The sequence below is a fragment of the Leucothrix pacifica genome (assembly GCF_003172875.1).
GTDB lineage: Bacteria > Pseudomonadota > Gammaproteobacteria > Thiotrichales > Thiotrichaceae > Leucothrix > Leucothrix pacifica.
In genome coordinates this window covers 1-57,671 of the sequence record NZ_QGKM01000056.1, presented here as the reverse complement: position 1 = coordinate 57,671, position 57,671 = coordinate 1, and the positions used below count along the sequence as shown (strand labels likewise).

General features: G+C 46.2%; 45 protein-coding genes (1 of these 45 running past the window's edge). 22 read left to right on the top strand and 23 right to left on the bottom strand.

The genetic code is table 11. From position 1 onward, the window contains the following. A protein-coding gene (locus DKW60_RS17065; RefSeq protein WP_146203510.1) for a hypothetical protein crosses the window boundary here: on the bottom strand, positions 1–231 show its 5' portion. 228 nt of this gene lie to the left of the window's left edge; 231 of the gene's 459 nt are visible here — the first part of the coding sequence; the start codon lies at positions 229–231; the stop codon falls past the left edge of the window. Between the two features lie 137 nt (positions 232–368). Between DKW60_RS17065 and phaR the strand changes: the two genes are divergently transcribed. Next, on the top strand, positions 369–827 hold the full coding sequence (gene phaR / locus DKW60_RS17060) for a polyhydroxyalkanoate synthesis repressor PhaR (protein WP_109838874.1): 459 nt from the start codon (positions 369–371) through the stop codon (positions 825–827). A 9-nt stretch (positions 828–836) separates the two neighbouring features. Then, a complete protein-coding gene (locus DKW60_RS17055; protein WP_109838873.1) occupies positions 837–1,769 on the top strand; it encodes a histone deacetylase family protein in 933 nt (310 codons plus the stop codon). A gap of 23 nt (positions 1,770–1,792) precedes the next feature. Here DKW60_RS17055 and DKW60_RS17050 read toward each other — a convergent pair whose 3' ends face one another. Beyond that, positions 1,793–4,471, bottom strand: a complete 2,679-nt coding sequence (locus DKW60_RS17050) for a bifunctional acetate--CoA ligase family protein/GNAT family N-acetyltransferase (protein ID WP_109838872.1) — start codon at positions 4,469–4,471, stop codon at positions 1,793–1,795. A gap of 206 nt (positions 4,472–4,677) precedes the next feature. Here DKW60_RS17050 and phbB point away from each other — a divergent pair, with 206 nt between their 5' ends. From phbB to DKW60_RS24100, 7 genes are all read left to right on the top strand, one after another. After that, positions 4,678–5,427 carry an acetoacetyl-CoA reductase gene (gene phbB / locus DKW60_RS17045; protein ID WP_109838871.1) on the top strand — a complete coding sequence of 250 codons (750 nt, stop codon included), beginning with the start codon at positions 4,678–4,680 and terminating at the stop codon, positions 5,425–5,427. Positions 5,428–5,461: 34 nt separating this feature from the next. Continuing rightward, a complete protein-coding gene (locus DKW60_RS17040; RefSeq protein WP_109838870.1) occupies positions 5,462–6,643 on the top strand; it encodes an acetyl-CoA C-acetyltransferase in 1,182 nt (393 codons plus the stop codon). 457 nt (positions 6,644–7,100) lie between these two features. Further along, positions 7,101–7,496, top strand: coding sequence for a response regulator (locus DKW60_RS17035; protein ID WP_109838896.1), 396 nt, complete (start codon positions 7,101–7,103; stop codon positions 7,494–7,496). A gap of 2 nt (positions 7,497–7,498) precedes the next feature. Next, complete coding sequence (locus tag DKW60_RS17030) at positions 7,499–8,020, top strand: chemotaxis protein CheW (RefSeq protein WP_109838869.1); 522 nt, start codon at positions 7,499–7,501, stop codon at positions 8,018–8,020. Then, the gene (locus tag DKW60_RS17025; protein ID WP_109838868.1) at positions 8,017–9,903 is read left to right on the top strand and encodes a methyl-accepting chemotaxis protein; all 1,887 of its coding nucleotides are present in this window, start codon (positions 8,017–8,019) and stop codon (positions 9,901–9,903) included. The genes DKW60_RS17030 and DKW60_RS17025 overlap by 4 nt, the downstream gene beginning before the upstream one ends. 26 nt (positions 9,904–9,929) lie before the next feature. Then, positions 9,930–12,851: a hybrid sensor histidine kinase/response regulator gene (locus tag DKW60_RS17020; protein WP_146203509.1), complete on the top strand. Its 2,922-nt coding sequence runs from the start codon at positions 9,930–9,932 to the stop codon at positions 12,849–12,851. Between the two features lie 4 nt (positions 12,852–12,855). Further along, positions 12,856–13,725, top strand: coding sequence for a response regulator (locus DKW60_RS24100; RefSeq protein ID WP_219988803.1), 870 nt, complete (start codon positions 12,856–12,858; stop codon positions 13,723–13,725). A gap of 65 nt (positions 13,726–13,790) precedes the next feature. On the opposite strand, the gene DKW60_RS17010 is transcribed toward DKW60_RS24100, so the two are convergent. After that, complete coding sequence (locus DKW60_RS17010) at positions 13,791–15,917, bottom strand: PHA/PHB synthase family protein (RefSeq protein ID WP_109838866.1); 2,127 nt, start codon at positions 15,915–15,917, stop codon at positions 13,791–13,793. Positions 15,918–16,316: 399 nt separating this feature from the next. Here DKW60_RS17010 and acs point away from each other — a divergent pair, with 399 nt between their 5' ends. Then, positions 16,317–18,260, top strand: coding sequence for an acetate--CoA ligase (acs, locus tag DKW60_RS17005; protein ID WP_109838865.1), 1,944 nt, complete (start codon positions 16,317–16,319; stop codon positions 18,258–18,260). Between the two features lie 320 nt (positions 18,261–18,580). Then, positions 18,581–19,696: a S1C family serine protease gene (locus DKW60_RS17000; protein WP_109838864.1), complete on the top strand. Its 1,116-nt coding sequence runs from the start codon at positions 18,581–18,583 to the stop codon at positions 19,694–19,696. On the opposite strand, the gene DKW60_RS16995 is transcribed toward DKW60_RS17000, so the two are convergent. From DKW60_RS16995 to DKW60_RS16975, 5 genes are all read right to left on the bottom strand, one after another. Further along, positions 19,679–23,314 (bottom strand): alpha-2-macroglobulin family protein, encoded by a 3,636-nt coding sequence (locus tag DKW60_RS16995; RefSeq protein WP_109838863.1) that lies wholly within the window; start codon positions 23,312–23,314, stop codon positions 19,679–19,681. The two genes, DKW60_RS17000 and DKW60_RS16995, sit on opposite strands and share 18 nt — an antisense overlap. Before the next feature lie 195 nt (positions 23,315–23,509). Next, positions 23,510–24,034 (bottom strand): hypothetical protein, encoded by a 525-nt coding sequence (locus DKW60_RS16990; RefSeq protein WP_109838862.1) that lies wholly within the window; start codon positions 24,032–24,034, stop codon positions 23,510–23,512. Between the two features lie 245 nt (positions 24,035–24,279). Beyond that, positions 24,280–25,497 carry a malic enzyme-like NAD(P)-binding protein gene (locus DKW60_RS16985; RefSeq protein ID WP_109838861.1) on the bottom strand — a complete coding sequence of 406 codons (1,218 nt, stop codon included), beginning with the start codon at positions 25,495–25,497 and terminating at the stop codon, positions 24,280–24,282. A 139-nt stretch (positions 25,498–25,636) separates the two neighbouring features. After that, entirely contained in the window at positions 25,637–26,383 is a 747-nt protein-coding gene (locus DKW60_RS16980) for an RNA methyltransferase (RefSeq protein ID WP_109838860.1), read from the bottom strand. Between the two features lie 286 nt (positions 26,384–26,669). After that, positions 26,670–28,100, bottom strand: coding sequence for an OmpP1/FadL family transporter (locus DKW60_RS16975; protein WP_109838859.1), 1,431 nt, complete (start codon positions 28,098–28,100; stop codon positions 26,670–26,672). Between the two features lie 253 nt (positions 28,101–28,353). Between DKW60_RS16975 and DKW60_RS16970 the strand changes: the two genes are divergently transcribed. Next, positions 28,354–29,325 (top strand): ankyrin repeat domain-containing protein, encoded by a 972-nt coding sequence (locus DKW60_RS16970; RefSeq protein ID WP_109838858.1) that lies wholly within the window; start codon positions 28,354–28,356, stop codon positions 29,323–29,325. A 115-nt stretch (positions 29,326–29,440) separates the two neighbouring features. Beyond that, positions 29,441–30,088, top strand: coding sequence for a membrane protein YczE (gene yczE, locus DKW60_RS16965; RefSeq protein ID WP_109838857.1), 648 nt, complete (start codon positions 29,441–29,443; stop codon positions 30,086–30,088). 41 nt (positions 30,089–30,129) lie between these two features. Here yczE and DKW60_RS16960 read toward each other — a convergent pair whose 3' ends face one another. From DKW60_RS16960 to DKW60_RS16950, 3 genes are all read right to left on the bottom strand, one after another. Further along, on the bottom strand, positions 30,130–31,368 hold the full coding sequence (locus DKW60_RS16960; RefSeq protein ID WP_109838856.1) for a multidrug effflux MFS transporter: 1,239 nt from the start codon (positions 31,366–31,368) through the stop codon (positions 30,130–30,132). Positions 31,369–31,465: 97 nt separating this feature from the next. Next, positions 31,466–32,593 (bottom strand): Gfo/Idh/MocA family protein, encoded by a 1,128-nt coding sequence (locus tag DKW60_RS16955; protein ID WP_109838855.1) that lies wholly within the window; start codon positions 32,591–32,593, stop codon positions 31,466–31,468. A gap of 159 nt (positions 32,594–32,752) precedes the next feature. Further along, positions 32,753–33,472: a GntR family transcriptional regulator gene (locus DKW60_RS16950; protein WP_109838854.1), complete on the bottom strand. Its 720-nt coding sequence runs from the start codon at positions 33,470–33,472 to the stop codon at positions 32,753–32,755. Between the two features lie 149 nt (positions 33,473–33,621). Between DKW60_RS16950 and DKW60_RS16945 the strand changes: the two genes are divergently transcribed. From DKW60_RS16945 to DKW60_RS16920, 6 genes are all read left to right on the top strand, one after another. Beyond that, positions 33,622–34,779: an LLM class flavin-dependent oxidoreductase gene (locus DKW60_RS16945; protein WP_109838853.1), complete on the top strand. Its 1,158-nt coding sequence runs from the start codon at positions 33,622–33,624 to the stop codon at positions 34,777–34,779. Then, a complete protein-coding gene (locus DKW60_RS16940; RefSeq protein WP_109838852.1) occupies positions 34,779–35,681 on the top strand; it encodes an aldo/keto reductase in 903 nt (300 codons plus the stop codon). Before DKW60_RS16945 ends, DKW60_RS16940 begins: the two co-directional genes overlap by 1 nt. Next, positions 35,678–36,157, top strand: a complete 480-nt coding sequence (locus DKW60_RS16935; protein ID WP_109838851.1) for a flavin reductase family protein — start codon at positions 35,678–35,680, stop codon at positions 36,155–36,157. The genes DKW60_RS16940 and DKW60_RS16935 overlap by 4 nt, the downstream gene beginning before the upstream one ends. A 147-nt stretch (positions 36,158–36,304) precedes the next feature. Next, positions 36,305–36,856 carry a TRAP transporter small permease gene (locus DKW60_RS16930; protein WP_109838850.1) on the top strand — a complete coding sequence of 184 codons (552 nt, stop codon included), beginning with the start codon at positions 36,305–36,307 and terminating at the stop codon, positions 36,854–36,856. A 4-nt stretch (positions 36,857–36,860) separates the two neighbouring features. Beyond that, positions 36,861–38,147 (top strand): TRAP transporter large permease, encoded by a 1,287-nt coding sequence (locus tag DKW60_RS16925; RefSeq protein ID WP_109838849.1) that lies wholly within the window; start codon positions 36,861–36,863, stop codon positions 38,145–38,147. A gap of 38 nt (positions 38,148–38,185) precedes the next feature. Continuing rightward, positions 38,186–39,256: a TRAP transporter substrate-binding protein gene (locus tag DKW60_RS16920; RefSeq protein WP_109838848.1), complete on the top strand. Its 1,071-nt coding sequence runs from the start codon at positions 38,186–38,188 to the stop codon at positions 39,254–39,256. A 333-nt stretch (positions 39,257–39,589) separates the two neighbouring features. On the opposite strand, the gene DKW60_RS16915 is transcribed toward DKW60_RS16920, so the two are convergent. After that, entirely contained in the window at positions 39,590–40,078 is a 489-nt protein-coding gene (locus DKW60_RS16915) for a tetratricopeptide repeat protein (RefSeq protein ID WP_109838847.1), read from the bottom strand. A gap of 120 nt (positions 40,079–40,198) precedes the next feature. On the opposite strand from DKW60_RS16915, the gene DKW60_RS16910 reads away from it, so the two are divergent. Then, on the top strand, positions 40,199–41,602 hold the full coding sequence (locus DKW60_RS16910) for a cytochrome-c peroxidase (protein WP_109838846.1): 1,404 nt from the start codon (positions 40,199–40,201) through the stop codon (positions 41,600–41,602). Positions 41,603–41,609: 7 nt separating this feature from the next. Here the strand turns inward: DKW60_RS16910 and DKW60_RS16905 are convergent, their stop codons facing one another. The 7 genes from DKW60_RS16905 to hemC form a co-directional block, all read right to left on the bottom strand. Further along, a complete protein-coding gene (locus tag DKW60_RS16905; RefSeq protein WP_109838845.1) occupies positions 41,610–42,650 on the bottom strand; it encodes a DUF1853 family protein in 1,041 nt (346 codons plus the stop codon). Beyond that, complete coding sequence (locus DKW60_RS16900) at positions 42,643–43,392, bottom strand: lipoprotein intramolecular transacylase Lit (protein ID WP_109838844.1); 750 nt, start codon at positions 43,390–43,392, stop codon at positions 42,643–42,645. The genes DKW60_RS16905 and DKW60_RS16900 overlap by 8 nt, the downstream gene beginning before the upstream one ends. Positions 43,393–43,450: 58 nt before the next feature. Next, on the bottom strand, positions 43,451–48,805 hold the full coding sequence (locus tag DKW60_RS16895) for an SdrD B-like domain-containing protein (protein WP_181389760.1): 5,355 nt from the start codon (positions 48,803–48,805) through the stop codon (positions 43,451–43,453). A 98-nt stretch (positions 48,806–48,903) separates the two neighbouring features. Continuing rightward, positions 48,904–50,133, bottom strand: coding sequence for a heme biosynthesis HemY N-terminal domain-containing protein (locus tag DKW60_RS16890; protein WP_109838842.1), 1,230 nt, complete (start codon positions 50,131–50,133; stop codon positions 48,904–48,906). Continuing rightward, on the bottom strand, positions 50,130–51,197 hold the full coding sequence (locus DKW60_RS16885; RefSeq protein ID WP_181389759.1) for a uroporphyrinogen-III C-methyltransferase: 1,068 nt from the start codon (positions 51,195–51,197) through the stop codon (positions 50,130–50,132). The genes DKW60_RS16890 and DKW60_RS16885 overlap by 4 nt, the downstream gene beginning before the upstream one ends. Before the next feature lie 33 nt (positions 51,198–51,230). After that, positions 51,231–52,007 (bottom strand): uroporphyrinogen-III synthase, encoded by a 777-nt coding sequence (locus DKW60_RS16880; RefSeq protein ID WP_109838840.1) that lies wholly within the window; start codon positions 52,005–52,007, stop codon positions 51,231–51,233. Further along, the gene (gene hemC / locus DKW60_RS16875; protein ID WP_109838839.1) at positions 52,007–52,939 is read right to left on the bottom strand and encodes a hydroxymethylbilane synthase; all 933 of its coding nucleotides are present in this window, start codon (positions 52,937–52,939) and stop codon (positions 52,007–52,009) included. The genes DKW60_RS16880 and hemC overlap by 1 nt, the downstream gene beginning before the upstream one ends. An 81-nt stretch (positions 52,940–53,020) precedes the next feature. On the opposite strand from hemC, the gene DKW60_RS16870 reads away from it, so the two are divergent. Continuing rightward, entirely contained in the window at positions 53,021–53,530 is a 510-nt protein-coding gene (locus DKW60_RS16870) for a thioredoxin family protein (RefSeq protein WP_109838838.1), read from the top strand. A 20-nt stretch (positions 53,531–53,550) separates the two neighbouring features. Here the strand turns inward: DKW60_RS16870 and DKW60_RS16865 are convergent, their stop codons facing one another. The 4 genes from DKW60_RS16865 to rpiA form a co-directional block, all read right to left on the bottom strand. Beyond that, positions 53,551–53,964: a hypothetical protein gene (locus DKW60_RS16865; RefSeq protein WP_109838837.1), complete on the bottom strand. Its 414-nt coding sequence runs from the start codon at positions 53,962–53,964 to the stop codon at positions 53,551–53,553. Between the two features lie 169 nt (positions 53,965–54,133). Continuing rightward, on the bottom strand, positions 54,134–54,481 hold the full coding sequence (locus tag DKW60_RS16860; protein ID WP_109838836.1) for a hypothetical protein: 348 nt from the start codon (positions 54,479–54,481) through the stop codon (positions 54,134–54,136). A 126-nt stretch (positions 54,482–54,607) separates the two neighbouring features. Further along, entirely contained in the window at positions 54,608–55,213 is a 606-nt protein-coding gene (locus tag DKW60_RS16855; RefSeq protein WP_109838835.1) for an RraA family protein, read from the bottom strand. A 100-nt stretch (positions 55,214–55,313) separates the two neighbouring features. Beyond that, on the bottom strand, positions 55,314–55,973 hold the full coding sequence (gene rpiA, locus DKW60_RS16850; protein WP_109838894.1) for a ribose-5-phosphate isomerase RpiA: 660 nt from the start codon (positions 55,971–55,973) through the stop codon (positions 55,314–55,316). Positions 55,974–56,072: 99 nt separating this feature from the next. Between rpiA and ilvA the strand changes: the two genes are divergently transcribed. Next, a complete protein-coding gene (gene ilvA, locus DKW60_RS16845; protein ID WP_109838834.1) occupies positions 56,073–57,581 on the top strand; it encodes a threonine ammonia-lyase, biosynthetic in 1,509 nt (502 codons plus the stop codon). Positions 57,582–57,671: the final 90 nt, after the last annotated feature.

Sequence of the window (57,671 nt, the reverse complement as noted above, 5' to 3'; positions counted from 1 at the left end):
CGTGAAATTCACTATTTTGGTTTGAAGTAATACGCTATCTTCCAGAAATTCAGGATTCGGAATAGACAGTGAATCCAGTATTTTTCTATGTTGTGATACCAAAATATAAAAATGTTGCTCAAATACAGAGCGAGCCTGATTCAGGCAATCCTGATCCGTATTGATTGCGATCAGAAACTGCTGATATGCAACGCCCACATATCGCATTTTATCCTGTATCGTCGACGCCAAAATGCATACTCCGCATTGATTTTATTTAGACTGGATGCGCTTATTCTACGTTATACCGCATCGCAATTTTGTAGTAGTATACAAGACAACAACTCATGAACCTATTTGGTTTCATAGGGAATAAACAGAAGAGTTCTATGGATCAGAAAACACGCCTAATTAAAAAGTACCCAAACAGACGACTATACGACACTGAGGGTAGCCGTTATATTAAATTGGTCGACATTAAAACAATGATCGAAGACGGACTAGAAATCAGAGTGATTGATAGCCAGTCTGAGCAAGACATCACACGCAGCATTTTATTACAGATCATCCTTGAACAAGAGTCCAATAACGAACCCCTGTTTACCACTGACAGCCTGGAAAACTTCATCCGGTATTACGGTGAAAATTCCCGTGAAGGCTTCAATGATTATATGCAAAAAAGCCTGCAATTTTTCCATCAGCAACAGCAAACCATGCAACAGCAGATGAAAGAAATGATGACCAGCAACCCTATGGATTTCTGGAAGCAATCAACGGCCAAAAATCTAGCGATGTGGAAACAAGTTCAGGATAGCTTTTTCAAGTCCAATAAAAGCGACGACAAATAAGGTTAAGCCATGAGCATTGCCATTTACACCCATGCAGATTGCCTGAAGCATGACATGGGTCATGGGCATCCTGAACGCCCTCAACGCCTGCGTGCGATCGATGACCAACTAATCACTTCAGGAATCGGTGATTTTATTCGTTACTACGATGCACCACTAGCCACTGCAGAACAACTGGCATTGGCCCACAGTCAAAAGCACATCGACTATATCTTTGAACAATCCCCGGCTGATGACAGCAAGATGGCTCATATTGATCCTGATACGTATATGAATGAGTTCACCTTGCAGGCAGCCCTTCGCTCTGCGGGTGCAGCGATAGCAGCGACAGACAAAGTACTCAGTGATGACACAGAGCAACGTGTATTTTGCAGCGTCAGACCACCGGGGCATCATGCTGAGCGTGACGAGGCCATGGGATTCTGCTTTTTTAACAATATCGCGATTGCGGCACGTCATGCGATTAAAAAGCACGGCTTGGAACGGGTTGCGATAGTTGATTTTGACGTGCACCACGGCAATGGTACAGAAGACATTGTCGCGGACGATCCGCAGATATTATTCTGCTCAACCTATCAACACCCGCTGTACCCAGAGCGCGCTAAGCCAAGCAAAAAAGGCTACCTGATTAACGCTCCTTTAGCACAAGGTGCTGGCGCTGCTGAATTCAGAGAAGCTGTCGAAGGCTACTGGTTACCAGCTCTGCACGACTTCAAACCACAGATGATTTTTATCTCAGCAGGCTTTGATGCGCATTTAGAAGATGAAATGGCTGGCTTGCGCCTGGTCGAAAGCGATTATAAGTGGGTCACCGAGCAACTGTGTGAGATAGCGGACAAGTACGCCAATGGACGCATTGTCTCAATGCTGGAAGGCGGTTATGACACTTCCGCGCTAGCCAGAAGTGTGGTTGCTCATCTCAAGGTACTCATGAAGCTCTAAAACAAACAGCAAGCGTATTAGTATTAAGCAATACGCTTGCTGACGATCTTCACATTCATATCTTCAGGGTCATTAACAATGGTAAATTCCATTGACTTCATCAGCCCCAACATCTTGTGATTATTCGCCAGTACCTCACCTTCAATCACTGATAAACCTTTATCATAAGCCACTTCAATTAATTTACTCATCAATCGGTGACCTAAGCCCTGATTCTGACGAGCATCAGAAACCACCAGTGCAAACTCACAGCTAATATTATCCGGGTTCGACAAGAAGCGAGCTACACCTAATACGCGCCCTTCTTCTTGCTCAACTGCAACGACCGCCATCTCGAGGTCGTAGTCGATCTGAGTAAAGCGAACCAGCATCTCAGGTGACAAGTGATGCAGTGCATGCATAAACCGGAAATACTTAGCTTCCGACGATAAACTATCCATAAATGTCGTCAACAAACCTGTATCATCCGGACGAATCGGTCTAAGAACGATATCCGTGCCATCGGCCAACTGCTGATTTTCCACAACGCGTGCCGGATACGGATGAATCGCCATATGCGCATATTGACGATTACTGGACTTAGGATAAGCAACACGAATATGGGCATCTACCGCCACGATACCATGCTCATCGACGATCAATGGATTGATGTCCATCTCCTGTATCCATGGCAATTCACAAGCCATCGCCGAAACCCGTAGCAAAATATTAATCACTGCTTCTTTATTCGCTGCAGGCATGTGGCCAAACTCTTCAAGCAGGCGCTTTACTTTGGTTCGGTTAATTAGCTTTTCGGCAAGTAAGCGATTGAGTGGGGGCAATGCCACCGCATGATCCCGCAGTACTTCAACCTGCGTGCCACCACTTCCAAAGCTAATGACGGGACCAAATATTGAATCATTTTTTAGACCAATCATCAGCTCACGGCCATTAGGCGCGATATGCATTTTTTCGATAAGAACACCGTCAATGCGAGCTTCCGGGCGCTTAATTTTGACGTTGTCCATGATTTCGCGGTATACATTACGCACTTTTTGCGCACCACGTATGTTAAGTACGACACCCATCACATCAGACTTGTGTGCAATGTCCGGTGACAGTACCTTCATCGCGACGGGAAAACCAATCGACGTCGCAATCACTAAGGCCTGCTCAGGCGAATAGGCAACGGCATTACGCACCGTGTTGATTGAGAACGCCTGTAATATCGCCATAGACTCTTGAGCTGTTAGCGATTTACGCTTTTCTGACAGCGCCGACTCGATAATCAGGTGTGGCGCTTCCACATCCGCCCGTTCGTGCCCGGTACTGTATTTACTAGGCGACTGTAACAACAACTTTTGGCTTAGCTGATAGGCTGCTAAAAACGAATAAGCATCGATTGTGGATTCAGGGGTTTGATAACTTGGAATTTTTGCTTTAGCAAACAACTCTCTGGAAGACTGTACCTGAGTCCCGCCCATCCACGATGTCAGGATTGGTTTCTTATACTTATCCGCTAAAGCAATCACGGACTTAGCGATTTCTTCTGAGTTTTGAGTCGCTATCGGCGTAAAAAAGGCGACAACACCATCTATATTCTCATCCTGCAGGCACAGCTCAATGGCTTTAGGATAACTGTTTGGATCAGCGCCAAATTTCAGGTCCAGGGGGTTTCGCCGCCCTTGATGTGGTCCAAGAAACTTTGCTAATTTCTTTATCGTTTCCTCTGAAGGTTCAACCAGCTTAAGTCCTTTATCCACTGCATAGTCAGCCGCCAATACACCGGGACCGGCACCATTTGAAATAATCATCAGATTCTTGCCCGCACTGCGGTAGCGTGACGATAGAATCCGGGCAGCAGCAAATAACTGAGTAAACTGACTAATACGAACCACACCTGAGCGAGATAGCGCCTCATCAAACACCTCATCGCTACCAACCATCGCACCGGTGTGTGACATGGGCGTTTCGACTTCTCCGTAAAAACGCCCTACTTTTATCGCAATCACCGGCTTAATACGTGCCGCAGCTCTCAAACCACTCATAAAACGACGTGAGTTATGTAAACCCTCTATGTACAGCAAGATACTGCGTGTATCGGGATCGCTAACCAGATAGTCAAGCACTTCACCGAAATCAAGATCAGCGGAGGCACCCGTCGATACAACTGTTGAGAAACCAATGTCATTAGAATCTGCCCAGTCCAACATGGCACTACAAATGGCACCGGACTGAGACACTATGGCCACATTTCCCGGTTTACTCAGGCTAAAGCCACAACTAATGTTCAAACCAACCTTAGGACGTATAAAACCACTCGAATTAGGCCCTAAAATACGAATACCGTAGGACTGCGCTACCTCCATCACCTTTTGCTCAAGGGCAATCCCCGCATCCCCGGCCTCGCGAAAGCCAGACGCAAATAACACAACATGCTTAACGCCATGCTCTCCACACTGCCGCATAATTGGCAATACTGTTTTTGCAGGCGTTGTGACTACGGCCATTTCAACCGGTTTGTCTAGTGCTGCAAGGTCGGCATAACACTTAATATCGTTGATTTTCTTATGCTTAGGATTTATCGGATAAATTTCACCCTTAAATCCTCCATTCATCAAATTTTCGAAAACAGCCTGTCCAACGGAGTTAGCTCGGTCACTTGCACCAAACATAGCAATGGACTTCGGTAGAAACAGAGAACTTAGGTAATGCGATCGCATAATAGTACCCAGATATCGGTAAAGTTAATTATCATTATTAAATCATTGTTTTATAAAGATTTAGTAATCCTTATATCACTAGAGAGTATTGTATCACACTTGACACTTTTGCATTGATAGCATAATTTGTGCATTGCAGCAAATGTGACTCTTCCCGTCCTGCCTAAAGTGATGGACGGACTTAATTTTATAACAGGATACACATTATGAACGAAAAAAGAATTGCACTGGTAACCGGTGGCAACGGCGGTATCGGTGAGTCAATCTGTATGGCGCTAGTAAACAAAGGCTGTACGGTTATCGCTGGCTATTATCCGGCTGATAAAGAGAATGCTGAAAAATGGCAAGCTGAAATGAAACGCGACGGATACGAGATTATTCTGGCTGCGGCTGACGTTGCTGATTTTGAGCAAACTCAACAGATGGTTGCTAATGTCGAAGAGTCTGTTGGTCCAATCGATATTCTTGTCAACTGTGCCGGTATTACACGTGACGCCAGCCTTAAGAAAATGGAATACTCAGCTTGGGAAGCTGTGATTGATACCAACCTAACCAGTGCCTTCAACGTTACAAAACCAGTCATGATTGGTATGATGGAGCGCGGATTTGGTCGTGTCGTGAACATTTCCTCAGTCAATGGACAGCGTGGACAGTTCGGTCAACCTAATTATTCTGCAGCAAAAGCAGGATTACACGGTTTTACCATGGCTACGGCTCGCGAAGGTGCCCGCAAAGGTGTTACAGTAAATACCGTGTCACCCGGGTACGTTGCGACTGCCATGACAGAAGCAATGCCTGAGAAAGTGTTGGAAGCTATCATTGGCGAAGTACCAATGGGTCGTATGGCTAAGCCAGCAGAAATTGCACAAGCTGTTGCCTGGTTAACGGATGATAATTCCGCTTATGTTACAGGTGCTAACATTCCTGTAAATGGTGGATTATTCATGAGTTTCTAAGCTCTGTATTTTAACCTCGAGAAGGAGTGAATCAATGAGTGATGTAGTAATTGTGGCAGCAAGCCGGACCGCCGTAGGTAACTTCGGTGGTTCACTTGCGAGTGTGCCTGCGCAGCAATTAGGCGCAAAAGTATTAGCTGACTTACTGGAAAAGACGGGCGTGTCTGGTGAATCAGTCGATGAAGTTATTTTGGGCCAGGTACTGACAGCGGGTTCTGGTCAGAATCCGGCACGTCAAAGCGTTATCGCGGCAGGCTTGCCTGAGTCTGTTCCGGCTATGACAATCAATAAAGTCTGCGGTAGTGGACTCAAGTCTGTTCAACTTGCCTTTCAAGCCATCAAATGTGGTGACGCGGATATCGTGATCGCTGGTGGTCAGGAAAATATGAGTGCCTCCCCTCACGTTCTGCCTAACTCACGAAATGGCCAGAAGATGATGGACTGGAAAATGAAGGACACTATGATTCAGGATGGATTATGGGATGCTTTCAATGACTACCACATGGGGACGACTGCTGAGAATATTGCTGATAAGTATGAAATCAGCCGTGAGACTCAGGATGCATTCGCTGCAGCCTCTCAGCAAAAAGCCGAAGCGGCTCAAAAAGCAGGCAAATTTGAAGACGAGATTGTTCCGGTCGAGATCCCTCAGCGACGTGGTGATCCGGTTGTTTTCGCTCAGGATGAATTTCCGCGTCACGGTACCACTGCAGAAAGTCTGGGCAAGCTACGTGCTGCGTTCTCACGTGATGGTACAGTAACTGCTGGTAATGCATCTGGCATCAATGATGGTGCAGCAGCGGTGATGGTAATGAGTGCCAGCAAAGCTGAAGAGCTTGGCCTGACACCACTTGCAAAGATTGTTTCTTATGCCTCTACGGGTGTTGACCCAAAGATTATGGGAACCGGACCCATTTCTGCCAGCCAAAAGTGCCTGGCTAAAGCAGGCTGGGAAGTATCTGATCTTGACTTGGTTGAGGCGAATGAAGCATTCGCAGCACAGGCGCTATCTGTAAATATGGATATGGGCTGGGATGCTGAGAAGGTGAATGTAAACGGTGGTGCGATTGCTATCGGTCACCCGATTGGTGCTTCAGGTGCAAGAATTTTGGTCAGCTTATTACATGAAATGCAACGAAGTGACGCCAAAAAAGGACTGGCTACTCTGTGTATCGGTGGTGGTATGGGTATTGCTATGACAGTAGAACGCGCCTAAATAAGCCATACTTCAAGCCAGATAAAACCTATCTGAAACAGAGGCCTTGTGTGTGAAAACATACAGGGCCTTATTGTTATAGATTTTCACACTCTCAATAAAAATAAATTATTAATTGAATTATTTATAATAATAGGACAAACGGTATCATTGCATCTACTATAATTCCTGTGTCTACTTCGAATAAGTGTATATACCCCCTAAAATCATAACGATACCCCCTCCGTTTGTCTTTTAGTGTGTGTACATACTTCAAAATCTAATGAGTATTTAACCGATCAATGGTTAACCACTCGGCTGATTTCTGTGCTATTTCTGCACAGGAAAAACTACAATTCGACCTATGTATTGTAAAAACTGGGAGACTGCTGTGCATCTAACCAATGTTTCACCACACCAAGATTTACCTTTACCCATGGGTTTAATTGGTCAACTAACAACGCCAGGAACACCCTCAATGAGTGATGATAAAAGCAACTATTCACGTTCGGGCTCTATTAAAAATATTCTTATAGCAGATGATTCAAATACTGAAAGAACACACCTTAAAAAAATTCTGGAGTCTGCGGGGTATGTTGTAACGGAGGCTCCATCCGGTTCAAAGGCATTTGAACTAGCCAAATCCAATATGCCGGACTTGATACTACTCGACATCATTATGGATGATGGTGACGGTTATCAAACTTGCCGCAAACTCAAACGTGCCCCTGAAACCAGTGACATACCGGTGATCATGGTTTCAAGCAAGCAAAACGATGTGGATCGTAAATGGGCACTAAAGCTTGGTGCACTGGACTACATCGTTAAACCATACAATGATGAAGATTTGATTCAGCGATTGAGTGAAGTGTAATAATGACGGATGAGATTCAACCAGTAACGCCTGAATCAACCGGAACGCCTCAGTTTTATTACTCAATCGAAGACTTTGATATCCTGCTGGAGCCAACGGTAAGAACGGAAATTGTGGAGCAACGCAATATTTATCCTATTCCACATGCACCTGAGTGGTGCCGTGGCATGATAAGTTTGCGGGGAAAACTACTACCCGTCCTAAACGTACATCGTTTACTTGGCAGGCAATCACAAACCCAGTCGCACTGGCTGCTAGTGGTTGAATCTGACCCTCTTCCTGCGGTGGTTATCCGCATCGACCGGCTCCCGATGCAACATATTGTTCAAGCCGATGACTTTCAAAGTATTGAAGATCTGAACCTACCCTTCTGGCTGACATCCGCCATCGATGTGGAAGGAAGAAATATTTATAAGGCGGATCATCATAAGCTGTTTGAGCTTCTCATTCTGCAGAATCAGCAAGCTGCTAAGCCGGGCAGTGAAACACTTCTTACACCAGACTCATCAGGAAATCAGGCATGAGTAAAAACTCCACATCACCACAATCTCAGAGAGCAGTTCAAGGCGGCATTATGTCGATCCGTTCGCGGGTTGCGCTGTCAATTACCGCTCCCTTAGTCATTCTGCTTGTAGTGAGTGTAATGAGCCTGCTCACGCTAATGAAAAGCTCCTCAACACTGATCGAGCTTAATGAAGTGAATGCTAAGGTTCTTGAAACCACTGAAATTAAATCACTGATTCAAGAGGACTTTCTGGGACAGCTCAATTATATTAAGTCCGCTACGCTGAAACCGGACAGAGGACTCACCAAACTCATTATCAAACGTCAGGAGCTTGAAAAAGTGTGGCCTGGCTATATTGCAAGTGTGGAAAGTGATGATAAAGCAGTCGCTGAAGAATTAATTTCAGGTAAAGCGCATTTTGATACTCGTCTGGACGAACTCATGGCGATTCTCACCGAAGAATCTCCAGATACCTATCAAAAGTTTTTTGAGGCAACCCGATACCATATATTTGCAGACCGCTCTGCGACAGGCTTTCCCTTGGACGTTATTTCTCACCTTGGAAATCCACTGATTACCGCTTTAGAAAAGCGCATTGAATCTAATAAAATCAACAACCAAACAGCCTTTGAAGAAGCCAAAAACAGTATTGATCTGGCTACAGCAACCATTGCAACCGTTATACTATTGGGTTTGATTTTCATTATGATGTCGGGTGTATTGCTGTATAGCTCCATCGCACGACCCGTAAATCACCTGACGCAAGTGGTTAACTCTATGTCTGCAGGAGATACCACTGCCCGCTCCAGACTTCGTGGTAATGATGAATTGACTCACCTGGGTAATGCCTTTAACCGAATGGTTGATGATAGTACACAGCTTCAGGAACAGGTAAACCGGGACAACGATGCAATTAACCATTCGGTATTCTCACTGCTTGAGGCAGTATCTGACCTAAGTGAACGTGACCTGACAGTTCGGGCACAAGTTACTGAGGATGCGACCGGGCCGCTGGCTGACGCAATCAACCAACTGGCTGAAGATACTACTGAAGTATTGGATCAGGTTAAAACCATCGCCTCTTCGGTAGAAGAAACTTCAACCATCGTAAACGAGCGCTCTCAATCGGTTAACGTGCTAGCCAAAGAAGAACAAGCGGAGGCACAAGAAACAGCGAATCAAATTGAACGCATTCGCCGCCGCCTTGAAATTATTGCCCAGTCAGCACTACAAACCAATGATATGGCGGGCAAGACATCCGGCACCACTCAGGATGCTTATCAGTCAGTATCTCGCTCTATGGGCAGCATGAATGAGATTAGAAATACCGTACAAGACACGGGTAAGCGTATTAAACGCTTAGGTGAGCGTTCCCAGGAGATCAGTTACATTACCGATATCATTAATGGTATCGCGGAGCGCACCACAGTATTGGCACTGAACGCGAATATGCAGGCCATGGCTGCCGGTGAGGCTGGTAAAGGCTTCTCGGTAATCGCCGATGAAATCCAACGCCTTGCAGAAAGCTCACGTGAATCTACGGAGCAAATCTCTACGCTGGTTAAAAACATTCAGAAAGAAACCAAGTCAACCATCGCCACCATGGATCATACCATCGAGCAGGTTGTTGAAGGTTCCGCTTTGGCAGATGAAGCGACGCGTCAAATGCAAGAGACTCTTGATGCAACCAACCAACTGACCTCGTCGGTTAACGACATTGCAAATGCCTCCAAAGAACAAATGGAAATGAGTGAAACACTGCAATCCAGTGCGACCCGCATTATGGAGTCCACGACGGCTACCGGTAAGGAAATGAATTTACTGGCTCAACTCACCAACGACATGACTGATTACGCCAAGCAATTGGTAGAGTCGGTTAATGTTTTCAAGCTTAAGCCTTGAGGTGATGATGAGATTGGATAATAGCCATGACTGAGATGATTCAAGAAGTTGCCGCAGAGCTTGAAGATGTTGCCATGCTGTTGGCGGGCCGAGAACCTGTAGCTGCAAACCTGTCAGACAAGGAAAGCGTAATCCAGGCAGATGCTGTGGGTGCTGAATTTCAGCGTCTGGAGCTGGCAGGTGAAATGTTGGACTTCACGCCGTTACAATCGCTGTGTCGCTGGCTAACAAAAAATACTCAACACGCAGCGAAGTCCCCGGAGACCTTTGTTCGATTACACAATGAAGGCCATTTTTACCAATGGGCTGAGTTAGTAGCTGCAAGCATCCGTCAGCAAGATACGTTGTTATTGCCAGAGTTAACCAGTGCCTTGAATGATCCGGTCTGGCCGGTTCCGATTGAAACGGACGTATTGCAAGCGCTGTTATTGTCTCTGGCAGAGCCAAGTCTCGCCAAAAAAGGTGCGCAAGGTGACGCAGAAACAGAAACAGAAACAGAAACAGAAACAGAAACAGAAACAGAAACAGAAACAGAATTATCACCGGCTTCGGTAAGTACCAGTCAATACTCTATTGCATGGGATCCTGATGTACACCCGGAAATCCTCAGCGCCTTCTTATCAGACACACCGGATCAGATAGTAGAGTCCACTGCGCTCATTCACAAAATAGCCAAGGGTCTGGCTACTAAAGACGAACACAAACTAGCCGCCAGACTCACCCACACCATCAAAGGTGCTAGTGGTGTCGTTGGTGTATCGTCAATGACCGCATTCACTCATCAATTAGAAGAGATTCTCGAACACTCCGTCGACCACAAACTCGACAGTGAAACACAAGAGTTACTTTCTGCCTCTGCTGATTGTTTGGATGGAATGGGCGAGGCGATGTTAAACAATCAACCGCTGCCCTCCTCTTTTGAGAAAGTCCTAACGCAACTTGAATCGACGGCCAAACAATTAGAGACTTCAGGCCGTGTTTTTGATGAGGACGATGAGGAAGAAGTCGTTTTCGCACCACCTCCCAAAAAACCAACATCACCAGCTAAACCCACAAAAACAGCTGAAACAGATCCGTTGATACTCTCGACGGAGTTGCTGGCATCACAAGCTTTATTCAGTAATTCAACGCCGAATCTCAGCAGTAGACGTACCTCTTCAAATGAAGCAAGCATGAGAGTACCAATCAGTCTGATTGATGACCTTCTCAACTTAGCCGAAGAGCTGGTTACATCCACCAGTCAGGTGAATGACAGAGTTAAAAATATTCTTCGGGAGAGTCAGCAGCTAAGGCAGCTCGAAGAGCGTATGAGCACGAATATGGATGAGCTGGAACATTCTATTGACCAGCAATTCCGGCAAGTAAAGCGTCAGAGCGACGAAACCGAAGCGTTTGATCAACTTGAGTTAGAAGTCTACAACGAGCTGCACAGCGTTCACTCATTGCTGAGTGAAACAATCGCGGATAACCGTGATATTGAACGCAGTATGCAACAAAATCTGCGTGAGCTCAGCGATCAACTCCACTCTCAACAGCGCATAAATCGCGAACTTAACACTACGATTCTGGATACCAGAATGGAGTCTCTGGAGACATTGACGCCGCGTCTGGAACGTATTGTACGTGAGACTTGCAGAAGTACCGGTAAAAAAGCTGAACTCGTCATTAGCGGCAGTGATCTTGCAGTGGATACCGATATCCTTAAGGGCCTGACTGACCCACTGCTTCACTTACTGCGGAATGCCGTTGACCACGGTATTGAACCCGCAGAACAACGCACCGCTGCCGGTAAACCAGAGAGTGGGCTGATCGAACTAAGTTTTAAACAAGAAGGTCGATACGTCACCATGACACTGACTGATGACGGCAAAGGCATAGACCCTGAAGCCATCTATCAACGTGCTCTAAGTCAGGACCTGATCTCTGCTGATAATGAATTAAGCGATGATGAGAAACTCAGACTTATTTTACAAGCTGGTCTCTCTACACGGGATGCTGTCAGTAATATCTCTGGCCGTGGCGTGGGTATGGATGTCGTTCAGGACGCAGTATCAAGACTGCGCGGAAATTTGGATATACAGTCAACCGTAGGGGTAAACAGTACCGTTCATATTCGTTTACCCCTGACGTTAGTGGCTGCAAATGCATTGATGGCAAGTGTTGCTGACAAGACAGTGGCTATTCCGGTTGATAGCATTGACCGCCTTGAGACCATCCAACCCGATAATATTTCAGTGGAAGATGGCAGTATTACCGCGCAAATAAATGATAAGACATATCAAATTCGTCAGTTATCTCAGTTGCTAGGCTGGGGCAATCCTAAGCCAGACAGTGATTCAGCGCTTAATGTCATTTTGTTCGATCATCAACAACAGTCCTTCGCATTAATTGTAGATACCGTGCTGCAACCACGTGAAGTCGTTGTGAAGTCGCTTGCGCCATGGCTCAGTAATGTGCCGGGGATAAATGGTGCCTGCCTGTTAAGTGATGGTGCGGTTGCGCCTGTATTGGATATTCCCCGCCTGATCCCGTTCGCTAAAGACACATCGACTGACCTGTTTGAAGCCGCTCCTGAGCAGAAGCTAACGGCATTAGTACTGATTGTGGATGACTCTCTCAGTAACCGTAAGGCACTGAGTATTACAGCTGAGCAATTGGGTTATCGGACTGTCACGGCTATTGATGGTGAGGACGCACTGCAGGTACTGAATGATCAGCAACCTGACATCATTCTAAGTGATCTTGAAATGCCACGCATGAACGGCCTAGAGTTTGCTCAGGCCGTACGTGCCAGAAATACTGACAGCCTTCTACCATTTATTATGATTACCTCACGTGCGACCAATAAACATCGTCAGCAAGCAAAGTTGGCGGGTGTGAATGATTATTTGGTTAAACCTGTTGATCGAGAAACACTTCAGAACTATCTCGAAAAGTGGTTAAATTAGACGCATGGATACTTTGAAAGAATCGCAATCCGACACCACGACACAGGCTGACACACCCAGTGCTATCAGCATTTGCTTTATTGATTTACCAACGGCTGACAAGGCGACGTTTGAGCGAGTCATCACCTTTTGTGCAGCACGTGGTCAGCACTTTGAGATAAGTGATTCAGTTGATGCTGATGTGCTGATTACGAATGACGAGACAGCGAGTATTGAATCGGCTATTGCACAACAAGATGGCAATATGCTGCTGGTCGTGTCGAATGATCAGAACTGTGAAGCTGGAGATATACAACTTCAACGCCCCCTGCTTGTAACGCGTGTAATGCGTACGATGGAAACGCTGTCCAAACGCATTGGCTCAAAAAAGAAATCAACCATAAGTACTAAACCAACACCAACAACCGTTGCGCCCGCAACAGAAACGAAACCTGCCCCTTCTACTGCGACCGTTACACCTGAATCTTCAGCGAATGTTCAAAAGTCTTATTTGGCATTAGTTATCGATGACAGTGCCGCGATTCGCAAACAATTAGAAATCGAATTACGAACGTCAGGTATGCAAAGCGATTTTGCAGAATCCGGTGAAGAAGCCTTAGAGAAAATAGCCGATAAAGAATACGACCTGATATTTCTGGACATTATGATGCCGGGGATCGATGGTTATGAGACTTGTGGGCAGATACGTAAAGACCCTCGCTACAAAAAAACGCCGGTCATTATGCTTAGTGGAAAAACTTCACCACTTGATGAAGTAAAAGGGGTCTTAGCTGGCGCATCAACCTATTTAACCAAACCTGTTAAGCATCAGCATTTTCAGGAAGTTACCGAGCGAATTACCCGCTGGCTGAATGAGTTTGGAAAAAACAGTTAACGACACAAATTGATGGCAATAAAAAAGCTCCCACAGGAGCTTTTTTATTGCCTGAAACTAATCAATTACTTCTGATCAGAATCTTTTTTTGCGTCAGCCTCTGTTTGCTGTTTAGCTGGCTCTTCAGCTTTAGCAACTGGCTTTTTAGCAGCTGACTTAGCTTTTGCGGGCGATTTTGCTGCTTCAGTCTTCTTCACAGTAGCAGATTGCTTAGCACCCGCTGTGTCCGTTGACTTTTTTGTCGCTGGTTTCGCTTTGGCAACTGGCTTTGTCTCAGCTTTTTTACTCGCTGGCTTCTTTGCAGTCGCTTTTTTAGCCGCTGGCTTTTTGGTAGCACTTGCTTTTGCTTTAGTCGCTGTTTTTTTTGCAACAGGCTTAATGACAGTTGTTTCGAGCTTTGGTACCGGCTCACCTAAACGACACTTCACATACGTACCTGGTGCGTCCTCAATGACTTTCAGAGCGCCGCTTCCCGGCTTACGGGCAGCTACTTGCTTGTTGTCTAATGCACGTACCCACTTATCCCACTCAGGCCACCACGAACCTTCAAACTGTTCAGCGCTATCTGCCCATGTTTGTGGATCGTCTGGTAAGTCATCAGTAAAGCGGTAACCATATTTCACTTGTGTAGGAGGGTTAACGATTCCGGCAATATGACCAGAACCACCCAAGATAAAGCGAGTTTTGCCACCCAGTAATTTCGCACCCTTATAGGTAGAAAGCCACGGAGCGATGTGATCATCAACGGCAGAAATAAAGCAGCTCGGAATATCAATCTTTGATAAGTCAATATCAACACCCTCAACTGTCACCGCCTGAGGCTTACATAATTGGTTTTCCAGATACATATTGCGTAGATACCAAGAGTGCATCTTAGCCGGCATACGCGTTGAATCTGAATTCCAGAACAACAAGTCAAACGGGCGGGCGTCGTTGCCGAGCAAGTAATTATTGATGTAGAAAGACCAAATCAAATCATTAGCACGCATCAAATTAAACGCACCTGACATACCGGCACCATCGAGGTAACCCTGTGTATCCATTCGCTCTTCAATATTCTGGATTTGCTCTTCATCAATGAATACTCCCAACTCACCCGGCTCGGAGAAGTCGATCATCGTGGTGAAGAACGTCGCACTCTTAATGCGCTCATCCCCTATTTGCTTCATATACGACAACGTCAGGCTCAGCAGTGTTCCACCGATACAATAACCAATGGCATTGATATCGCTTTCGCCCGTTGCTGCCTCTACTGCATCTACTGCAGTCAGAACACCCTCTTTCATATAAGTCTCGAAACCAACATCTCGGTAGGTTTCATCAGGGTTAACCCATGACACGACGAAGACAGTGTGACCCTGATCCGTTAGCCACTTCAACATTGAGTTTTTAGGCTGTAAATCAAGGATGTAGAATTTATTAATCCATGGTGGGACGATCATCAAAGGACGCTTGAGTACTTTTTCAGTGGTTGGTGTGTACTGAATGAGCTGGAACATGCGGTTTTGGAAAACCACTTTACCCGGCGTCGCTGCAACGTTCTCACCCAAAGTAAATGCTTCAGTATCCGTCATACGAATATTGAGCTGACCACTACCGTTGTCCATATCAGCCATCATATTCTTCAGGCCGCTAATCAGGTTTTCACCTTTGGTTTCGAGTACTTTCTCAATCACCGCAGGATTGGTTGCCGCAAAGTTCGTTGGTGACAACGCATCTAAATAGCGCTCGGTGAAGAATTCAACTTTTTCAGCTGTCTTCTCATCCAAGCCCTCAACATCCTGCACTACATCACGCATCCATTTAGAGGTCAGAAGGTACGACTGTTTGATGGTGCCGAAGACCGGGTTGTTTGACCAATCCTCATGTTTGAAACGACGATCACCCGCTTCTTCAGTGATCACTGGCTTAGATGACTGCCCTAACATGGCGTTAAACATTTGCTGTGAAAGAGCCATCGAGTTTTGGAAAAAACGCATATTAGCGTCCACTAACTTCTTAGGATCACTAGTTGCAGCTTTTAACCACTCTGAATAAGCTGCAGACAGATTAAACGGATCCATATTGAGGTTTTCGTGTGACTTTGCAAATTCATCCATCATCGATTGAATGTGCTGAAAATTCTGTTTCATTGCCTCTGTTGCTGCTTCCAGATGATTTGCAGCTTCGTCTAGTTTGTCATGCTCAGACATATTGTATCCCTTACCAATTGACTCGTATGTTACTCATTATTAAGAGCAGTAAATTTGACCTACATCATAACATCGTTATCAGAGTGGCCCAAACTATCTGCAGTGCTCAGGCTAATATAGCAGCTTATTGTGCACCGCACAATAATATAAGATTTTGCAGTAAAACCACTATGATATACCTTAGGCGTATGATTGTGCGTCACTATAAAATTTTTTACTATTGTGATTATCAATAGTAAAGCCTAAAAGTCGTTCACTATATTTAAGTCTAATATAGAGAATTAGGCCAGCCACTTAGAGTGACTCATGCAAAATGTTATTATGTACGCCTTAGTTGAGCGACGAGTCCACTAGTGGCCTTAGTTTGAGAAGAGTGATTACCCATGGAGAAATGTACTTATGTCTGAAAAAACGTTCCCGGTTTCGGCTGAATTTGCTGCACAGGCAAACATCAATAAAGCCCAGTTTGAAGAAATGTATGCACGTTCAATCGACGACCCTGAAGGTTTCTGGGATGAGCAAGCTAACAAGTATGTCAGCTGGTTTAAGCCATGGAAGAAAACGATGGACTGGAGCTTTGATCAGGAAGATCTGCACATCAACTGGTTCACAGAAGCAAAACTAAACGTATCTTATAACTGTATTGACCGTCACCTTGAAAAGCGTGCGGATCAGGTTGCGATTATCTGGGAAGGCGACAGTCCTGAAGATACACGTAAGATCACTTACCGTGAACTACACGAGGAAGTATCTAAGTTCGCTAACGTATTAAAAGCACGTGGCGTTGAGAAAGGCGATCGCGTTTCTTTGTACCTGCCAATGATTCCTGAAGCTGCTATCGCGATGCTGGCTTGTACCCGTATCGGTGCGATCCACTCGATCGTATTCGGTGGCTTCTCACCTGAAGCACTAGCAAGTCGTATCAATGACTCTGACTGCCGTGTTGTAATCACGGCTGACCAATCTATGCGTGGTGGCCGCCGTGTTCCTCTGAAGAGCAATGCTGATATCGCTCTGGAGCACTGCCCTAACGTTCATTCTTGCATCGTGGTAAAGCGCGGTGGTGATCCAATCGAGTGGACTGAAGACCGTGACGTTTGGTATCACGAAGCAGTTGATGCAGCGAGTGCAGACTGTGAACCTGAGCAAATGGATTCTGAAGATCCGTTATTCATCCTTTACACGTCTGGTTCTACTGGTACGCCAAAGGGTGTTCAGCACACAACGGGTGGTTACTTAGTTCAGGCTGCAATGACTCACGAAGCAGTGTTTGACTACAAAGAAGGTGATGTTTACTGGTGTACAGCGGACGTCGGCTGGGTTACAGGTCACACTTACATCGTGTATGGCCCGCTGGCTAACGGTGCAACTACAGTCATGTTTGAAGGTATTCCGACTTACCCTGACATTTCACGTTTCTGGGAAGTGGTTGATAAACACAACGTCAGCATTTTCTACACAGCACCTACGGCAATCCGCTCTTTAATGGGTGCGGGTAACGAGCCTGTTGAAAAGACTTCACGTAAGAGCTTACGTGTATTGGGTACGGTTGGTGAGCCAATCAATCCTGAAGCATGGGAGTGGTATTACAACATCGTCGGTAATGGTAAGTGCCCAATCGTTGATACATGGTGGCAGACTGAGACTGGTGGTCACATGATGACGCCTCTTCCGGGTGTTAATGACCTGAAGCCAGGTTCTGCTATGCAGCCATTCTTCGGTGTGAACCCTGTACTGCTTGATGATGAAGGTAACGAGATCGAAGGTAGCCCTGCTGCGGGTAACTTAGCGATTGATCGTCCTTGGCCTGCAATGATTCGCACCGTATTTGGCGACCACAAGCGTTTCTATGAGACGTATTTCTCAATGTTTAAGGGTTACTACTTCACGGGTGACGGCGCACGTCGTGACGAAGATGGTCACTACTGGATCACGGGTCGTGTTGATGACGTATTAAACGTCTCTGGTCACCGTCTAGGTACTGCTGAAATCGAAGCGGCTCTTGGTCTTCATGAGAAGGTAGCAGAAGCGGCGGTTGTCGGTTATCCACATGACCTGACTGGTCAGGGTATTTATGCATACGTCACACTAATGGACGGCGAAGTGGGTACTGATGAGCTGAAGACTGAACTGGTTAAACTGGTACGTGCTGAAATCGGCCCAATCGCTAAGATTAATCTGATTCAGTGGTCTCCTGGCCTGCCAAAAACTCGTTCTGGTAAGATCATGCGTCGTATCCTTCGCAAGATCGCAACTAACGAGATCGATAGCTTGGGCGATACTTCAACACTTGCTGATCCTTCAGTAGTTGATGACCTGATCGAGCATCGCGAAAACAGCTAATTTCTGGCTTAATCCGCGACACAGAGGCCCGACTGAGTTCGGGCCTTTTTATTGCCCATCTTATTGCGGATTAAGACGACTTAACCCTTAATCATTTATCACCTACTATTTTGAACGATCTGGAAAACACATACATACTTTTGCATCAACACAATTACAAAATATTGGACTGATTAGTCTGCTAACACTTACCCTCATTCATATGACCACTTGGAGTGTTAACACAACAGATTAAACTATTATTAACTCGCTAATGTGTTGAATGAGCGATAATAATCCCCACACTTTTCATAATAGTCTTTGATAAAAACGCCCCTGCCATGCTTAAAAAACTCCTTAACCTGACAATTTGGACAATCGTTGCGCTAGTCATATTATTTGTCTGCAAACCCTATATTCAAAACTGGTTATTGGATGGTCAAAGCCAACCCAGAGTGGTTACCGAGCGTGGCGACTTTAATTCTGATGAACAAAACACCATAAACATCTTTCAACGTGTCAGCCCTTCTGTTGTCTTTATTAATACGCTAGATACACAGTTGAACCCGTGGACACGTACCTTTAAAGAAACACCGCTAGGTTCCGGCTCTGGGTTTATTTGGGATAATCAGGGGCATGTCGTCACCAACTTCCATGTGATCAAAGACTCCTCCTCTGCCACTGTGAAGTTATCAGACCAACGCGTCTATGATGCAATTTTAGTCGGTGCCAGCCCTCGGCATGACTTAGCCGTATTGAAGATTAATGTGCCGTTGGACAGCCCTGATCCTGTGCCCATTGGTCGCAGTAAGAACTTACAAGTAGGACAAAAGGTTTATGCCATTGGCAATCCTTTTGGACTGGATCACACGCTGACTACCGGCATTATTTCTGCGTTAGGGCGTTCCATAGACAGCGAGGCAGGTGGACGTATAGAAAGCCTGATTCAAACCGATGCAGCAATTAACCCGGGCAACTCAGGCGGTCCCTTGATTGATAGCGCGGGGCGACTCATTGGTATCAACACCGCTATCTACAGTCCTTCAGGTTCATCCTCCGGCATTGGTTTTTCTATTCCGGTTGATAATGTTAATCGCGTAGTACCGCAGCTTATCTCTAAGGGTCGCTATATCCGTCCGGTGTTAGGTGTGACAATGGATGAACGCTATAACGCACTGATCAACCAACGATTTGGCATCCGAGGGGTGGCAGTACTCAACACTGCTAAAAACAGTGGTGCTGAGAAAGTGGGATTAATTGGCATTACCGAACACAATAACCAAAGTGTGCTCGGTGACATGATTCAGCAAATCGACGGGCGCGATGTCGATACTGTTGCTGATTTGCTGGACATTCTCGATGAATATGAGTCTGGCGACACTGTCGAGCTGACCATCCTCAGAAACAAACAACAACTGAAAGTCATGGTGCCACTCACCTCACCTCAGGGTGGTTGATAACTGCCCTGTTTCAAGCGTTGGTGTGACGACTAATATGTGAGCGCGAACCTGCTTTCCTCTAAGGGAGGCAGGAATCACTAACTGAAATTCACCGTTTTCATTCAGGAAACCTCTTTGTACTATTGATAACGGTTTATGCTGACCGGAAGCAACCACCGATGTTGACGCACTAATGGTCTTTAATGTTTGATTATTAGACGACAAGCCAATCTGCCCCAAAGCACTCTCATTATTTACCAGCATCATTGGCAGCATACTAAAGGTACTTTGCTTACCAAGGTATGCATCGTTGTTTTTATTACTGTAGCGAATTTCTGCGTACCTTAAAGTTGATTTGGCCGTGGGCGCTATGCGGCGCGATTCCCTGAAATAATAGGGGTAGCTGTCACCATTATTATCCAGACGGATCATTGATGGCTGATACTGTTGATATAGCTCGCTTAGATTAATTGCTTCACCAGGGGTGTTAACCGTGCCTATGTCGCTGTAATGTACCAGGACTTGTGCTTTTTTATGAATCAAAGCATGACCATCAGATGTAGTCACCTTTAACAATCTATGATCACCAGATGCCTGTTCTGTGATGCTTAGCGTGAGATGTTTACTTACCCAAGGAACAGCGACAAAGATATCTTTATTGTTTATCTGATTTTGCTCAACCCATTCCAGATTGAACGCCAAGCCTCCCTGATGAGACTTTGTAACCGGAAACTCTAACAGGTGCACACCCGGCGATAGCATCTGACTTGCAAGCAACTTACCTTGTTTCAAAATATTTAGGCGTACCCACTGGTTTTGAGTGCCTGAACCCGCCAGTAACTTTAGTGTATCACCCACTTCAGCATTGGCTTTTTGAGCGAGTAACACCTCTCCTGCTTTGAGTCGATTTATATTGTCTGATTCTACAACGATAATATCGAGCTCCTCTGCGGTCCCCACAGACTCTGAGTCAGTTGATTGCTTATCTACTAAGCGTAAACGATATATGCCCGCTTCAAGGCCTTTCAAGTGAAGTCGTGCGAGGCCTTGATTATTATGGTTTAGTTCACCATGTTTTTTAAGCGCACCAAGAATCCACTCCTTCGTTTCATGTTTCTTTTCAGTATCTATTTTGTGCGGCGCATTTAAAGCATATAAAAACCACTCGCTACTCCCGGCCACGCCCTGCCAATGACTATTTGTTTTTGAAAAAGCAAGGTTGATGCCAACAGCAGTTTCGTAAAAGGCCTGGTCACTTTTAATGGTAAAGTAGTGATGATCATTCGCTACATTAAATGGCGTTGATATCGTTTTAAGGCGCTGCCCGTCATCCATAAGGTCTAATTGCAATTCAAATCGATATCGCAAAGCAGACGACTCATCATGTATCGATAAGACAAGTGGTACTTTGAATTGATGATTAATAAGCTCTGAAACACCTTGAGATATCTCAACAGATGACACGAGATCACCATTTGCTTTGAAGCCAGATCTGCGAAGCTTCCAGCTAATATAAGCTTCCTCTAGCTTAGAGCGGTCACTCCGTGCCACACCATTGATAGTCAGAGCTTGATTCGCGGATAAATGCTCGGACAGAGTGTCAATCGTTAAATATGATTCGGCAGTCTTGCTTACATTAATTGATTTATTCCCACGCCAACTGGACTGAAGCCGCCACGTACCAAAATCAATCTCTTGAATATTTTCATCAAGCTGAAGCGTGCCACTGGCTAAGCCGGTTGCGTCTGTTGTCACTTGCTGCTGAAGGATTAATTGGTTGTCAGGATTATAAAGCTTCATCCAGCCTGCACTATCTGCCAAGACGTGTGGCGCGCTCTGTGTATTACGCTCACTTGCTTTCACTAACATCGTCCAATGGATTAAATCACCTGGCTCATAGCTAAGCTGATCAGTAAACACGACCGCCTTAGCTGGCTTTAAGGACCAACGTTGTTCATCTTTCAGTCCTAATAAACCTGGTATTTCAATGACTGAACTATCCACACCGTGCCTTAAACGGATTTGATAGTGATCAGCATCTTTGGTGCGGCTTAAGGTCGCAACTCCATGGACATTGCTTTTAGCACTGGTCAACACAACCGTTGACTCGTCCGTAACTTCAACTAGCTCAACCACAATATTGGGTAACGCACGACCACGGCGGCCATCGTAAGTAGCCACTCTAAACTCACCGTTATGATAACTCACGCTTGCCACATAGTGACTGAGGTGAAGATTTAGTAATTGAACTTTCTCAGTAACATCGGCAAATTCAGCTTGTGGCGAGACCATCAGCAACCACTGACCATGCTCTTCAATCTGTGGGACGAGGTGGGTTTCATGATGTCGCAGATCAGAATAATCAGATAACTCAGCTTTCCACTCAACAGTGGCCGGTTGCTTCAGTAATTCATCTACGACAACTCGCAACTCACCTTCTTCAAGACTTACCGGTAATGGCTCACTGACTTTCCATGCTTTAAAATAAAGACGATACAGATTGCGGTAATTTACTTTGAGAGATGCTCGCCCGATCGCGCTACTTCGCTGCCCGGACACAGAAAACTCCTGATATTCTAATTCACGCAACAGGGCTTTGCTTAGCTTTGCACCATGTGACGTTGGGTGGGCGATACTTGCCTGCACCGCTAAATCATGCGCTTCAAGCAACGCGCTGGCGTGGGGCATTTGTTGCCGGAATAATGACAACTGATATTGGCCCACCGTCCACCACGGATATTGAGCCCCTAATGCTTTCACTGCTTCAGTAAGAGACTGACTCAGAACCTCAGTCTCTTCTGCAGTGGAAAAATGGCGATTTAGCAGCACAACATATAATCGATACACTTCAAGCGCTGCTTCCTTACGTCCCGCACGCTTATGCCAATAGTACAAGCGCTCACTGATGGCTTTAATTCTGTTAAGTGGATGAAGATGCTCATCAAATAACTCCAGATCATCCCGAGCACCCAGTGCTAACAAAGCCGCCAGATCAATATTGCGAAGCTGCTTTTGTTGACGCTGCGTCCAATACAAATCATCTGACAAAAAATCTATCCAGCGACTAGCGACTAAATCAGCAAGGTAGCCTCTGATATGCTCTGGATATTCGCTAGGTGTGAAGTACGCTGAAGCCTGTTTAAGTGTGATTGCATTATCGAGCGCATCATCAAAAGCTGAACGGTAGTAGTTACCAAGGTCAGTAGTGAGCTGATGATATTCGCTGACATGTTTGCCCGCTAACGCCTCATTCCTACCACTATGTGGCACGAGTCCCCAACTTTTATGATTCAGATAATGCTCAATTTCATTAGACGTTGCGATTTTTAAAACGGTATTTGCCAGTAAATCCTCTGGCCATGACTTGGATCTCAGGAAATCTAGCGCTTGTTTGTGCTGCGACTCAAGCGCCCGCAGTCTCGCTGCTCTTACTAAAGTGATCGTCCACAGTTCTACGTCACGCGTATAATCGAGTGATTCCAGCAGACCATCAAGCTGCTCAATCGCGCTTGGGTGGTCAGTACCCTCTAACAGGGTATCGAGGTCAAATTTGTCTGTATTGGCGTAAGTAATTGAGTTCAAGAGCAACAGTAGCCAAAGACAGATCATTCCCCATGCATTGTGGAATGGATTCATTAAAACTCAGAGTTACATTATTCTTTGCCTTACGCGTGTTAGTAGCACGACACGCAGAATAAGCTCATCTCATAACAAGCTTTTTTACATAAAAAAAGCTGCTGTAGGCGTTAACCTACAGCAGCTCGTATCACTAGCTGATCGTTCGTGCGTCAGAACCAATTAGGGTGACAACACAATCAGATAGGAAGTGGCTTACTTCTTATGTTCATCGTCAGTAGAACCACCACCTGAACTTGAACCGTTATCATCATCGTCTTCTGTTGCTTTGTAGATTAAGCCACCGACCAATAAGGCTCCCGCTACTTTAGCCACGGTAGACAGACCACCGCCACCTGCACGACCCGCTGCAACACCACCTGCATTAACATAAGTGTTACGACCTGCATGAGAAGCAGTATTCACATAAGAATGGCTGCCTGACATACCAGCGTGAGCATGGCCTGAAGTCCCTGCGTGAGTATGAGTCACTATTTGACCCGTTGACTGGCTGCTATGACCATGGCTATGTGCTACAGCGTGAGAACCTGGTCCACAGGTCGCACAAGTTGCGCCTGCACCAGCGTAACTGGCATTTGCAGCACCATAAGCACCACCGGCATAAGTGGCATGGCTGGCAGCTACACCAGAATATCCAGCGTGTCTTGAACCTGAACTGGAACAACCAGCTAGTACCAAGACGGCTGACATTGCCAAAATTGTTGGAACGACCTTTTTCATTGTATCTCCTTACAGCTCTAAAGCTTATTGTATACTTATTAATCAGAAATCAATCAGTTAGGTCTGAAACCGACATATAAACTCGGTATAAAACTGATCTCGAGACAATTTTGAATAAGTATCAATAGAGCAACAATCAAAGGTCGGATAAACGGTAGACTTTCAAAGATAGCACCGCTCACATACCGAGCAGGCACAAAAAAGCCCGAAATAATCGGGCTTTTATTCAATCTATGTTACTCAACCTAGATTCTGGCGACTCCAGTCACACGAGCAGCCTCAGCAACTGCCTGAGGGATACGCTCACCCAGACGTGGGTCTAGTGGTGTTGGGATGATATAGTCCGGACCGAATTCCATATCCTCTTTTCCGTATGCATCTTTCACAGATTGCGGGACGGGTTCCTTGGACAAATCAGCCAGTGCCTTAACCACGGCAATTTGCATTTCCATATTGATATCGCTGGCACGAACATCTAACGCACCACGGAAGATAAATGGGAAACACAGAACATTGTTAACCTGATTCGGGTAGTCACTGCGGCCGGTTGCCATAATCACATCATCGCGAGTCTCTTTAGCCAGCTCTGGTTTGATTTCCGGATTTGGGTTAGATAATGCAAAAACGACCGGCTTAGGTGCCATTGACTTTAGCATCTCTGGCGTCATCAGATCAGGGCCAGACAAACCAATAAACACATCTGCATCTTCACACGCATCTGCAAGACTGCGCTTATCAGTATCGACTGCTGCGGCTTGCTTTTCTTTAGTCAAGCCTTCTCGGCCACTATGAATCACACCTTGGCGGTCGATCATAAAGATGTTTTGACGGTTAGCACCCATACCAACTAATAAATTTGCCGAGGCAATACCAGCCGCACCAGCACCTAAGCAAACAATCTTCGCCTCTTCCAGTGTCTTACCCTGAAGTTTTAGCGCATTCATCATGCCTGCAGCGATGATAATCGCAGTACCGTGTTGGTCATCATGGAATACAGGGATATTTAACATCTTCTTTAAACGTTGTTCGATTTCAAAACAACGTGGCGCACCAATATCTTCAAGATTGATGCCACCGAAGGTATCAGCAATATTAGCAACGGTTTGGATAAATTCTTCTGTATCGGTAGTGCTGACTTCAATGTCAAATACATCAATACCTGCAAAGCGCTTGAATAACACGCCCTTACCTTCCATAACCGGCTTACCTGCAAGCGCTCCGATATTCCCCAGACCTAACACAGCCGTACCATCGGTGATCACCGCAACTAAGTTGCCCTTGCCTGTATACTTGTAAGCATCATCAGGGTTTTGCTCGATCTCTTTGCAAGGCTCTGCGACACCCGGAGAATACGCCAACGACAAATCATACTGAGTTGCTGTTGGTTTTGTTATGTTAACTTCCAGCTTGCCGGGCTTTGGCTCGGCGTGATATTGCAATGCGGCGTCTCTCAACTCTGACATAATGAGTTTCTCTCCTTATTGGGTAAGCCTAGTGATTAAGATAGGTCAATCCTTGGAATCTAACATGCCTCAACCGCACATGACTAGCCGCTTGATCCTATTATGACAATAAATAATAAAATACTTACATCCGGCCCAATTATTTTTCCATTTTACGCTGAATAGCTGCCAAGGCGCCCCGGAGTATATTGAGCTCCGACTCATCCATTTCAGCTCTGGAAAAGAAACGTCTCAACTTCTGCATCAACTGCCCGGGATGTTGCTGATTCACAAATCCACTGTCGTTAAGCACTTGCTCTAAGGTTTCGTAGAAGTTTTCGCGTTGGGAAATGTTTGGTAACACCCGTGTTTGCTTATCAGCCTCATGATTGCCTTCGCTATCATTAGCATTCAATTCAGCGGCAACCCGCTGCTTTCTGAGTTCATAGCATAGGATCTGTACTGCAGAGGCCAGATTTAATGAGCTATATTCAGGATTAGCCGGAATGGTGACGCGATAGTGTGCCAATTGAATATCATCATTGTGTAGCCCCATACGTTCCGGACCAAAGACCAACGCCACAGGAGCTGATTCTGAGGTTTGATAAAGCTGCGAAGCCGCTTGCTCTGGCTCAAGCATCGGCAAATCAAACGTTCTGGGACGAGCAGTACACGCAATCACCAGCTCACAGTCCCGGACTGCTTCATACAGGGAATCAACAACCTGAGCATGCTCCAGTAAATCCTCTGCACTACTGGCCATTTTATTCGCTTCTTCAGAAGGATAATCTCTTGGCTCAACCAATACCAACTGACTCAGCCCCATGGTTTTCATGGCACGAATCGACGAACCGATATTGCCGGGATGGTAGGTACGCACCAGTACAATGCGGATATTTTCAAGCATGGAGATCACCCAATGTTATTCTGATTTCAGCGCGATAATGCGCCGGTGCGATTGTAAAAGCTATAACAGGATGATGCCAATGCTCAGGGGTACTATATTATGGGTACGAGCTATATTCTGGAAGGTGCTGAGCACATAAATGAATGCTTCATGATATCTGTAAAAGCTCAACGTAATTTGCTTAGGGCAATGAAACAGTACATAGAGCTCAATAACCTGAGCGGCGGTTTAATAAAAATGGCACTGGAAAACCAACCCCAGCACCATAGTTCATCTAATAATAATCTTACCAAGTACGTGAATACATCAACTGCAAATTGGTTTGCGAGTGAGATGATTCACCCATTGTATTGCTATTAGTTTGTTCAACCTCTGGCGCATGAACAATTGAACCAGATATCTCACTGTTGCGATTTAACTTATGAGAGAAACCTGCAGTGATATGATTTTCGATAATTGCCGGGAATAATGGATTCAGGTACTCATCCGGTACAGGATTGCTGGCAATATTCAAACCGCCCCGTATTTTAGTCCGTGCATTTAGCGCATGCTCAACACCCAACTTAACCACAGTTTGGTCATCCCAGTGCTGATTCATACTGACATTGGCCACAGCTCCGGCAAACGGGCCACTGTCCGCTTTAAATACAATATCCACCGTATCCATCACACTCGACCAATCTATATGACTGACGTCCATGGCCAACAAGGTTGATGGTGTAACCTGATACGCCATACCAACCGAAGCTACTGCCGGGAATTGGAAGTCTTTGATGGAATAATCACCTGTGATCTCCAGTTCATCCCCTGAGCCTGCTCCACCAGCACCATCACCTAAGTCAATGATTTTCATCGAACCACTGCCTTTGAAATTACTCATGGCTGTCTTAGTGCGATATGAGCCACCCACTCTAAAGCGAGGTGAAGCCTGATACATAATGCCCGCTGAGGCACCTGCACCTTGTCCTTTAACCTGACCGGAGAAATCGTTGTCATTTGAAAAGTGGAATACTGCCGCATCATCTGGCGATAAAAATGCCGGTGCTGCTGCTGAACCAAGCCCCTGAACCAAGGTACCGGTAGCCGAACCTAATATATTCGATGAAGGATTCGCGAAATCCGCAAAAGTACCAGGCTGAGGTGCAGCAGTATTCCCCATCGGCATACCAAAAATCATATCCATACCACCCCAGACATACTGAAGCGTTCCACCGACCGTGACCTTGCTACTCAAGTCATAAGAGACTGGAAAAAGTACGGCGCCAACACCTACTTCTGAACGCGCTTCACCACCGGCAAACATACCAAGCATGGTATCCGACCCGTATTCCGTGCCCATTCCACCTTGAGAGAACACACCCACACCATAGCCCACGCGACCCGTTTTACTGGTATAACCAATCGCAGGCATCAGGTAAGAATCGCCATCAGAGCTGCCCATCTGCCCTGCTTCGACATCAGGCCGAAGATTACCCACAGCAAAATCAAAACGAGACTCGCCAGACCTCATCAGGCCCAATGTCGCAGGGTTATTCACCATGGCAGCAGTGCCGTTATCAACCGCCTGCGCCGCGCCACCCATGCCTGTTGCCTCCGGCCCCATTCCTTCCAACAACATACCGTTGGTAGCGAATGCAACTGGTGAGAACATGAAAGGCGAGAACAGCACACCTGCTTTCAGTAGCCATTGCTTGTTTTTATTAGCTAATACAGTCATAGATTTCCTCCTCAAGAAATATCAAAAACTGGCCTATAACCATGAACCCAGATTGGGAATATCGCTATTACCTATCAGGGAGATTGATTTTTTTATTATTCTATTAATAAGCAATGACTAATAAGCCTGTGACTTTATGTTTTGATACGCTGAATTAGCCTGAAATGCTTTGGTGTATATCACGAGAAACGCAATATCTTTGACTATACTTTACAGACAAGACCCTAAAAAACTCACCTTGAAAGGATTCAAAATGAAAATTACAACACTAAATATAGCTGCGGGCTGCCTTATGTTTATGAGCTCTGTGAGTCACGCGGTTAACGAGGCTTTTTGTGATCAATACGCACAGACAGGCGTCGCACAACATATCAGTAATATCGCGCACAAATGTAACTTACAAGGCCTGCGCTGGAGTGCTGACTTTATCAGTCAAAAAAACTGGTGTAAGTCTGTGCGAAGACCCATTGCCGAGAATGAAACAGCGGAACGTCGTAAATCATTAACTCAATGTGGTGTACCTGAAAATAACATTCGCAAACCATTCAATAGTCTTGAATATGGTCTTGCAGACTTTCTGATTACAACCGCAATAGAGCGTGCCAAGGTTGATGATGTCAGAAGCATTCAGGTGTTCGGGCGCGAAGGTGTTGATTTCAACTGGGAATGGGGAGGTAATGACAGCACGGTTCTGTTCCACGCCATTAAGCATCAGGCATCAAAGGTGGTTCGGTACTTAATCGGGTTTGTGAACCCTAATCGCTCAACCAATGGTGGTGGAGCGCCTTTGGCCTTTATGCTGGCTAATGAAAAAGTTGATTATGACTTACTGCGCTTTTTATTAGAAAACGGCGTAGATGCTAACTACCACGGTGAATACAGAACGGAATCCTATATTCCGCTGATGGTTGCTGTGCAAAAACGTTACCTTCGGGCCGTGCGTGACTTGATCACTATCGGAAAAGCCAGCCCCAATGTCTTTGATACTGTCCCTCCTCTCACCTACGCTCTGAAGAACAAAGATACTGAGATTGCCCTTTTATTGATTAACAGCGGCGCTAATCTTAATTTTGGCATGTATGAGTGTGGCCAAATAACAGGTCCAGCCAATGATAAAATGCCACTGGATCTTGCGACTGAAATGAATAATCCGAGACTGATCAATGCCATCAAAAGTAAAGGCGGAAAAACGGCTGCAGAGTGTGTCAAGCTGGATGCCACTTAAGCGCATGCTATCAATCGGTGTCCATTATGATGGCTTGGAGGATGTGACATAAGTTGTTAAGGTGACGGGCTTTAGTGATGAAACTAAGCAATCACCCTGATGAGTCACATCTCTCTTGAAAATATTCTCCGTTAAAGAAATTCCGACACTCAGCTGGAGCTCGCCCTCACCTTATAATTTGCGACCTAAGCTATTGAGTTTCTTCTATCTCAATTTAGGTCTGGTGTTATTTGGCTTGGGTGAAGCAATCCTCATCACCAGTAACGCTGGTGTCAGTCCGTGGACTGTGTTGGCTCAGGGAATTGCGGGTAAGACAGACTGGAGCATTGGTTTTGTCACTATGCTAATCAGTTTTGCGGTACTCGCCTTATGGATTCCGTTAAAACAAAAGCCGGGAATGGGCACCATTCTTAATGCCTTGATCATTGCTTTTATGATCGATTTTTCGCTGGTGTTACTACCAAGTCCGGAGACACTTTTTTGGCAACTACTGCAAGCGGTGATTGGTGTTGGCGTTATTGGTATTGCTTCGGGAATTTATCTCACTGCCAATTTGGGAGCGGGCCCCAGAGATGGCTTGATGAAAGGCTTGCAAGCTAAAACCGGACTGCCAATTGCAAGCATTCGAATTGGTATTGAAGTGACAGTTGTTTCTATTGGCTGGTATTTAGGAGGCGTGGTTGGCATGGGCACTGTGTTATTTGCCTTTGGTGTTGGGCCGAGTGTGGCAATGGGGATATTGTTTGTGAAACGATTTCTCTAAATATTTACCAAGTCAGACAGACAGTCTCACCACAGCAACAACTACGCAGAAACCGCTAATTCCGCGTCCCGACGAACCTGCCTCTCAACCCGAATGGTAAACACCGACAACAAAAGCGCCAATGAACTCGCCACAATAATACAAAGTACCAGCGGCAAAGCACCTGAAGTCTCAGTAAGTAAAAAACCCGCAATCGCCGAAAATGCCGCACCACCTAACGTCAGCACAGCACCACCTAAACCTGATGCTGAGCCTGCCAAACTCGGATTCACATCCAATAATCCGGCAGTAGCATTTGGCAACACCATGCCATTACCCAAACCAATTGAGAAGGTAAACAGGTAAAAACCCAGTGGGTGCGTCACGCCTGACAGAATGACCACTAACGACATCAGCATGGGAATCAGCACCAGTGAGCAACCTATCAATAGCATTTTTTCGACCCCAAGCACTTTTGAAAAACGACCGCTTATAAAGTTACCCAGGATATAACCCATAGGCGTAAACATCAGGTACAGACCAATCTGCTCTGGCCCTAAACCATAAACCACCGAACCAACGTAAGGTGCACCACCAAGATAAGCAAAATAGCAGGCCGCTGAAAATGCGGTAGTTAAGGCATACCCCCAAAATCGTCTGGAAGTAATTAATGCAGGATAGGCTTTGAATTGCTCAGTAAAGCTAGCTGAGCGTTTGAGATTTGTTTCGCCGTAGTCAAAGTAGCTCAATGCAAACACACATGCACCAAGGCCGGTCAGCACATAAAAATTAGATTGCCAGCCGAAGGTCGCGCCCAGATAACCACCAAGCGGCGGGGTCAGCATGGGCGCTAAGGCCATGCCCATGGTGATATAGCCGATTAGACTTGCCGCTTTATCACGCCCCACCATATCTCTTACCGAGGCACGAGAAATTGCTGTCGCGGCGACCACCAATGACTGCAGCAACCGGTAAAACATAAACTCATTAAAACTGGTCGATCTCGCAGCACCTGCTGAAGCAACAATAAACACCACCAAACACAGCAATAACACTGGACGCCGTCCGAATCGGTCAGATAAGGGACCAATCACGATTTGCAGCAGACCGGTAAAGATCAAAAAGCCGGTCACTGCAAACTGCATCATGGAGTACGGCGTTTCAAAATATTCCGCCATTGCCGGTAACGACGGCAAAAAGATGTTGAGCGGTATCGAGGCGATGGCAACCAACGCCACCATGGTAACAATAGCAGGCGGTGTTCCTTGGTTTAAAAACCGTGGCTCAGGCAGTGTGCTCATTAACTCGATGCTCAACAGAAATGGGAAGTATGCCGATCAAGACCGACACACTTTGAAGTTAAGCAGTGTAAAGACTTTTAGGTGCTTTCGAAACAAATCAAACCGCATTAAAGCCAAAACCACCATCAACAATCTCAACCGCCCTACCCGAACGAATAGACTCCTGCGCCGCCATACCAATGACCACTGCTTTAAGCCCATCTTCAACCGTCACTTCAACCTCAGCACCTTCAGTCACTGCCTTATAAAATCCAACATGCTGATAGTAAGTCGATCCGTTATGATCCCCAGCTTCCAATATTGTGGGATCTACCGGAATCTCAGACTCAATCGGCCCTTTCGGCTCACGAGGACTAACAATCACCTGAGAGACAGGCGCTGGTCCTAAGGTTTCTTCAGGCCAAAAACGTCCTGGCCCAGGTAGCAAGCATTCCAATTTAGCTTTTGGCCCAATCGCGGTAATGCGCTCCTGGAAACGCGAACCTTCCGCAAACATATTCAGTTCCAGCATGGCACGTTTGCCAGAGGCAAAGTCTACGATGACAAAAGCGTTATCAATAATATCCGGTGTTTCACCCTCATAAGTCTCGTCCTGATGATTATGATCAGCCGCCCCCGAGGCCATCACACGCACGGCTTCGTCTTGCGTCAGCAAACGCATCAGATCAAAGAAATGGCAGCATTTTTCCACCAAGGTGCCGCCGGAGTTGCGGTTAAAGCGATTCCAGTCACCCACTTTTTCCAGAAACGGGAAGCGATGCTCACATATCGTTGCCATCTGTAATGGCCCGATATCACCATCACGCACCTGTTTCACAAACTGCGTAATCGCTGGCATATAACGGTACTCCATCGCTACCCAGATGGGGGCCGGATGCGCTGCAGCAGCTTCCCGAACACGAGCCACATCTTCAATCGTGGTGCAAATAGGTTTCTCTACCAGAATCGGTAATTGCGTTCGTTCAAAAACCGTCAACAACTGCTCTGCATGTTGATAATTGGGACTGGCAATCAACAAAGCATCAAAGTCGTCTACCGATAGTAACTCATCTAAATCATGACAAAACCGCGCCTCCGGCAGCATTGCCTGATTCTCAGTCTGCATCGCCCCATCAGGGTCTGCCACAGCGGTCACACTCGCACCGTCGATTAAAGCAATATTGCGAATGTGTTCCTTGCCCATCATGCCGCAGCCAAGAATGCCGTAACGTAATGTCTTACTCATTATGATTTCTTCCTAAGTGTGTGTTTAAAGCTATCTTCAATCGACCCAGTCACAATCCATTGTCACTTGGATAATTAGGTATTCACTCCGTACCCGCTAACACTGCGGAGAGAAAGTGAAGTGAATACCTGATCATCCATTGATCACTGAGCTTTCTACTCATGACCAGCGCGCCATATAACGGCTCACCACCGGATCAAACCAAGTCTGAGAAAACTCCTCAACCTTGCCATTATTCGCCCAAGCTTGCCTGCTGATCCAACCTAATACCGATGGTTCGGGCAAGCCTAATAATTCGCTGGCCCATGCTGGTGCTTGCTGACAACTAATTTCATCAGTCACATGAGTCACCCAAAAGTTAAACGACTCACGGTAATGCATATATAAAGACTCATGCATATCCTCCGCCGACAACGCTTCAGCATGTCGTCCGTCAAACCAGATCTCTTCGGCTGCAATCGGTTGTTGGTTTAAATTTCTCAGGCGTCTGACACGCCATAACAATCGCTCAGGATCACTCCGTCCTAATTGCTTTGCAACAAAGGGATCTGCCATACGCGTCACTGACAGCGTTTTGGCATTCGGCATTCCACCGCCATTGAGTAATTCCAAACGAAAGAACTGATAAATCGCGCCTCCTTCCGGTGGCATTTTCACATAAGTACCAGAGCCTTGTCGGCGTTCTAATAGTCCATCCTTTTCCAGCGAGTCCAACGCTTTGCGCAAAGTGCCAACCGCCACATCAAGATCTTTCGCCAGCTGTGCTTCAGTCGGCAGACGTTCTCCCGGCACCCAGTGCCCGGCACCGATTTCTCGATGCAATAACTCACTGATTTGCAGGTATAAAGGGAGTCGGTTTGATGTTTTATTCGCACTCATGTTTCGTCTTCATGGCCACTAACGAAAGCCTATGATGCCTTAGTCTCATAACAATTCCTATACTATTCATATAATTATCTTGTCAATTCATTCACAATTGATTTAATATCCAAAACATAACAAACGGTTCAACTCCGGAGGAAATGTCAATGAGTGTAGTACCTGTTTATAGTGAAGACTTAACAGCAGCCGAAGTCTCTTGGTTTGCGCCATTATGTAGTGATGACTTCCGTCTGTTAGGTGTTCCCGACGGCGATTTACGCTCCAGTTGGGAAAACACCCGTGATATCGCCCTCACCGCTGATCGTTTAGGTTTTAGAAACATGCTGTGCCCCTCCTCCTATCAGGTTGGACAAGACACCCTAACATTCGCTTCAGCGGTCGCTCCACTGACCAGCCAGATGAACTTGTTAGCCGCGATTCGTTGCGGTGAATTGCATCCGGTTATGCTGGCACGCACTGCTGCAACGCTTGATCATATTATGAAAGGTCGTTTGACACTCAATGTGATCTCCTCCAACTTCCCGGGTGAAGACTCACCAAGTCCTTACCGCTACCAACGCTCACGTGAAGTGGTTGAGATTTTGCGTCAGGCATGGACTCAGGATGAAATTAACTATGAGGGCGAGATCTATCAGCTGAAAGGGCTCAATACCGATCCGGTACGTCCCTATCAACAAAACGGTGGCCCACTGCTCTATTTTGGTGGCTACTCTCCGGATGCTTTGGAGCTTTGCGGACAATTCTGTGATGTGTATCTCATGTGGCCTGAGACCGAAGATAAGCTTGAAGAGCGCATGAAAGCCGTTGCCGAACGCGCTGCTGCACATGGTCGCACACTAGATTATGGTTTGCGCGTACACATGATAGTGCGTGACACCGAGGCTGAAGCGCGAGAATATGCAGAGCATTTAGTGTCACAACTGGATGATGATCAAGGGACTGCGATTCGTGAGCGCGCACTGGATGCCAAAAGCTTGGGTGTCGCCTTGCAGGCCGAACAGCGAAAAGCGGCGAGCGAAGAAGGCTATACCGAACCAAATTTATGGACTGGCGTCGGACGCGCCCGTTCTGGCTGCGGTGCCGCATTAGTGGGCAGCGTAGATCAAGTGTTATCAAAAATTGAACGCTACAAAAAAATGGGAATGCGAGCCTTTATTTTCTCGGGTTACCCACACAAAGACGAATGTGAAATCTTTGGCGAAAAGGTTTTACCACACTTAGAAACTTGCTCACTGCCGGAGGCCTATGGTCGTGTACCAGCATCCACACCGGCAACACCTCTGGGCATTGGAGAACGAAAATAATGGACATGATTCAACTCAGCAATTCACTTCCCGCCTTTAGCCGACTCATTTATGGCGCATGGCGACTGGCTGATGATGAAAACACCAGCCTTTCTCATGTACGTGCGAAAATTGACGCCTGTCTGGAGCAAGGGATTACCACCTTTGACCATGCCGATATCTATGGTGAATATGCCTGTGAAAAGCTATTTGGCGAAGCCTTAGCACAAGACAGTAGTCTGCGTGATCAAATGCAGCTGATCAGTAAATGTGACATTGCGATTCCTACCAGTAAATATCCGGAGCGACGTGTTAAATATTATGACACCAGCCCTGAATATATCCGCATGTCGGTGGAAAATAGCCTGCGCAATCTGAATACAGAGGTGCTCGATTTATTGTTGATTCATCGCCCTGACCCATTTATGGATGCGACAGCGACTGGTGCAACACTGGATGCCTTGATCGATGAAGGAAAAATTTTGGCTGCCGGTGTATCAAACTTCAAATCTTGGGATTGGGAGTTACTGCAAAGTCGCATGGAAAACACCTTGGTGACCAATCAAATCGAGATGAGTTTGTTAGAGCGCGATGCGTTTACTGACGGCTCACTGGCGCATTTGGAAACCTTAAACCTCAATGCAATGGCATGGTCTCCTTTGGCAGGTGGCCGTATTTTCGGTGATGACGCCGATGCTCAGCGTTTACGACCTGTGATGGAGCGAATTGCTGATCAGCAGAACTGTGGAATTGATCACGTAGCAGTGGCTTGGTTGCTGGCTCATCCTTCCAATATTTTACCGATTGTTGGTACTAATAATCTGGAGCGCATTAAAACATTGTCAAAAGCCATGGACGTCGAGATTGATCGCCAAACCTGGTTTGAGTTATTGACCGCAGCAATGGGTGAGGAGGTTGCATGAGTCGGGAGCTTCGTGATGCCTTAGGTTGCTTTGCAACCGGCGTTACCATTATCACTACACACTATAAGGGACAGGACTACGGTATGACCTGCTCCTCTTTCAATGCGGTTTCGCTTGATCCGGCGATGGCACTTTGGAATATTCAGAAAAATTCCGGTTGTATCGAAGCCTTTCATAACAGTGATGGTTATACCGTCAGCGTGTTGTCGGCTAAGCAAAGCGAATTAGCTATGCACTTTACACGTGGAGCGCAGGAAGAACGTTTCGCTGCTGTAGAAACATTGCGTGCGCCTAGCGGTCGTCTGTTGATTCCTGAGTGTGTCGCCTGGTTTGACTGTGACTTGCATCAGGTGATTGAAGCTGGTGATCACGATATTTTATTGTCGAATATTCGTGACTTCAGCAGGCATGATGGCAGTGGACTCGTCTTTGAACGCAGCCAGTTTGGTGTTGTGCAATTGCAAAACGTCGCGTAGAACATGCTTGATGCTGTGATTTGTTGGTTTACATCAACAGATCCGTTCAGGCACAAACTCTGTATGCCGCTATCGACAACTAGCTAGTCGCTAGTGGCCATGCAGTGACAATGGAGGAAGATCAATGCAAGAACAGGTTTCAATACAATGACCGCTATGCGCAAGTTTTTGCATCTACTGGAAACATTTAACACTTACATGCTGGCATTCGGCCGCTCGATTGCATGGGTACTCGTCGCATTAATGGTCGGCACTATTCTGCTGCAGGTGTTCTACCGCTATGTGTTGGATAGCGCACTACCGTGGCCTGAAGAAGTGGCCCGTGCATTAATGATCTGGATGATGGGCTTGGTGGCTGCTTCTGGCTATCGTTGGGGATCATTCGTCGCAATCGATATGGTCGGTGAAATGCTACCCGGTTTGCTACAGCGCCTGTTAAAACTCTTCTTACTGGCACTAGCTCTGGTAGTGCTGTGCCAATTATTCTATCTTGCTATCGAATTTTTCCAACGTGGCTTTAGAACACGCGCCGCTTCATTCCACTTATCACGTGCCTGGATTTATCTGGCAATGCCCGTTTGCTTTGGATCAATGCTGCTAGTCAATATAGAAATGCTACTCCGCGAGATTGGCCGCACCTTCGGCGATCCTGATGATTATCCTGAGCCTCCGCGCCCATCATTGACTGTAGCGGAGTAATCACATGTTAATATTCTTTCTCGTTATCTTTTTAGTACTGCTGCTACTCGGTATGCCGGTATTTTTTGCAATGCTGACCGGCCCCGGCATCATGCTCTATGTCGAAGGCATGGATCGCGACATTCCTTTGCTGTTTCGCAACATCTACAACGGTATCGACTCCTTCCCGTTGATGGCAATCCCCTTCTTTATGTTGGCCGGTGAGCTGATGAACCAAGGCGGCATCACCATGCGTCTGGTTGCCTTCTCACAGGCACTGATCGGGCATGTACGGGGTGGACTTGCTCACGTCAACATTCTATCTAGTATGTTGTTTGCGGGCTTATCGGGCTCTGCTGTGGCTGATACCTCTGCGCTGGGTTCTATGCTGATTCCAGCTATGGAAAAGAATGGCTACTCCCGTAAATTTGCCGCTGCGATCACTGCCGCCTCCTCGGTCATTGGCCCGATTATTCCACCGTCAGGCATTATGATTATCTATGCCTACACCATGGAAATCTCGGTAGCGGCTTTATTTGCTGCGGGTGTAGTTCCGGGTATTCTGGTCGGCTTAGGTCTGATGGGGATGACAACGCTGATGGCCAAGCGGTACGACTTCCCGGTCGCTGGTCGCAAGTCAACGCCTCGGGAGAAAGTAACAGCAACCTGGAAGGCATTCTTCCCGTTACTGACGCCTGTAATCATTCTCGGCGGTATTTTGAGTGGGGTATTTACACCCACAGAGGCATCAGCGATTGCGGTTGGCTATGCCATGGTCATCAGCTTATTCGTACTCAGAAGTGTGCGTTTCCGTGACCTACCAGACATCTTTACACGAAGTGCTATCTCATCGTCAGTCGTCTTATTATTGGTCGGTGCGGCAATCGCCTTTAAGACAGTTGTAAGCTTGTCTCACGCAGCTGAAATGATGGCAGAGTGGACATTATCACTTAGTGAGAACGCACTCATTCTGTTGTTCCTAATCAACATTCTGTTATTTATTGTTGGAATGTTTCTAGATGCAGGCCCTGCCATTATTATTCTTGGCCCAATTCTGGCACCGATTTTTATTAAATTAGGCGTAGATCCGGTTCACTTTGCAACGATCATGAGTGTTAACCTTACGGTGGGTTTGGCGACACCGCCCATGGGACTGGTGTTGTTTGTCGCCTCCAGTGTTTCGGGCGAGAAAGTACAAACGATTGCGCGTGCGATCCTACCCTTCCTGTTTGTTGAAATTTTGGTGATCTTTTTAATCACCTTCATTCCTGCAATATCAATGACCATTCCTAGACTGTTAGGGCTGGCCTGATTGTGTTTTTATAAAAAGCTTAAGAGGAGCTAATCATTATGAAGAAATCGACAAAATTATTATTGTCCAGTGTGCTCGGGGCGTCTATGTTGTTTGGAGCGGGTGTGGCTTCCGTTCAGGCAGCTGACTTTAAACTGCGTGCGGTTGCTAACTCAAACGAAAATGATGAAGACTACGATGGCTTAGTGGTTTTCAAAGATTTCGTTGAGTCTCGCTCTAATGGCAAAGTTGAAGTTGAGTTATTTATCGGTACGCAACTTTGTGCAAACGGTACGGAATGTCTGCAGGCTGTTGAAGATGGTTCAGTTGATATCTATATCTCTACGTCTGGTGGTGCTGCCAACATGTACCCTTACGTTCAGGTATTAGACTTGCCGTATATACTGCGTGATGATCGTATTGCTGAAGAAGTACTAAGCGGTGACTTCACACGTGAAATGCGTAAAGCAATCCTGAAAGATTCTGATGATAAAATTCGTCTGATGACCATTGGTAATACTGGTGGCTGGAGAAACTTTGCCAACACGAAGCGTGTGGTTAAGACTCCGGAAGACATGAAAGGTCTGAAAATTCGTACCGTTGTGGCTGACCTGCCTCAGGAATTGGTTAAAGCACTAGGCGCAAGCCCTACTCCAATCCCATGGCCTGAGCTGTTCACCTCATTCCAGACCGGTGTTGTTGAAGGTTCTAAGAACGGTATCACTGACATCATGGGGATGAAATTCCCGGAAGCTGGTTTGAAGAACGTCACATTAGACGGTCACGCTTACATGGGCGCATTGTGGTACATGAGCAATGAGAGCTTCATGAAGATGGATGAGGAAACCCGTAAAGTTATCGTTGACGGTTTTGACGCGCTACAGCAGGCGACTTTTGCGTCACCTAAGCGTAAATCCATTCAGGCTTATGCTGACTTCAAAAAGGCTGGCGGAAATCTTTATGTGCCAACACCTGCAGATAAAGCGGCATTTAAAGCAGCAGCTGCACCGGTGTACACTTGGTTCCAGAAGAACGTAAAAGATGGTGAAAAGTGGTTCTCACTGTTGTCATCAGAAGCTGAGAAGGCTGAGAAAGCGGTTGATGCAGCGTATGCTGCAGATGTGAACTAAGAAACCAAGAAACTGCAGGAGGCATTTATTATTTTTATATCGCCTCCCGCAGTGTTAGGTCTTAATTACAATCCGATGACCCGAGCTATCTTGCCCGGTGTTATCGGTTTATTACATAAAACATCAGCATTTCTTATTATTGTTTTTCTTCTTATTTTGTTTTGTTGCCGATTAGCCCCTAGAAGCTGATGACTATTCTACGGAATCGGACTTAACGATTTATTAACCTCAAAAGTTATATTTATATCTTTTGCTATGGTTTATATATTTGGTACAGCTGCGATTCAGATAAACGGTATGGTGTCCAAAAATGACAATATTTGGGTTGGATAATTAGTCATAAGGGTATAAATGAGTTTTGTAATCCGCGATCAGAATTTGAGCCTCCCTCACCTGCTCTTTGGTCATTTTCTTGATGACTTCTTCCTGACTGATCGCTGCATCAGGATCACCACCTATCGCCGACAGGACATACCACATATACGCACGCACCAAATCCTTAGCAACGCCCCGCCCGACTTCGTAATACCAACCCACACCAGACTGAGCACCCGGATGCGCCTTCATCGAGGCACGCAGATACCACTCAAAGGCACGTCGGTCATCGCGCTCCACACCAAGCCCCATCGCGTACATCACACCAATCAGCTCTTCAGCATCGGCATTGCCAGCCTGAGCTGCAGGGAGAAACTCAGTCATCGCTTCCTGAAAACGGCTTTGCTCCATCAGTTGGCGACCTTTTTCAACATCGGCAAATGCGCTACCCTGACATAACACAGCACTTAACAGACTTATGGCGATACTACGTTTTAATACTGACATGAACTTTCCTTTACTCGAATTTTTATACACTATTCGTGACATAGCCGGTTACCCGGCATGTGGTATTGAGCCTTACACCAACGATTATCCTTTTGTTACGAACACGAACGGTGATGACTGATGAAACGAGGATTAATTTTATCACTTTTGATTTGTCTTGGTTATTCTCTGGGGACTATAGGCTCAGTTTCTGCCGATGAGAACTTGCGTTTGGCAGCAAACCTAGAAACTCAGAATAATGCTGACGATGATCAACAAACCATTCAACTGCCACAGCCCCTGAAAGACGATGACTATCACGAGGTTTCTTTAGAAGCGGCCAGATTAGGGCAACTTCTGTTTTACGATAAGATTTTGAGTGGCAACCAAAATATCGCTTGTTCAACCTGCCACCATCACGACTTGGCCAGTGCAGATGGACTGTCATTGGGTATTGGCGAAGGTGGGATTGGACTTGGTACTGAACGTACCGTCGGCATAGGCCCTTCAAAGGTAAAACGTCGTGTACCACGTAATGCCTCAGCTTTATTCAATTTGGGTGCAAAAGAGTTTACACATCTGTTTCATGATGGGCGCGTCTCTATCGATCCCATTTTTCCCAGTGGTTTTAACACCCCTGCTGAAGAGTTTTTGCCAAAAGGCTTAAACAATTTGTTAGCCGCCCAAGCGCTTTTTCCCGTGACATCTCCGGTTGAAATGGCGGGGGAACGTAATGAAAATCAGATTGCCGGAGCCACACGGCGCAGACCTGATTATGTGTGGGCGATACTACTCAAGCGGCTTCAGGCCATAGCAGCTTACGAGCCATTGTTTAAAGCCGCCTATCCAGAGATTAAAGCCTCACCGGATATCACCATTGTTCATGTCGGCAATGCATTAGCGGATTTTATGGCACACGAATGGCGCTCTGATGAAAGCCCGTTTGACCACTATCTTAGAGGTGATCCATCAGCACTCAGCGATAAACAAAAACAGGGAATGGAGTTATTTTACGGCAAAGCTAACTGTTCAAGTTGTCACAGTGGCGCGCTGCAAACCGATCACGGGTTCCATGCTTTGATGTTACCGGGGTTTGGACCGGGCCGGACACGGCGTTTTGAATTCATCGCCCGCGACCAAGGCCGTATCAACGAGACGGATCGCTTAGAAGACGCGTATCGCTTTCGTACACCAAGTCTTCGCAATGTCACGGCGACAGCACCTTATGGCCATAACGGTGCGTATGCCACACTGGAAGGCATCATTCGCCATCATCTGAACCCTGTTGAAAGTTTAGCGCAATATCAGGCGGATCAACTGGTAATGCCAAAAGATCCTTATCTGGTTAAAACGGATTTTATTATCCAGCAGGACAAACGGGAAATGGCACGACTGAAGCGGCAGAATGATATTAACCTTCCTCCGTTATCAGATTCTGAAATTGATTTATTGATCGAGTTCTTAGGCGCACTGACAGATCAGAAAGCCCTTTATGGACGATTAAAAGCACCCGCTGAAGTACCAAGCGGCATAGCGGTTGATTAGACGTTGGCTAACTGTCAACAGCCTTTACTGAAGCAAAGTAGTCTTCAGGAAACTGGAAGTAACGCATAAACTCTTGTCGCTCATTCATCAGTACATAACACTGAGGCCGATGCATTGTGTTGGCAGCATTGCTCAAGAAGTCATGTAGATCTGTTTTGCTATAGTTTGCATTACTTAAACTATCTCTATCTGGTTTTGAAGATAAGCTTGAGCACTCCTGCGGATCAGCGAACTCTGAAAACCATTCCGGTTTTTGGATTGGGAACACCTGCTTAATAGAATATTTACTCGCATAAGCGGAGACATCACTACCCCAGATTGCATGTAGATGATGCGCTGATACTCCTTCGGGATATTGATAAGTCGTTGAAGCACTTGAGTCCAACTCATTGCGTGAACTTGGGCTTGGGCTTGGGCTTGGGCTTGGGCTTGGGCTTGGGCTTGGGCTTGGGCTTGGGCTTGGGTACTCAGGATAAAACAATCGCCCTTTCACCATGCAACAACGTTGATCAATCGGGTACTTAATTTTATCCGGATGCAAACAACTAAGCTGAGTTTGTCGCTGTTTGAGATGATTAAGCTTCTTGCCAAAGGTGTCCCTGAGATTACTCCCATACCAATTCAATGCGTTCTGAAGATCGAATAACCCCATATAGAATTTCACAGTCACCTCAAGGTGAATGATGGCATCCGTTTTGCGATCACGAATAATAAAATCCAACTCACCTAACGTTCTTCCATCGCCCTGAATTTGCAGGTTTCGGTCAATCAAATCATAGTTCGGACTAATCGCTAGCCAGAAGGCAACTAATGCCTCAAACCGATGACCCAGCGCTTTGCTTTTTAAAGCACTGAGATGTTGTTCTAAAGGTAAAGGATTTTCATCCAGCTCAGTCAAAACCGTCAGGCAATCCATGTACTCCGCACTCAAATGGGCATTATCCCACCAGGTGACACCTGAGAAATAACCTGATACCAGAGGCGGACTCGCAATGACCCACGCAAGATCCCTGACTATGCGGTGTCGCCACCTCAGGAGATCAGTCATGAGTCATAGTACGGGCGCTAAAAATCTGCCTGATAAACCACATAATAATGACGAAAATGATCGCTGCCACAATGACCAATAAGACTGCGATGTAAGCAAATAGATCAGGTGCTTTCATCATGGTGCTCATCAGTGATTCTTCATAATAAAAAAACCACTTATGATCATCTGGGAAGGCCCAAACATGCAGCTGATAAAACACATCATGCGCACCAATAAGCAAGATAATGCCTGTGATCACTATCAGTGCAACGAAAGTATAGCTAAGCAAGGCTTTAAACGATGGCATCACAATGCGGCTTTTATAGAGCCAGACAATCAAAGTGACAAACAGAACAAAAGAACCATACAGTAAGATTTTCATGCGTTCGATCAGAATCGCGACATCTTGCAAATGCACCACTTCATCATGCGTTAATAAGCCAACCGACTGCCCCTGAGCGTCGATATAGGCCAGTGATGCTAAACCATCACCGTGCCGATGAATGGCATGCACAATCCCTTCGAATAAGTCGTAGCGTTGACTTTGTGCGGTCAAGGCAAAATCATGCTTCAGCGGATTCGCAGGCGCGAAACGCGCTATATGCTGATCGATCCCAATCAACGAATAGAGGTATTCATAACCAAAGTTAAGTGGGATCCAAACGATCCAACTTAACCCTAATGCAAGTATAAATGCCAAAAAAGTCAGACACAGCCAGCGAACCTTTCCGCCGGTCTGTGCTTCTGTCATTACTTTCATCGATAGCTCTTAATTCGAACAGAAGTTCAGAGTTTACCACTATCAAACATGCTGTGACTTAATCATCAACTTTCACACGGTAACTCACATTACCACTGCTTCCACCGGTCAATGTGCCGGTAAAGCGCCAATGGATATCACTAATGCCCATTACCGGACTACAGGTCATGCCAGCCGGTGTCAGATGACATGCACCCGAGCCAGGGACAAACTCTGTATATGCTGGTGCAACATCATTGACTCGCAAGTCTGTAATTGGACCGGTTCCTGTATTGCTATAGTAAACACGGTATTCCAATACATCACCCGGATCAGCTTGATTAATGGTCTGGGTTTCCGCTGTATTCTTACTGATATTTTTTACGCTTTTTCTTAGTTCTAAACGTGATGGACCAAGCTCTGGTGTCACCGGAGTCGCTGCAACAGCATCCTGTGCGGGGACGGGGTCAGTCGCTGGAGTTGCCGGAGTGCCCGGAATCTCGGGCGTGGTTTCTGTTGCAGGTACATTGGGCGTGGCAGGCTGAGCCGGCTGGCTAGGCACTGCGGGTTCTGCAACCACAGCAGGTGTTGCTGGCAAGGTCGGTGTCACAACCTGTCCGGCTGTCGTCACATCTGTCACCATCAATTGAATATCACCCGCACCACTTCCACCAAATGCAAAGTCAGCGGTGATGGCGACACGGTATTGATCACGCGCCGCAACGTTAGAAGGAGCATAGACTTTATCGATAATACACACTGACTCTCCTGCTGAAATCGCAATCGGTGAAGTATTCAACGATGACTGCCCCTCAGCACCGTTTAAGATGCCATCACAATTGCTATCGCGGTACAGCAACTTAGCCCAACCCGGACTTTGATGTAGACTCCCAAGCGCGGAGAATGAAACCGTACCTGACGCAGGCGAGGTAAACTTATGAGCATAAAATACCACATTACCCGGGATAATCTCCCCTGTGTGGTTCGGCTCAAAGGTTGGCTTACGAATATCACCAAAGTCCAGACCTGTGTATTCCGTAGCGGGCGTTGCAGTAAAGCTAATCACATCTGTTGATGCCGTGTAAGTACCACCACTGTTTCCAACATCTGCACCTGTTGTTTCATAGCCACTCGCATTATATTCGCGCACATTGACGGTTGTTGCCGTTCCCGGCACATACAGCGCATAACTACCGTCTGTTTTAGTAATAGCAGAATCATAAACATTGCCGCTGGCATCGGTCGCTTCAACTTTAACACCCGAAATACCTGACTCACCGCCATCTTGTATTTCATTAGCCGAGTTGCCACCCAACATGCCATTATCATCAAACACGACTCCGCGAATAATTATTCCATTGTAATCACCAAAATCTTGCCGATGAACATCCGCCTCATGAACTGTGATGCTGCGTGTGTTATTTGTTGTAGAAATATAGGTCGCTGGATCGCTCACTGCTGGTGGGCAGCTCGCATAACCGTATGGCGCATCTGATGCATCAGACTCATAGATCTTATAATCACCAGACATCACTTTGTCGAACTTATAAAATCCATTGGCATCCGTATCAACACTCAAACAACGCTCTTCACCCCACGGTGAACCATGCAGCACAACGGTAACGCCAGCAATTCCGGACTCACTGTTCTCACGAAGACCGTTGTTATTAGCATCGTTCCAGACAGTACCGGTTACTTCATAAGTATCAGGAATCAAACCGATATCTAAGGTAAAGTTAGAAAAATCATCACCCGTAGGGTCTGACAAGAAGGCAACATTATCACCAAGTGGTTCATTACCCAGTGGAATACCCCCAGGTACCGGAGGAGTCGCAGACAAGGTTAGTAGACCAGTGCGTATACCGTCTGTTAATGGTGAACCTGTTGAGTATGCGTGCTGATCCCCCGTCTCATTATTGTCATCACTCTCAGGGGAAAGTACAACTGATGCGGTCCAGTGTTCAAGTAAGGCATCGTCCTGAAATTCACTCGCCGGGATTTCGATGTAATAGTCGCCAGAGTCCAGTACATTAAAGAAGTAGCGCGCTGGCTTTTCAAGACCAATCGTCGTGGTTTTAACGAGAGTGCCATCAGGCTTCCTGAGATTCACACGAACACCGTCAGGCGCAGGGTAATCTACTTCGGCATCATACTTACCATCCCCATCGATATCGGCAAATACGAAATCACCGATCGAGTAGGAGGCAATTTGTACTGTGGCATTTCCGGATTCAAAAAATTGCGCCGGAGGCAAAGTCTGCGAGTCCAGTGAGAAACGGTTGGTATAAATATCACCTGATTTATTGGCATTTCCAGAAGCAGGATCAGCAGAATCACCCGCTCTCAAGGTCATCGTTGCATTTACCCCTTGGCGAGGATTACCGTCCTTATCCAGGTTATAATTTGAGATAAACTTCAGTGCGGTTACCGAGGCGAAATCTGCCGGACAGGTTGCGGTCCCGAAATCAGCTTCCAAACACCAGTTTGATACATTGTTATCCGGATCAACAATAATGGTGGTTGGATCATCAACAGTATAATACCAGGTACCCATTGCGTCCTCAGATCCGCCAGGGACACTGCCATCCAACCATTCGACTGTAGGTGCACCGACCAACTCCAAAGTACCACTGAAACTAGAGGCAGGACTCCGATCAAGTACGCTATCACCATTAAACGGTAAAATATCAATAACAACAGGTTTTGCTATCTCAATAGCTGCTGAGAAGTTAGACCATGACAAGGTATAGACCTGATCATCATTCCGATCATCTAGCGGTACATCAACCTTTTTTGAGACCTGTATTTCACCGATCTGCTCCAGACTAATAGTGTGGGTGTCGGATCTTGCCGCCAGGGATGACAAGACGTTGTCCGCCCGTATCTCAGCATAATTAATGACGGAACTTCCATCTTCGGCCAGTGGATTGGTATCGGTACAAATAATACGAGGTGGAATTGCGGTGTTCGCCCGAAGGTCACCAAGCTCCCAAACTAGTCGGGTATATCCCGGTGCGGGATTACCATCAACATCCATATTGTACTGAACCTGACCGGCGGGCGTTCCCCCGTCATAATCAATCGTACAACTATGGTTATAACTCACGTTTGGTGGCAATACATTAATGATCTGGAGGTTTTCGGCATAGGTTGGCTCAGCCAGCGTCGATTGCACAGCGGTATCCACTTGCCAAACTATCTGATTACCTGCCAACGTGGTTGTTGTGTTGGCTGGTGCAGCGTAAGGTGTAATACTGTGTGAATCCAGCGTCATACTCAAGCGTGTGATGGTAACTCTGTCACCGTCCACCTGAGCTGTTTCCGGTGATGGATAGTAACTTCTTCCTGTCCAATTGCTAGACCACTCATCCGACTTAAAGCCACCAAAGTTAGCCAGTACCGTCCCCACTGGAATGATCTCACCATCATATGGGCCACCTTTGAAACGGTCACGAGCTTTGATTGGAGTAATAAACCTGATTTGCTGCCCCGGCTCAAAAGTCTTACCAGCGGCCTTGGCTGCATCACTGAGTACTGCTCGCGCGGCATTGACATTATCTATTCCACCCGGAACATCATTCGGATCTGTATACCATTGACCATTTGACGGACTATCATCATTACAGCGAGCTGCGGCTTGCTTATCCCAATTACCATTGTAACGTCCGGTAACTACATCATAATCACTACCGGGCACCCCATCGCCGTTCAATGGATCATCACCACTTAAATCAATATTGGCATACTGAATCGTATAATCACGGTAATCATGACCATTAACAGCATAGGTACCCATAAACGCATAGGTACCAGCGGACGCGCCTACATCACCACGATCAGTCAGTTGACCGACTGTATTATCAAAAATATCGCACGCAATCGGATTGTTTAGCCCTACCGTTCCTTTGTTGTAAACCAGTATCCAACCAGCAACTGCCTGTCCGGTTTCGAGCTCACCATCACCGGAGTGATAGGAAGATGTTCCTGAATATGTATAACTCAGGACGCGATTGTCAGTCGTTTTGAGGTTGCGCTTGCTAAACGATCCGTCCGGTATCAAACGAAATTCAGTGGCACCCAGTTGATTGTTACTTCGTTTTCCGTCAATAAGATCACCGTTGTAACCCGGTTCTTTATCACCAGCGAAGTTAGCAACGCCTGACGGGCTGACTGGATCAAAATCCTTTAATAAGCTTGATAGATAGACAGCGCCAGTGTTATTCCCTGCAATACCATCCGTCATGTCGATAGAGCGAAACGGAATAAATACCTGAACACGATGGTTCATGACATAATAAGGTCCAGCAGTTAGATCTATCGCTCCGACCGCTTTCGTTGGGTAGTGCGTCCCTGACAAATCCACATTGTCGATCGTAATCTTATAGCTTGTTGAAGTGGGATCTAGTGGATCTTCTCGTTCATAGGTACAATCTCCTGAGTCGAGTACATGCTCAGACTCCGGGCGATCGGTACGAATGTTCATACGTCCCCAAGTCTCAGTTCCCCATCCTGATGGGTTTGGGATACACTGAGTGATATGAAATTCCAGATCAAACTCAGGACCGGCGGATGAGTCTTTGGTCGCGGTAAAAACATCATTAAAAGTAATTGGCTGAGTAATCTGTTCAATCCCCGTTTGCCTACCTGCTGCCATACGATAATGCATATATGCGACAAAACCTTTCTCAGGTCCTTGCCCAACATCCATCGTTGTGACGTTATTATTACGAATGGCCTGAGTCGTACTGATGGAGTGAATCAAGTCATAAGCCGGCGCCGCTGAAATCATTATCGGACGGTCATCCGAGTATTCATTTTTTGTGGCATTTTCGTTGCCGTCAGAATCTAAAGAATACACACGCTGTGTACTGGTATAACTGGAACCGTTCTTTGAGTAACCGGATGGTTTTACACCAACTGTAAAAATACGCCCCTGCCCTTCGGCAAACGCACCTAAGTTACACGTTAAGGTACTACTGCCGTCGGCATTTTCTACGATACTTGAGGGAGGATTAGTTCCACCACCTGCATCTTCACGGCAAGCCGCAGGCATGGACTCAAAACTTACAACGGCACCAGCTGATGGATGAATGGTTTGCTCGATAACAACATCTGTCAGGACCGGATCACCTACTGGAATCGAGGCATCACCACCGTTAACAGAGATCGACCAGAGATGAGTCACTATATCTTGAGTTCGGACGATACGGTTGCGTTCTCCACAATCCGCTCCAAGCATATCGGTATCAGTGTCTGACGAGCACGGCAGAGGCGTTCCGGATGCATCGGTCTGGAATTGACCAAAAGGTTCCGTACCATCATTAAGGCCACCATCCAAAGGACCAAAGTTTATATTAGGAGTGGTTGCGTAGCTTATATGTGAAAACGCAATTAGTAATAGAACACCAACAGACCTTAAGCCCCAGTCAAACATACGATACATACCTTTATTTTTATAATTAGCCAACAGTGAAAAGTTGGTCGGTACGCCATAATGGTTCAATCATAGTGAACTAATGCTTAATGAGCCATTTAGTCGCCGGAGTCTACTAATCTTTTAAACGGTTGTGCCTTCCCTTGCACACAGTATCGAAGGCCTTGTCGATAGCAACGTTGTGCATTATCAAGATCCCCCATAGACGTTAACAATTCGGCAAACTCATTATAAACCGCTTTATCCGGCACCAGAGACAGCGCTCGCTCATAATAATCAGCACTCGACGTATAATCTGAAGCCTGACTCGCTAAGCGTCCGAGGCACAATAGCATTGCGGAGTCCCCCGGCATGGAAGTCTGCCACTGCATCGCTGTTTCAAACGCCTCAGCAGGCCGACGATGTTTTATCTCCCCATACACTTTAACCAGCGCCCTGCTAGGCTGTTCGGATATTTTTTGCTCTAATAATGGTGTCGCCAATTCTCCACCACCCGCATTATTTAGCGCAGTGGTATAGGCCTCTATGGCGTATTCTTCATTCCGGACATTATCGGGTAATTGTTGCCAAAGCGTGGACAAGGCCGGAATGTCTTTTTTACCTGACGTACTCTCAAACAGGCCAGTCACCGCCCGTTGGAAGTATGGCTCGTAGTCACCCCCTCTACCCTCCGGCTGTTTGACCAATTCCGGAATAAGTTTCACTAATTGCCGCCAATCTTCCTGCTGGTAATAAACCTGCGCAAGCAATTGATTAGGATACGGATGACTCGGAGCCAGCTCTCTAAGGTGCGTTAAGGTAGCTCTGGATTGCTCGATTTGACCACTCTCAAACTGCATAGAAGCCTGTGAGACTGCCACTGCAATTTCAGCTTCATCACCGTAAGCACTGGCTACTTTTAAATACTCATCACGCTGTTGAGTATTCTTTAACATATGTGCACAGTGAGCTGCCCCCAGATAATTCAGCAGAGGTGTTTCAGAGTACGCCACGTTCTTAACCAGTAATTTCTCTGATTCGGCGAAGTGCCCCTCTACCAAGTTTACCAGACCATTTTTCAAATCCAGCTGCGCTTCAGCATGATATTTATTCTCCCGGTTCTGACTAATACGCTTCGGCGCTAATAACAACGCAACGATTGAGGCGATCAACACGTATCCGAGAATAAATAACAGAATCAAACCTACTACCAGGGTAAAGCTACTTAACTCTAAGGTATAGCTCTGACCCCATAACACCACCAGATCTTGTGAGTTTCTCAGCAACATTAATCCCACGATGTAAAGAACACCGATCAACAGCAAAATCAGAAAAGGATACAGAATCATTTACTTGCCTCTGCCGGATGTGCATTTGATAACACTAAATCCATCACATCTGGTGACTGTAGTTCGGGGAAATCCGGACGGTGTAGTAAATTCTTTAAGGCATCAACATCGGCACTCAAGTCATCTCCAGACTGTGATATTTGTTCTGTCTCAATAAGCGACTGAATCTCCTGAAGCTGTAGTTGATAAGCTTCAACCTGATTGCGTAACCCTAAGTGCTTTAAATTTTCTAATTTGAGTCGAAGTAATTCGTAGCGTACCGACTGGGCATCACCACTGATACGTTTAGCCAGATCCTGATCATATTGTTTAATGACCACCACCTCGCTAATGCTCGCCTGAACACGTTGAAACAAGGAGTTTCTCCCACCGGCATCGGCATCTGATTCAGTTGAAGGATCAACCACAGCAGAGCCTCTACTCATCGCACGCTTTAAACTCAGCGCTAAGCTATCAATTTGTTTGACCAACTGAGCCGGATTGTAGGACTTAGCGCGTTTCACTAATGCGATATCGGTTGCCAATGCCTGACGTACCGGTAAATAAGCTTCAGAGCCGAGTTCAATTAATATTTCATCCGCCAGTACTAAAGCCTTTTGCGCAGCAATCGGATCTTCATCTAATTGGAGTTTTCTTTGCGCGGTTTTTAACAGATAACGGGCCTCTTCGATTTTCCATTGATTAGTCTGCTTCTGAGGCGTTTTGAGAATTTCTTGCTGGATTGTCAGCTGGCGAACTTGCTCGTTTAAAGTGTCAGCAACATAAGCACTGGTATTACTCACTTCTTTTAACTGGCTTAGTTCCCGTGCATTCTGCTCACTGCTGGATTTCAGCTGATCACGCACCTGCGCTTGCCATTCCTGAATGACATCTTTGCGCGCTAACTCAGGCAAAATATCTCTGGCAACCTTGGCATTTAGGCCTGCTTCCTTGGCCTTGTCCTGAACACGAAGAAAGTTTTTATAGCCCGCTGCAATACCTACCACGGTAAAAAACAATGCCAGCCAGGTTAAAAACAAGGTAAACAATGAGCGTTTCCGCAATGTCCTAATTTGCTTTTCCATCCCTGAGCCTTGAATAGCCATCGATTCTTATACCTATCTGTTTTTATCGTTAACCCAGTCCTGGATGCGACTGAAGATACTGCCATCGCTTGGGTCTGGCGCGACCAACACGCGTCCTGCATGAGAGGTTTGTTTTACCATGGAGGCGATACGTTCGCTTCCCACAAGTAATGTGGTGTCATTTAACCATAACTGACCTTTACCTAAGCGAAACAAGTGGTGCAAACTTTCAACACTAGTCAGAATAATTATATCGAGTCCACTCTGCTGCTGTAACTTAACTAAGGGCAATAAATTATCAGCAGGACAAATTCGCCGGTACACATCGATATAATCAACGCAGGCACCACGCTCTGACAAGGTCTCTCTTAATAAGCTGCGCCCACCCTCACCCCGAATAATCGCGATTGACAAGCCCTTAACCGCTTGCAAGTCAGCACAAGCCAGTAGTGATTCACTATTGAAGGTATCGGAAGGCACAATAGATACCGAAATGCCATGATGTGACAAGCACTGCGCTGTTTTCTTTCCGACTGCAGCGACTTTCACTGTTTCCGGTAAGCCATCTGTAAGATAAGATAAAGCACACTCAACCGCATTGGGACTGGTGAAAATAAGAAAATCGTATCGATCAAGAACTGCAAGTTTACGCCTGCAGCCATCTGTATCTGAAGGCTCTACAATATCGAGCAAAGGGAAATTAATCACCTCCGCACCGACATCCTGTAACTGCTGGCTTATTTGTGCTGCCTGATGTACGGGGCGTGTAACAACAATCGAACGCCCCTGCAGCGGTAAGCCGTTAACCATTAATCAACGTTGATGCCGATACTTTCCAGCACACTGCGCCCGCCTTGTGCCAACAGATCTTCGGCAACCGCAACACCAATGGACTCGGCATCATCGATTGAGCCAGTCATTTCTGCGCGATAAATTGTTGAACCGTCAGGATAACCAATTAATCCGCGCAAGTGAATTTGATCACCATTCAACTCGGCAAAACCAGCGACCGGAACCTGACAGCCGCCATTTAAGCGATTGTTTAAAGCACGCTCAGCACGAACACGGACGGCGGTATCATCATGAATCAGCGGTGCTAACAATCCATTGATTCGCTCATCATCTACCCGACACTCGATACCCACCGCACCTTGTCCAATAGCAGGCAAACTTTTCTCAGTGGCAATGCGTTCACGAATACGCGCTTCAAAACCAAGACGCATCAGGCCTGCTGAGGCCAAAATAATGGCATCGTATTCATCATTATCCAGCTTAGCCAGGCGTGTATTGACATTACCGCGTAAATCAAGAATTTGTAGATCAGGACGATATTCACGGATTTGTGTTTGACGACGTAAGCTGCACGTTCCTACGCGCGCATTCAAAGGTAGCGCATCAATGGATTCAATCGTATTAGACACGAACGCATCCGTTGGATCTTCACGCTCCATAATCACAGGAAGGTGCAGACCCTCCGGGAATGCCATCGGCACATCTTTCATGGAATGAACCGCAATATCTGCTGTCCCTTCTAACATGCCTGTTTCCAGCTCTTTAACAAACAGACCTTTACCACCTACCTTGGCTAAAGGGGTATCCAAAATTATATCGCCACGTGTCATCATACCTACTAGTTCCACTTGCAAATCCGGATGGATTTGTTGTAAGCGATTGGCAACATGCTCAGCTTGCCAGATTGCGAGTGCACTTTTGCGCGTTGCGATGCGTAAGGTATTGGACATAAAGGGCTTTCTTTACAAGATTGAAAGTTCAGCACTTTACGACAAAATCGGCATGGTGGCAAAAGCTAAGAGGAGAATCACATGAAATTAAAATGGTTAGTATTACCACTGATTGCGGTGTTCGTGAGTTTCAGTCACTTATCCGCCTCTACCGTTGATGATACAGACACACCTCGTACCGAGCATGTGGTCATCGAGGAAAACAACCTGCAGAAGCTTTCTGAGGAAATGAAGCGGAACAAATTAGGTCTGGTGATTATGTTCCATGCTGAATACTGTGACTTTTGTGACAGGCTTGAGCATGAACTGCTGCAACCAATGGTGCGCAGTGGCGAATATGATGACAAAGTCCTGATACGTAAAATTCAGGTAGATGGCGCATACGACTTGGTGAACTTTAATGGTCAGCAGGTTTCTTCTGACCAGTTAACAACCATGTATGACGCCTCGATGACGCCCACTCTGGTTTTCTTAGATGCCGAAGGTGCGGAACAGGCAGAGCGCATATTAGGCTATACCACTCCCGATTTTTTTGCAGCTTACGTTGAGCGTGCGATCAACAAATTACACAAGGCCGTTAGTGCACAGTAAATGATGTGGGGTAAATACCGCTAGCTCGTTTTACAAATCGGTGAGTCATCCGGATTTTCAACACTGTCCACAATAACCTCGATGAACTGATTAAACTCTTCCATCGAGATACTGCTCAGTATGCGATTCATCACGTCCGGGTCTACCTTGGCAATTGTCTGCTGATTATTCGCTAACTGTATGTAAATACCAGCGGTACTGACGTTAGCGTCATCTTCAAAGCTCTCTTGCAATAATAGCGTGTCTTTTTCTGATAGTTCATCGTAAAGGCTATCAATGTCGTTCCAAAGCTCATCGTTTGTAAAATCAGGCACTTTTACATTGAGTGATTTTTGAACTGCTTCATGCTCGATCTGAAAGGAAATGTTTCGGTTTGCGAGCGTTTCGGTGAATTCATCGCAGTACTGCTGATTGAAGAATAAATATTCAAGCATAGCCAAGGACTAACATTGCGTAGGGAATCCCATAGTACGCAGGTGTGATAAACAACAAAAGGTTGCCGTATGGATAGAAGCTATCTCTTAAGCAATAAGGGCATCGGGATTCAGCATAGAACGCCCCACCATCCCTCATCTAATTACTGAGAGATGATGGGGAGGGATTTTACTGCGTACCGCGGCGAACTGTTGTGGTGCTTTGTGTATAAAACTGCGACCCCAACCAACCTGAATTAGTACCTGTCGAATTATTTGATGATGTGCCGTAATTCTTCCAGATATACGCAGGTGCCAACATCCCCAAATAAGTACCACCGATTAAACCAAGTGTCTCTCCTGCAGAGTCGGCAATACCATCACCGGCCTTGGCGCCCAGATAACCACCTAATACAGCACCGATTACTGTCGATGCAGTCTTCTCAGGCGTACTAACTAAATCCAGACCTTCTGTAGGCACCGTCGAGCAAGCCTGTAGTGACAAACACAGGGGAATAATGAGTAATATTTTTTTCATATCAAAAATCCATTTGAGGTTTTAGGTAAGCACTGTCTTGGGGTATAAGTGCCTGATTAGCCCAATTTATTATAATAGAGCAAATGCCCTACTAAAGTGAATAATTGGACAGATAAGGTTCACTGATTACTCACCAATAATACTTTTGATCTTCGCTTCATGGCTCGTTCGCCAATCAGCCAACGATTGAGCTTCTGCCTTTTGTTTCTTCTCAAGAGCAGATTTTAGTGTCGATTCAATCTCCGCTTTAGGAATCACCACTATTCCTTCTTCATCCGCAACAATTAAGTCACCAGTGTTTACGCTTACACCACCACAATTAATCTCTACTTGTGACTCACCATCGTTGGTTTTACCGCCCGGCTTCGGGAACACACCACGTGCGAACACTGCGAAATTAATCTCTTTCGCTTCACCAACATCACGAATCACGCCATCTATTACAAAACCCGCCACTCCGTTTTGCTGAGCGACCGCACAGACATTGCCACCTGCCACTGCATAGTCATTGGCATCTGTCTCAACCACAATAACAGCACCTTTCGGTGCTTTATAGATCGCATCATGCAAATAAGTATTGCTGCGATTAGTGCAACGCACTGTAAACGCATACCCCATCAGTCTGGGTATCGGGCTTAGCAATGATCTTATCCCGATATCCATCGCCTGACCGGCCGATTGTGCATCTGAGATATCAGTGGCTAATAATGATTGATAGACTTCAGAAACCATAGTTAATCCTTTTCCAGCTTGCTTAGAAATAAGAGCTGTACCCTCTAAAATACGGAGAGTACATCGCGATAATTTTGTTTATTTGCTCGAATCACAACAATCAGGCTGTAACAACCTGTGCACCACCCGGAGCACCCAAAATCAACACATCCGCTGGTCTGGCGGCGAATAAGCCAACCGTGACCACACCAGTAATTTGGTTAATCTCACGTTCTAATGTAACGGGATCCACAATATGCAGGCCGCTCACATCCAAAATAATATTGCCGTTATCAGTGATGTAGTCGAGACGTAAACTAGGATTACCACCCAGCTTCACCATCTCTCTGGCAACGTAGCTTTGCGCCATTGGAATCACCTCAATTGGCAAGGGGAAGTCACCCAATACATCCACCAACTTACTTTCATCCGCAATACAGACAAATTTATCACTGGCAGCCGCAACAATTTTCTCGCGCGTTAACGCTCCGCCACCACCTTTTATCAGGTTCAAACGTGGGTCTGACTCATCCGCTCCATCGACATATAACGATAATGGTCCGGTTTGATTGAGTTCCAGTATTTTATAGCCATGCCCTTTTAGTCGCTCAGCCGTTGCAACAGAACTGGCAACCGTGCCTTCCAAAGGTATTCTTTTTTCAGCCAGCAAATCGATGAAGTGGTTTGCCGTAGAACCAGTACCTACTCCGATTACTGTTTTTTCTTCTACATAAGCCAGCGCAGCTTCGGCGGCAGCACGCTTCATTTCGTCTTGTGTCATGGCGGTTGTATTCCCAAATTGAAATACTGACATCATACCGAATGATGGTACGCTATGGCACTCTTTACATAGCGATATAATGCATTCTTAGCCTACCCAATGAAAAACGATCTGATTGAAAAAATACTCAAAGCCCGCGTCTATGATGTGGCGCGTGAAACGCCACTGGAGCTGGCTCGCTCCCTATCACAGCGTTTCAATAATACGATTTATTTAAAGCGGGAAGACTTGCAGCCGGTATTCTCTTTTAAACTGCGCGGTGGGTTTAATTGCATGCATAACTTATCGCCAGAAGCGAAGGCCAAAGGTGTGATTGCAGCTTCAGCGGGAAACCATGCGCAAGGAGTCGCTTATGCCGGCACTCATTTAGGCATACCCACCACGATCGTTATGCCGGTGATTACGCCCGATATCAAAGTGAATTCCGTTCGCGCCTTTGGTGGTAATGCGGTGCTACACGGCAACACTTTTGATGAGGCTTACCAATATGCAATGGAGCGGTGTGAAAAAGAAGGCCTGACATTCGTCCATCCGTTTGATGATATAGATGTAATTGCCGGCCAAGGGACTATTGGCATGGAAATCACTCGGCAACATCCTAACCCTCTTGATGCAATTTTCATCTGCGTCGGCGGTGGTGGTTTGATCTCTGGCATTGGTAGTTGGATTAAATATCTCAGCCCTGAAACCCGAATTATTGGAATTGAGCACGAAGAAGCACCGAGTATGACGCGCGCTTTAGAAACGGGTGAACGCATTACCTTGGATCAAATCGGTACTTTTGCAGATGGTGCTGCAGTGAAACAAGCTGGTGAGAACACATTCAGGATCGCTCAGGACGTGGTAGATGACATGATCACCGTGAGTACTGACGAAACCTGCGCTGCCATTAAAGATGTCTTTGAAGATACCCGAACTTTGCTGGAGCCAGCAGGTGCCTTAGGCGTTGCGGGCATGAAGAAATACATCCAACAAAATGACTGCGAAGGTAAAAAGTTTGTCGCAATTAGTAGCGGCGCTAATGTGAATTTTGACCGCCTGCGTCATGTGGCGGAGCGCGCTGAAATCGGTGAGCAGCGCGAAGCGTTGTTTGCAGTGTCTATTGCTGAGCAGCCGGGTAGCTTTAGGCAGTTTTGTGAAGTCATCGGTAATCGCTCGATCACTGAATTTAATTATCGCTATGCTGACAAAGAACAAGCTCAAGTCTTTGTCGGAGCGAAAATAGCTGATATCGATGAAAAAGATCAATTGCTACAACAGTTCAGAGATCTCGGTAATCCAGTACTGGACCTCACGGACAATGAGGTCGCTAAAGTCCACCTAAGATTTATGGTGGGTGGTCACGCACCGGAAATCGATGATGAATTGCTATACCGTTTTCGCTTTCCGGAACGTCCGGGCGCATTGCTGCACTTCTTAAATAGCATGGGTCACTGGAATATAAGTCTGTTTCATTATCGTAACCACGGCTCAGACTTTGGTCGGGTACTGGTGGGTATTCAAGTGCCCGATAGTGAAAGAGAAGCGTTTAACCAATTCCTTGAAAAGCTTGGATATGACTATCAGGAAGAGACACAGAATCCTGTCTACCAATACTTTTTAAGGTGAGGGCTAACTCAAGACTAGAGATATTTAACTAGAAAAAGAGGCTAGTTAAAAACTACTTCATAAAAAATTTCTCTGTACACGACAAAAAAT

Coding starts and splice junctions, on each gene's coding strand:
- DKW60_RS16885 (WP_181389759.1), bottom strand. CDS start 51,197: ATGGAAAAGCAAATTAGGACATTGCGGAAACGCTCATTGTTTACCTTG.
- DKW60_RS16855 (WP_109838835.1), bottom strand. CDS start 55,213: ATGGTTTCTGAAGTCTATCAATCATTATTAGCCACTGATATCTCAGAT.
- DKW60_RS16915 (WP_109838847.1), bottom strand. CDS start 40,078: ATGTCAGTATTAAAACGTAGTATCGCCATAAGTCTGTTAAGTGCTGTG.
- DKW60_RS17010 (WP_109838866.1), bottom strand. CDS start 15,917: ATGTCTGAGCATGACAAACTAGACGAAGCTGCAAATCATCTGGAAGCA.
- DKW60_RS17030 (WP_109838869.1), top strand. CDS start 7,499: ATGACGGATGAGATTCAACCAGTAACGCCTGAATCAACCGGAACGCCT.
- DKW60_RS16950 (WP_109838854.1), bottom strand. CDS start 33,472: ATGAGTGCGAATAAAACATCAAACCGACTCCCTTTATACCTGCAAATC.
- DKW60_RS16925 (WP_109838849.1), top strand. CDS start 36,861: ATGTTAATATTCTTTCTCGTTATCTTTTTAGTACTGCTGCTACTCGGT.
- DKW60_RS16945 (WP_109838853.1), top strand. CDS start 33,622: ATGAGTGTAGTACCTGTTTATAGTGAAGACTTAACAGCAGCCGAAGTC.
- DKW60_RS16920 (WP_109838848.1), top strand. CDS start 38,186: ATGAAGAAATCGACAAAATTATTATTGTCCAGTGTGCTCGGGGCGTCT.
- DKW60_RS16895 (WP_181389760.1), bottom strand. CDS start 48,805: ATGTTTGACTGGGGCTTAAGGTCTGTTGGTGTTCTATTACTAATTGCG.
- DKW60_RS17000 (WP_109838864.1), top strand. CDS start 18,581: ATGCTTAAAAAACTCCTTAACCTGACAATTTGGACAATCGTTGCGCTA.
- ilvA (WP_109838834.1), top strand. CDS start 56,073: ATGAAAAACGATCTGATTGAAAAAATACTCAAAGCCCGCGTCTATGAT.
- DKW60_RS16955 (WP_109838855.1), bottom strand. CDS start 32,593: ATGAGTAAGACATTACGTTACGGCATTCTTGGCTGCGGCATGATGGGC.
- DKW60_RS17055 (WP_109838873.1), top strand. CDS start 837: ATGAGCATTGCCATTTACACCCATGCAGATTGCCTGAAGCATGACATG.
- hemC (WP_109838839.1), bottom strand. CDS start 52,939: ATGTCCAATACCTTACGCATCGCAACGCGCAAAAGTGCACTCGCAATC.
- DKW60_RS16860 (WP_109838836.1), bottom strand. CDS start 54,481: ATGAAAAAAATATTACTCATTATTCCCCTGTGTTTGTCACTACAGGCT.
- DKW60_RS16980 (WP_109838860.1), bottom strand. CDS start 26,383: ATGCTTGAAAATATCCGCATTGTACTGGTGCGTACCTACCATCCCGGC.
- DKW60_RS17020 (WP_146203509.1), top strand. CDS start 9,930: ATGACTGAGATGATTCAAGAAGTTGCCGCAGAGCTTGAAGATGTTGCC.
- DKW60_RS17050 (WP_109838872.1), bottom strand. CDS start 4,471: ATGCGATCGCATTACCTAAGTTCTCTGTTTCTACCGAAGTCCATTGCT.
- DKW60_RS16910 (WP_109838846.1), top strand. CDS start 40,199: ATGAAACGAGGATTAATTTTATCACTTTTGATTTGTCTTGGTTATTCT.
- phbB (WP_109838871.1), top strand. CDS start 4,678: ATGAACGAAAAAAGAATTGCACTGGTAACCGGTGGCAACGGCGGTATC.
- DKW60_RS17035 (WP_109838896.1), top strand. CDS start 7,101: ATGAGTGATGATAAAAGCAACTATTCACGTTCGGGCTCTATTAAAAAT.
- DKW60_RS16975 (WP_109838859.1), bottom strand. CDS start 28,100: ATGACTGTATTAGCTAATAAAAACAAGCAATGGCTACTGAAAGCAGGT.
- DKW60_RS16985 (WP_109838861.1), bottom strand. CDS start 25,497: ATGTCAGAGTTGAGAGACGCCGCATTGCAATATCACGCCGAGCCAAAG.
- DKW60_RS17040 (WP_109838870.1), top strand. CDS start 5,462: ATGAGTGATGTAGTAATTGTGGCAGCAAGCCGGACCGCCGTAGGTAAC.
- DKW60_RS16880 (WP_109838840.1), bottom strand. CDS start 52,007: ATGGTTAACGGCTTACCGCTGCAGGGGCGTTCGATTGTTGTTACACGC.
- DKW60_RS24100 (WP_219988803.1), top strand. CDS start 12,856: ATGGATACTTTGAAAGAATCGCAATCCGACACCACGACACAGGCTGAC.
- rpiA (WP_109838894.1), bottom strand. CDS start 55,973: ATGACACAAGACGAAATGAAGCGTGCTGCCGCCGAAGCTGCGCTGGCT.
- DKW60_RS16990 (WP_109838862.1), bottom strand. CDS start 24,034: ATGAAAAAGGTCGTTCCAACAATTTTGGCAATGTCAGCCGTCTTGGTA.
- DKW60_RS16905 (WP_109838845.1), bottom strand. CDS start 42,650: ATGACTGATCTCCTGAGGTGGCGACACCGCATAGTCAGGGATCTTGCG.
- DKW60_RS16870 (WP_109838838.1), top strand. CDS start 53,021: ATGAAATTAAAATGGTTAGTATTACCACTGATTGCGGTGTTCGTGAGT.
- DKW60_RS16995 (WP_109838863.1), bottom strand. CDS start 23,314: ATGAATCCATTCCACAATGCATGGGGAATGATCTGTCTTTGGCTACTG.
- DKW60_RS17025 (WP_109838868.1), top strand. CDS start 8,017: ATGAGTAAAAACTCCACATCACCACAATCTCAGAGAGCAGTTCAAGGC.
- DKW60_RS16935 (WP_109838851.1), top strand. CDS start 35,678: ATGAGTCGGGAGCTTCGTGATGCCTTAGGTTGCTTTGCAACCGGCGTT.
- DKW60_RS16900 (WP_109838844.1), bottom strand. CDS start 43,392: ATGAAAGTAATGACAGAAGCACAGACCGGCGGAAAGGTTCGCTGGCTG.
- DKW60_RS16960 (WP_109838856.1), bottom strand. CDS start 31,368: ATGAGCACACTGCCTGAGCCACGGTTTTTAAACCAAGGAACACCGCCT.
- acs (WP_109838865.1), top strand. CDS start 16,317: ATGTCTGAAAAAACGTTCCCGGTTTCGGCTGAATTTGCTGCACAGGCA.
- DKW60_RS16865 (WP_109838837.1), bottom strand. CDS start 53,964: ATGCTTGAATATTTATTCTTCAATCAGCAGTACTGCGATGAATTCACC.
- DKW60_RS16890 (WP_109838842.1), bottom strand. CDS start 50,133: ATGATTCTGTATCCTTTTCTGATTTTGCTGTTGATCGGTGTTCTTTAC.
- phaR (WP_109838874.1), top strand. CDS start 369: ATGGATCAGAAAACACGCCTAATTAAAAAGTACCCAAACAGACGACTA.
- DKW60_RS16940 (WP_109838852.1), top strand. CDS start 34,779: ATGGACATGATTCAACTCAGCAATTCACTTCCCGCCTTTAGCCGACTC.
- DKW60_RS16970 (WP_109838858.1), top strand. CDS start 28,354: ATGAAAATTACAACACTAAATATAGCTGCGGGCTGCCTTATGTTTATG.
- DKW60_RS16930 (WP_109838850.1), top strand. CDS start 36,305: ATGACCGCTATGCGCAAGTTTTTGCATCTACTGGAAACATTTAACACT.